General features: G+C 42.2%; 50 protein-coding genes (2 of these 50 running past the window's edge). 28 read left to right on the forward strand and 22 right to left on the reverse strand.

Features of this window, described 5'->3' with window-relative positions:
• The 4 genes from V6M43_RS09790 to V6M43_RS09805 form a co-directional block, all read right to left on the reverse strand.
• Positions 1 to 1,142, reverse strand: partial view of a TolC family protein gene (locus V6M43_RS09790; RefSeq protein WP_332734757.1) — the 5' portion only. It extends 178 nt beyond the left edge of the window; 1,142 of the gene's 1,320 nt are visible here — the first part of the coding sequence; its start codon is at positions 1,140 to 1,142; its stop codon lies off the left edge, out of view.
• A 10-nt stretch (positions 1,143 to 1,152) separates the two neighbouring features.
• The gene (locus tag V6M43_RS09795) at positions 1,153 to 4,245 is read right to left on the reverse strand and encodes an efflux RND transporter permease subunit (RefSeq protein ID WP_332734759.1); all 3,093 of its coding nucleotides are present in this window, start codon (positions 4,243 to 4,245) and stop codon (positions 1,153 to 1,155) included.
• A gap of 1 nt (position 4,246) precedes the next feature.
• A complete protein-coding gene (locus tag V6M43_RS09800) occupies positions 4,247 to 5,323 on the reverse strand; it encodes an efflux RND transporter periplasmic adaptor subunit (RefSeq protein ID WP_332734761.1) in 1,077 nt (358 codons plus the stop codon).
• A gap of 165 nt (positions 5,324 to 5,488) precedes the next feature.
• On the reverse strand, positions 5,489 to 6,610 hold the full coding sequence (locus V6M43_RS09805) for a 5-(carboxyamino)imidazole ribonucleotide synthase (protein ID WP_332734763.1): 1,122 nt from the start codon (positions 6,608 to 6,610) through the stop codon (positions 5,489 to 5,491).
• Positions 6,611 to 6,841: 231 nt separating this feature from the next.
• On the opposite strand from V6M43_RS09805, the gene hppD reads away from it, so the two are divergent.
• Complete coding sequence (gene hppD / locus V6M43_RS09810; RefSeq protein WP_332734765.1) at positions 6,842 to 7,966, forward strand: 4-hydroxyphenylpyruvate dioxygenase; 1,125 nt, start codon at positions 6,842 to 6,844, stop codon at positions 7,964 to 7,966.
• Positions 7,967 to 8,062: 96 nt separating this feature from the next.
• On the forward strand, positions 8,063 to 9,271 hold the full coding sequence (locus tag V6M43_RS09815; RefSeq protein WP_332734767.1) for a L,D-transpeptidase family protein: 1,209 nt from the start codon (positions 8,063 to 8,065) through the stop codon (positions 9,269 to 9,271).
• Here the strand turns inward: V6M43_RS09815 and V6M43_RS09820 are convergent.
• Entirely contained in the window at positions 9,260 to 10,522 is a 1,263-nt protein-coding gene (locus V6M43_RS09820) for an aspartate kinase (protein WP_332734769.1), read from the reverse strand. The two genes, V6M43_RS09815 and V6M43_RS09820, sit on opposite strands and share 12 nt — an antisense overlap.
• Before the next feature lie 154 nt (positions 10,523 to 10,676).
• On the opposite strand from V6M43_RS09820, the gene fbp reads away from it, so the two are divergent.
• The 4 genes from fbp to V6M43_RS09840 all read left to right on the forward strand — a co-directional run bounded on the left by fbp (position 10,677) and on the right by V6M43_RS09840 (position 13,436).
• Positions 10,677 to 11,684 carry a class 1 fructose-bisphosphatase gene (gene fbp, locus V6M43_RS09825; RefSeq protein ID WP_332734771.1) on the forward strand — a complete coding sequence of 336 codons (1,008 nt, stop codon included), beginning with the start codon at positions 10,677 to 10,679 and terminating at the stop codon, positions 11,682 to 11,684.
• Between the two features lie 47 nt (positions 11,685 to 11,731).
• A complete protein-coding gene (locus tag V6M43_RS09830; protein ID WP_332734773.1) occupies positions 11,732 to 12,241 on the forward strand; it encodes a CAP domain-containing protein in 510 nt (169 codons plus the stop codon).
• Positions 12,242 to 12,309: 68 nt separating this feature from the next.
• Entirely contained in the window at positions 12,310 to 12,849 is a 540-nt protein-coding gene (locus V6M43_RS09835; RefSeq protein ID WP_332734774.1) for a YfiT family bacillithiol transferase, read from the forward strand.
• Between the two features lie 11 nt (positions 12,850 to 12,860).
• Positions 12,861 to 13,436: an NUDIX hydrolase gene (locus V6M43_RS09840; RefSeq protein WP_332734776.1), complete on the forward strand. Its 576-nt coding sequence runs from the start codon at positions 12,861 to 12,863 to the stop codon at positions 13,434 to 13,436.
• Here the strand turns inward: V6M43_RS09840 and V6M43_RS09845 are convergent.
• From V6M43_RS09845 to V6M43_RS09870, 6 genes are all read right to left on the reverse strand, one after another.
• Positions 13,409 to 14,698, reverse strand: a complete 1,290-nt coding sequence (locus tag V6M43_RS09845) for a bifunctional folylpolyglutamate synthase/dihydrofolate synthase (protein WP_332734778.1) — start codon at positions 14,696 to 14,698, stop codon at positions 13,409 to 13,411. The two genes, V6M43_RS09840 and V6M43_RS09845, sit on opposite strands and share 28 nt — an antisense overlap.
• A gap of 60 nt (positions 14,699 to 14,758) precedes the next feature.
• The gene (locus V6M43_RS09850) at positions 14,759 to 15,631 is read right to left on the reverse strand and encodes a hypothetical protein (RefSeq protein ID WP_332734780.1); all 873 of its coding nucleotides are present in this window, start codon (positions 15,629 to 15,631) and stop codon (positions 14,759 to 14,761) included.
• Positions 15,632 to 15,727: 96 nt separating this feature from the next.
• Complete coding sequence (locus tag V6M43_RS09855) at positions 15,728 to 16,657, reverse strand: DMT family transporter (RefSeq protein ID WP_332734782.1); 930 nt, start codon at positions 16,655 to 16,657, stop codon at positions 15,728 to 15,730.
• An 8-nt stretch (positions 16,658 to 16,665) separates the two neighbouring features.
• Positions 16,666 to 17,961, reverse strand: coding sequence for a radical SAM protein (locus V6M43_RS09860; protein WP_332734784.1), 1,296 nt, complete (start codon positions 17,959 to 17,961; stop codon positions 16,666 to 16,668).
• A 50-nt stretch (positions 17,962 to 18,011) separates the two neighbouring features.
• Entirely contained in the window at positions 18,012 to 18,572 is a 561-nt protein-coding gene (locus tag V6M43_RS09865; RefSeq protein ID WP_332734786.1) for a hypothetical protein, read from the reverse strand.
• A 2-nt stretch (positions 18,573 to 18,574) separates the two neighbouring features.
• Positions 18,575 to 19,615 carry an agmatinase family protein gene (locus V6M43_RS09870; RefSeq protein ID WP_332734788.1) on the reverse strand — a complete coding sequence of 347 codons (1,041 nt, stop codon included), beginning with the start codon at positions 19,613 to 19,615 and terminating at the stop codon, positions 18,575 to 18,577.
• 135 nt (positions 19,616 to 19,750) lie between these two features.
• On the opposite strand from V6M43_RS09870, the gene V6M43_RS09875 reads away from it, so the two are divergent.
• The 3 genes from V6M43_RS09875 (at position 19,751) to V6M43_RS09885 (ending at position 23,371) form a co-directional block, all read left to right on the forward strand.
• Entirely contained in the window at positions 19,751 to 20,155 is a 405-nt protein-coding gene (locus tag V6M43_RS09875; RefSeq protein WP_039132589.1) for a cytochrome c maturation protein CcmE domain-containing protein, read from the forward strand.
• A 12-nt stretch (positions 20,156 to 20,167) separates the two neighbouring features.
• The gene (gene ccsA, locus V6M43_RS09880; RefSeq protein WP_332734790.1) at positions 20,168 to 22,618 is read left to right on the forward strand and encodes a cytochrome c biogenesis protein CcsA; all 2,451 of its coding nucleotides are present in this window, start codon (positions 20,168 to 20,170) and stop codon (positions 22,616 to 22,618) included.
• A 69-nt stretch (positions 22,619 to 22,687) separates the two neighbouring features.
• Positions 22,688 to 23,371 (forward strand): DUF4294 domain-containing protein, encoded by a 684-nt coding sequence (locus V6M43_RS09885; protein WP_332734792.1) that lies wholly within the window; start codon positions 22,688 to 22,690, stop codon positions 23,369 to 23,371.
• Positions 23,372 to 23,409: 38 nt separating this feature from the next.
• Here the strand turns inward: V6M43_RS09885 and V6M43_RS09890 are convergent, their stop codons facing one another.
• A complete protein-coding gene (locus tag V6M43_RS09890; RefSeq protein WP_332734793.1) occupies positions 23,410 to 24,069 on the reverse strand; it encodes a glycoside hydrolase family 13 in 660 nt (219 codons plus the stop codon).
• 188 nt (positions 24,070 to 24,257) lie between these two features.
• Here V6M43_RS09890 and V6M43_RS09895 point away from each other — a divergent pair, with 188 nt between their 5' ends.
• Both V6M43_RS09895 and V6M43_RS09900 read left to right on the forward strand, forming a co-directional pair.
• Complete coding sequence (locus V6M43_RS09895) at positions 24,258 to 26,462, forward strand: outer membrane protein assembly factor BamB family protein (RefSeq protein WP_332734795.1); 2,205 nt, start codon at positions 24,258 to 24,260, stop codon at positions 26,460 to 26,462.
• Positions 26,463 to 26,531: 69 nt separating this feature from the next.
• The gene (locus tag V6M43_RS09900) at positions 26,532 to 27,686 is read left to right on the forward strand and encodes a Gfo/Idh/MocA family protein (protein WP_332734797.1); all 1,155 of its coding nucleotides are present in this window, start codon (positions 26,532 to 26,534) and stop codon (positions 27,684 to 27,686) included.
• Positions 27,687 to 27,689: 3 nt separating this feature from the next.
• Here V6M43_RS09900 and rfaE2 read toward each other — a convergent pair whose 3' ends face one another.
• Genes rfaE2 through panC form a run of 4 tightly spaced genes read right to left on the reverse strand, consistent with a single transcriptional unit; the run spans position 27,690 to position 30,532 of the window.
• Positions 27,690 to 28,184, reverse strand: a complete 495-nt coding sequence (gene rfaE2 / locus V6M43_RS09905; RefSeq protein WP_332734799.1) for a D-glycero-beta-D-manno-heptose 1-phosphate adenylyltransferase — start codon at positions 28,182 to 28,184, stop codon at positions 27,690 to 27,692.
• On the reverse strand, positions 28,181 to 29,239 hold the full coding sequence (locus tag V6M43_RS09910; protein WP_332734801.1) for a lysylphosphatidylglycerol synthase transmembrane domain-containing protein: 1,059 nt from the start codon (positions 29,237 to 29,239) through the stop codon (positions 28,181 to 28,183). The genes rfaE2 and V6M43_RS09910 overlap by 4 nt, the downstream gene beginning before the upstream one ends.
• A gap of 48 nt (positions 29,240 to 29,287) precedes the next feature.
• Entirely contained in the window at positions 29,288 to 29,632 is a 345-nt protein-coding gene (gene panD, locus V6M43_RS09915; RefSeq protein WP_332734803.1) for an aspartate 1-decarboxylase, read from the reverse strand.
• Between the two features lie 54 nt (positions 29,633 to 29,686).
• Entirely contained in the window at positions 29,687 to 30,532 is an 846-nt protein-coding gene (panC, locus tag V6M43_RS09920; RefSeq protein WP_332734805.1) for a pantoate--beta-alanine ligase, read from the reverse strand.
• Between the two features lie 120 nt (positions 30,533 to 30,652).
• On the opposite strand from panC, the gene V6M43_RS09925 reads away from it, so the two are divergent.
• From V6M43_RS09925 to rlmB, 4 genes are read left to right on the forward strand one after another with little or no spacing between them, the layout of a single operon-like run.
• The gene (locus V6M43_RS09925) at positions 30,653 to 31,465 is read left to right on the forward strand and encodes a glycogen/starch synthase (RefSeq protein ID WP_332734807.1); all 813 of its coding nucleotides are present in this window, start codon (positions 30,653 to 30,655) and stop codon (positions 31,463 to 31,465) included.
• Between the two features lie 45 nt (positions 31,466 to 31,510).
• Entirely contained in the window at positions 31,511 to 32,926 is a 1,416-nt protein-coding gene (locus tag V6M43_RS09930) for a DUF4270 family protein (RefSeq protein ID WP_332734809.1), read from the forward strand.
• A gap of 43 nt (positions 32,927 to 32,969) precedes the next feature.
• On the forward strand, positions 32,970 to 34,223 hold the full coding sequence (gene metK, locus V6M43_RS09935) for a methionine adenosyltransferase (RefSeq protein ID WP_332734811.1): 1,254 nt from the start codon (positions 32,970 to 32,972) through the stop codon (positions 34,221 to 34,223).
• A 48-nt stretch (positions 34,224 to 34,271) separates the two neighbouring features.
• Positions 34,272 to 35,039, forward strand: coding sequence for a 23S rRNA (guanosine(2251)-2'-O)-methyltransferase RlmB (rlmB, locus tag V6M43_RS09940; RefSeq protein ID WP_332734813.1), 768 nt, complete (start codon positions 34,272 to 34,274; stop codon positions 35,037 to 35,039).
• On the opposite strand, the gene V6M43_RS09945 is transcribed toward rlmB, so the two are convergent.
• Positions 35,034 to 37,706, reverse strand: coding sequence for a TonB-dependent receptor (locus V6M43_RS09945; protein WP_332734815.1), 2,673 nt, complete (start codon positions 37,704 to 37,706; stop codon positions 35,034 to 35,036). The genes rlmB and V6M43_RS09945 overlap by 6 nt on opposite strands.
• A 31-nt stretch (positions 37,707 to 37,737) precedes the next feature.
• Positions 37,738 to 38,277, reverse strand: coding sequence for a hypothetical protein (locus V6M43_RS09950; protein ID WP_332734817.1), 540 nt, complete (start codon positions 38,275 to 38,277; stop codon positions 37,738 to 37,740).
• Between the two features lie 204 nt (positions 38,278 to 38,481).
• Between V6M43_RS09950 and V6M43_RS09955 the strand changes: the two genes are divergently transcribed.
• From V6M43_RS09955 to V6M43_RS09965, 3 genes are read left to right on the forward strand one after another with little or no spacing between them, the layout of a single operon-like run.
• Positions 38,482 to 39,480, forward strand: coding sequence for a helix-turn-helix domain-containing protein (locus V6M43_RS09955; RefSeq protein ID WP_332734819.1), 999 nt, complete (start codon positions 38,482 to 38,484; stop codon positions 39,478 to 39,480).
• A gap of 20 nt (positions 39,481 to 39,500) precedes the next feature.
• Entirely contained in the window at positions 39,501 to 40,358 is an 858-nt protein-coding gene (locus V6M43_RS09960) for a hydroxymethylglutaryl-CoA lyase (RefSeq protein WP_332734821.1), read from the forward strand.
• A gap of 10 nt (positions 40,359 to 40,368) precedes the next feature.
• The gene (locus V6M43_RS09965) at positions 40,369 to 41,346 is read left to right on the forward strand and encodes a GSCFA domain-containing protein (protein ID WP_332734823.1); all 978 of its coding nucleotides are present in this window, start codon (positions 40,369 to 40,371) and stop codon (positions 41,344 to 41,346) included.
• On the opposite strand, the gene V6M43_RS09970 is transcribed toward V6M43_RS09965, so the two are convergent.
• A complete protein-coding gene (locus V6M43_RS09970) occupies positions 41,341 to 41,646 on the reverse strand; it encodes a hypothetical protein (RefSeq protein WP_332734825.1) in 306 nt (101 codons plus the stop codon). The two genes, V6M43_RS09965 and V6M43_RS09970, sit on opposite strands and share 6 nt — an antisense overlap.
• An 18-nt stretch (positions 41,647 to 41,664) precedes the next feature.
• Entirely contained in the window at positions 41,665 to 42,282 is a 618-nt protein-coding gene (locus V6M43_RS09975; protein ID WP_332734827.1) for a tRNA-(ms[2]io[6]A)-hydroxylase, read from the reverse strand.
• A 34-nt stretch (positions 42,283 to 42,316) separates the two neighbouring features.
• Between V6M43_RS09975 and V6M43_RS09980 the strand changes: the two genes are divergently transcribed.
• The 7 genes from V6M43_RS09980 (at position 42,317) to V6M43_RS10010 (ending at position 52,032) form a co-directional block, all read left to right on the forward strand.
• Positions 42,317 to 43,450 carry an aminotransferase class I/II-fold pyridoxal phosphate-dependent enzyme gene (locus tag V6M43_RS09980; RefSeq protein ID WP_332734829.1) on the forward strand — a complete coding sequence of 378 codons (1,134 nt, stop codon included), beginning with the start codon at positions 42,317 to 42,319 and terminating at the stop codon, positions 43,448 to 43,450.
• A 216-nt stretch (positions 43,451 to 43,666) separates the two neighbouring features.
• A complete protein-coding gene (locus V6M43_RS09985; protein ID WP_332734831.1) occupies positions 43,667 to 46,123 on the forward strand; it encodes a penicillin acylase family protein in 2,457 nt (818 codons plus the stop codon).
• 28 nt (positions 46,124 to 46,151) lie between these two features.
• Complete coding sequence (locus tag V6M43_RS09990) at positions 46,152 to 46,511, forward strand: hypothetical protein (protein ID WP_332734833.1); 360 nt, start codon at positions 46,152 to 46,154, stop codon at positions 46,509 to 46,511.
• Between the two features lie 97 nt (positions 46,512 to 46,608).
• Entirely contained in the window at positions 46,609 to 47,643 is a 1,035-nt protein-coding gene (gene trhO, locus V6M43_RS09995) for an oxygen-dependent tRNA uridine(34) hydroxylase TrhO (protein ID WP_332734835.1), read from the forward strand.
• Between the two features lie 122 nt (positions 47,644 to 47,765).
• Positions 47,766 to 48,305, forward strand: coding sequence for a hypothetical protein (locus V6M43_RS10000; protein WP_332734837.1), 540 nt, complete (start codon positions 47,766 to 47,768; stop codon positions 48,303 to 48,305).
• 169 nt (positions 48,306 to 48,474) lie between these two features.
• Positions 48,475 to 50,580: an endonuclease MutS2 gene (locus V6M43_RS10005; RefSeq protein ID WP_332734839.1), complete on the forward strand. Its 2,106-nt coding sequence runs from the start codon at positions 48,475 to 48,477 to the stop codon at positions 50,578 to 50,580.
• Positions 50,581 to 50,697: 117 nt separating this feature from the next.
• The gene (locus tag V6M43_RS10010; protein WP_332734841.1) at positions 50,698 to 52,032 is read left to right on the forward strand and encodes an OmpA family protein; all 1,335 of its coding nucleotides are present in this window, start codon (positions 50,698 to 50,700) and stop codon (positions 52,030 to 52,032) included.
• A 48-nt stretch (positions 52,033 to 52,080) separates the two neighbouring features.
• On the opposite strand, the gene V6M43_RS10015 is transcribed toward V6M43_RS10010, so the two are convergent.
• Positions 52,081 to 52,509: a CBS domain-containing protein gene (locus tag V6M43_RS10015; RefSeq protein WP_039132638.1), complete on the reverse strand. Its 429-nt coding sequence runs from the start codon at positions 52,507 to 52,509 to the stop codon at positions 52,081 to 52,083.
• 104 nt (positions 52,510 to 52,613) lie between these two features.
• Between V6M43_RS10015 and V6M43_RS10020 the strand changes: the two genes are divergently transcribed.
• The 3 genes from V6M43_RS10020 to V6M43_RS10030 are packed head-to-tail and all read left to right on the forward strand — an operon-like array spanning position 52,614 to position 57,218.
• The gene (locus V6M43_RS10020) at positions 52,614 to 55,220 is read left to right on the forward strand and encodes an MGH1-like glycoside hydrolase domain-containing protein (RefSeq protein ID WP_332734844.1); all 2,607 of its coding nucleotides are present in this window, start codon (positions 52,614 to 52,616) and stop codon (positions 55,218 to 55,220) included.
• A gap of 25 nt (positions 55,221 to 55,245) precedes the next feature.
• The gene (locus tag V6M43_RS10025; protein ID WP_332734845.1) at positions 55,246 to 56,391 is read left to right on the forward strand and encodes a DmpA family aminopeptidase; all 1,146 of its coding nucleotides are present in this window, start codon (positions 55,246 to 55,248) and stop codon (positions 56,389 to 56,391) included.
• Positions 56,391 to 57,218, forward strand: coding sequence for an aminotransferase class IV (locus V6M43_RS10030; protein WP_332734847.1), 828 nt, complete (start codon positions 56,391 to 56,393; stop codon positions 57,216 to 57,218). Before V6M43_RS10025 ends, V6M43_RS10030 begins: the two co-directional genes overlap by 1 nt.
• Before the next feature lie 71 nt (positions 57,219 to 57,289).
• On the opposite strand, the gene V6M43_RS10035 is transcribed toward V6M43_RS10030, so the two are convergent.
• Positions 57,290 to 57,671 carry the 3' portion of a YMGG-like glycine zipper-containing protein gene (locus V6M43_RS10035; RefSeq protein WP_332734849.1) on the reverse strand. Its footprint extends 149 nt past the window's final position, so 382 of the gene's 531 nt are visible here — the last part of the coding sequence; its start codon lies beyond the right edge, outside the window; it ends in the stop codon at positions 57,290 to 57,292.

Raw genomic sequence — 57,671 nt, forward strand, 5'->3', positions numbered from 1 at the left:
GCCAGCAGAATATTTTCTTCTTCCAGAACCAGGTTTTGTTTCTGTAACTCATAATCGCGGAAAGCATTTTTAACAGCAACGTCCATCATTAAACGCTGGTTGTCTAACTGCAGTTGTTGCTGGAAAATATTTAACCTTGCCTGTTTGAGCTGGCGGTTTACTGTAAAGCCATTAAATATCGGGATATTGGCAGTAAGCCCATAAACAAGACCACCGGATTGCCGGTAGGGGAGTGCAAAAGGGTTGAGGTTCTTTGTATTGTTTACCTGGGCGAAATTATAGGAGGAATTAAGACTTACTGTTGGATAATAACCTGCCCTTATTTCACGCAAACCTATATGCGAGATTTCAATGTTCTTTTTGGCAAGTTGTAACTCTGGATTGGAGTTGTCAATATTCTTATAAACCTCATCGAGGGTTAATGACTCATTGATGGGTATAGAATCCACTACATCATAAGTAACACCCGACTGGATACCCATTAGTTGATTGAGCTGTTCTTTCAATTGGGCTATGACGGTATTTTGTCTATACTGAGTGGAAGTAAATGCATTGAGGTCAACTTTTGCCTGCAGCAATTCAGGTTTTGCACCAAGGCCAACCATTAACTTTCTGTCTGCCAGTTTAACTCTTTCTTCGCTGATACTTTTCTGTTCTATAATGGCATTAAGCTGTTGTTTCTGTTGAACTATATTAAAATATGTGACAAGTACCTGCGAAATCGTATTATTAAGTTGCGCCTTCACCTGCAGGTCGCCAAGCTTTACCAATTCCCTTATCCTGTCTCTTGTAGCGAACATACGCATACCATCAAATAAAACCCAGTCGAGCCGAACGCCAAAATTCAAACTATTTGATGTTGAAAGACCCGCTGTGTCTTTCCTGGAGGCGCTTCTGTAGGCGAGCGAATCCTGGTTTCGGGTGAAGTTTTTAGATGCAGTTCCGTTCAGCTGAGGGAGAAAGGCAGTATAGATATATGATTCATCTATTGAATAGGATAGGGAGTCATTGCGGCTGATCCTGATATCATAATTGTTTTTCAAAGCAGTCGCAATCGCCTGGTCAACTGTAAGTATTTGTTGCGCGATTACTGCCTGTACACCACTAAAAAAAAGAGAAAACAATAATAGTGTTCTAGTCATAGAGATATGTTTATGCTGATACGGGTACTGTAACAGCTGAATCCAGTTCGCTTTGCGCATTTTTGCGGGTTGACATATAAGAATACATTGCCGGTATCACATAGAGTGTTAGTACCAGGGAGAACATAATACCCCCTACAATAACAATTCCCAATGGAATCCTGCTGGTGGATGCCGCTCCAAGTGATAATGCCAGTGGAAGTGCTCCAAGTGACATTGCCAGGCTGGTCATAAGGATAGGCCTTAGTCGGCTAACAGCCGCTTCAATCACCGCTGGTGTGCGCCCGAGCCCTTCTATTCGCTTATGGTTGGCAAATTCAACGATAAGGATACCGTTCTTTGTTACCAGTCCAATAAGCATGATCATCCCGATCTGTGAAAAGATATTGATGGTTTGGTCAAATATCCAAAGTGATAGTAGTGCTCCCGCTATGGCAAGAGGTACAGTGATCATGATGATGAAAGGATCAATGAAACTTTCAAATTGTGCAGCAAGAATCAGGAATATCAATCCCAGTGCCAGCAAAAATGCAAAACTGGTATTACTTGCACTCTCTGCAAAGTCGCGCGATGAACCAGAAAGGGAAGTGCTGAAACTATCATCAAGCAAGCGGTTACCAATGGCCTGCATTTCTTCGATACCATCACCAATTGTTTTTCCAGGTGCGAGGCCTGCCGATACTGTAGCTGACTTATATCGGTTAAAATGGTATATGGTAGGTGGTGTGGTCTCTTCTTCAAAGGATACGATATTATCCAGTGATATACTTTCACCTCTGCTGTTACGAACATAAACAGCTTTCAGATCAGTTGGTTCATCCCGATCATTCCTTGCAAGCTGGCCAATAACCTGGTATTGCTTGCCATCCTTCGTAAAATATCCAAGCCTTCGATTGCTTAATGCCAGTTGGAGCGTGGAGGATACATCCTCAATGGAAATACCCAGCTGGCTGGCTTTCATACGATCTATGTTCACCCGCAATTCCGGTTTATTGAATTTCAGATCCGCGTCCACGCCTTGAAACACAACACTTTTATTGGCTTCATCCAAAAATTTGGGAAGAACTTCCCTGATCTTTTCAAAGTTTACGTTTTGTATCACGAACTGTACCGGTAATCCCCCCCGCCGGTTTACCTGTATTGTTTGCTCCTGTATGGCAAAAGCCCGTCCTTCATTGAAGCGCGGAAGATTTCGGTTAACCATATCAACTATCTCCTGCTGGCTACGCACCCGTTCTTCAGGATCCACGAGCAGCATCCTTAAAAAGCCGGTATTCACAGATCCCGATCCGGTAAATCCAGGTGCTGTAACCGTTATCATTACCTTCTTTTCTGGAACACTATCCAGAACAAACTGCCCTATACGATCCATGTAACGATCCATATAATCAAATGCCGTTCCTTCAGGAGCAGTTACTGATAAACGGAACTGGCTGCGATCTTCCATGGGAGCAAGTTCCGATTGCATATTGCTTCCGATAAAATAGATGACACCAAAACATATTGCAATGATCACAAAGGCGAACCAACGAACACGCATAAACGCAGAAAGGGTTCTGCGATATCCATTTTCCATGCCCCTGAAAAATGGCTCAGTCTTATTATAGAACCAGGAGTGCTTATGTTTTTTTCGGGTTAATTTTACGTTCAATACCGGGGTTAGAGTAAGGGATACAAAAGCAGATATCAAAACCGCACCTGCTACCACTATACCAAATTCGCGGAAAAGCCGTCCAACGAATCCTTCCAGGAAAACGATCGGAAGAAATACTACAGCAAGTGTGATGGAAGTGGCAATAACAGCAAAATAGATTTCCTTGGAACCTTCTCTCGCTGCCTGCCATTTACCCATCCCTTTTTCCATCTTCTTGAATATGTTTTCTGTCACAACAATACCATCATCCACCACCAGACCAGTTGCAAGTACAATGGCAAGCAGGGTGAGAACATTGATAGTGAATCCAAACAGGTACATGATAAAGAAGGCGCCAATTAGCGATACGGGGATATCAATCAATGGCCTGATGGCAATTATCCAGTCGCGGAAAAAGAAATAGATGATCAGGATTACCAGTATAATTGCGATCAGAAGAGTTTCCTCCACTTCAAGAATGGAACGTTTGATAAACTTCGTCTGGTCGAGAGCAATATCGGTAGTGAGGTCTGACGGAATTTCCGTTTTTATCTGTTCATATCGTTTATAGAATTCATCACTGATGGCCACATAGTTTGAACCTGGCTGTGGAATAATAGCCAGTGCTATCATGGGGATGGTACTTTCCTTTAAAATCGTTTCTTCGTTTTCTGGGCCAAGTACTGCTTCCCCGATATCTTTCAACCTGATATCTGTACCACCGGTATTTCTGATTATTATATTATTGAATTCTTCCTCTGTATTAAGGAGACCAAATGTTCTTACTGAAAGTTCAGTGGCATTGCCAGAGATCTTTCCTGAAGGCAATTCAATATTCTGGGCCCTGAGGGCCGATTGAACATCGGCGGGAGTGAGGCCGTATGCCGAGAGTTTGGAGGGATCAAACCATATGCGCATGGCATATCTTTTTTCACCCCATATCTGTATTCCGCTTACGCCCGGAATAGTTTGTAATCTTTCAAGCAGGTTATTGGTTGCATATTCTGTAACCTGTAACTGGTTTCGTGTATTACTCTGGACCGTCATGGCCAGGATGAAATCAGAACTGGCATCTGCTTTGGAAACAACAGGAGGCGCGTCAAGGTCATCAGGTAATGACCTGCTTGCCTGCGACACTTTATCACGTACATCATTAGCCGCAGCTTCAAGGTCGATAGAGAGTTCAAACTCAACGGTAATATTACTTGTTCCCTGGCTGCTGCTTGATGTTATGTTTTTTACACCAGCAATACCATTTACAGCCTTTTCAAGCGGTTCAGTAATCTGGGATTCAATAATATCGGCGTTGGCACCCGGGTAAGAGGTTCGCACATTCACTATGGGCGGATCAATGGCAGGATAATCACGCACACCCAAAAATTTATACCCGATAAGGCCGAATACTATTATAACAATATTCAGCACTATGGCCAGTACGGGCCTTCTTAAACTCAGTTCAGATATATTCATCTTATTCCTGGTTCATTTTGATTATTTCGAGCTTGCCTTCCGGTTTGATCGACAGTAGTCCTGTGGTAATAATAGTATCCCCAACATTCAGGCCGGAAGTGATCTGTACACTGGTAGAATCACGTACCCCGGTAGTAACGGTTTCAAAAGAAGCATTACCTCCCCTGTAAACAATAACCTTTTTAAAACGTGCCTGTGGTATCACTGCCTGAGAGGGCACCATCAACGCACTCTTATCTTCACCGAAATCAAGTAATACTTTTGCAAATGCACCCGGGATGAGTTTGGGATCTTTTCCCAAAATCACTGCGCGAATGCGAAGACTCCTTGTATCCTCCGTTACAGCTTCTTCTGTGGCGATAACTCTGGCCAGGATATTTTTGTTCAATCCTTCCATAGTAAACGCTACATTTTTACCGGCACTGATCTTACTGCTGTATTTTTCAGGTACTGTGAATTCAAGTTTGAGCTGGTTTTCCTGCCGGATAGTAGTAATAAGTGTGGCAGGCGTAATATATGCGCCCATGCTCACACTGCGAAGACCTAAACGGCCACTGAAAGGAGCACGAATCTCAGTTTTTGCAATTGATGTGCGAATTAATTCTATGTCGGCTTTCACATTGCTTACCTGCAAAATACTCAGATCATATTCCTGCTTGCTTATTCCATCGATCTTTAACAGCGCTTCAAGCCGCTCTGCAGTTTTTTCATAAATATCAAGTTGAACTTTAAGTTTCTGCAATTGCGCCTGCAGGTCACCGTCATATAATTTTACCAGCAACGAGCCTTTACCAACATTCTGTCCCTCCCGGATATTGAGTTGTGTAATGCGGCCACTAACTTCCGGACGAAGTTCAGTTGCCTCATAAGGAAGAATATTTCCCGGAACTTCTATCTTTTCACTAACCGATGATGCTTTTACTATAAAGGCTTCAACACGTGTGGGTTGTGCAACTCGCTGAGGGCCACCGGAAACAGGAGCCGTAATTTTTTTTTCATCCTTCGATTTACAGGAAGCCATACTGATGATTCCGAAAAGTATAAGCGCTATTATAGGCGTGGATCGTACGAATGCCATTGTCTGTGTTTCTTGATTAAGGTTGGAACAATGGTAAAATTAACAGATTTAACGCTGTGAAAGTTTAGGCCTGAAGCCTTTAATTAAATTAAATGCCAAAGGCTTAATACAGTGTATAAGTGGCATTTGGAGTTTATGAAAGGCAATTCAGCCTTCCCAATGGAGTCAGGAGATAACTTTAAGGGTTCTTTTCACCTGGTGCGCTTTTCTGACCAGGTCATGTTTATCTTTTCCAAGAATCGTTACATGACCCATTTTTCTTCCCGGCCGGGTTTCTTTTTTTCCATATAGATGAATATACACACCTTCCATCGCCATCACCTCTTCTAAACCTTCATAAACAACGGGACCACTATGATCTTTTTCCCCGATCAGATTAACGAGCGAGGACGGCATCAGCGCTGCTGTTGGACCAAGTGGGTAATCGAGTAAAAGCCTCCAAAGCATTTCATACTGAGAAGTAAAATGCGCTTCAATGGTATGATGTCCACTGTTATGAACACGGGGTGCGGTTTCATTCACAAGAACCTCACCATTTCTATCTACAAAAAGTTCCACTGCAAAAAGTCCGGGTGAATCCAGTGATTTGGCTAGTTTATGAGCAATGGCTTCAATTCGCCATAACTGCTGTTCCTTAAGATCTGCGGGTGCCAATTGCAGGTCGAGTAAATTCAGGTAAGGATCAAATACCATCTCAACAGGCGGGTAGAGCGCGCTTTCTCCCTTCTTATTAATTGCTACCAGGATAGCGATCTCCTTCTCGATATCCACTTTTTTCTCTAGTATACTGGGAGCATCAAAACCAAGTGGAAGTTCATCGGGTTTGTGCAATAGCTGAACTCCTTTTCCATCATAACCACCTTCGCCCAGTTTTTGGGCAGCGGGAAGAAACGCAATATGTTGCTCCAGTTCCAACTGGTTTTGTACCGTTACAAAATTTGCGGTGGGGATTCCATTTGCCTGGTAAAATTCTTTCTGACGGATCTTGTTCTTTATGATCCTCAAAGCCGATGGCCGGGGTATTACTGTGACGCCTTCCATTTCCAGTTTCTCAAGGGCATCAACGTTAACTGATTCAATTTCTATGGTGATGGCATCCAGTTGTTTACCGAATTCATACACATCATTAAAATTACGGATATCGCCAAGTATAAAATGATGGCAGAGGTGTGCAGCCGGGCAGGCAGCATCATTTTCCATCACCCAGGTTTCCACCGGAAAATTAGCTGCTTCCTGTAATAACATCCGACCCAATTGCCCCCCGCCGAGGATACCGACTTTTTTCATGCGCCAAAAATAAGGAATGGTTCGGGCTTTGATGCTACTCTATTATTCTACAAACATTCGTTAGTTTTGAGTTATGGTTCCCGATTATCCCCATAAATTATTCCCTGATCTCCGCCAGCATTATTGCTTGCTGATGGAATCCCTGGCAATGGAAAGAGGCAAGGGCGAGTAATTTATTTAACACTCGCCCAGATCTGATCGAAATTGTAAACCATTCACAAATATTTTTCCATGTCTGTTCTCACCAAATTACAGCAACACGCTGCTACAGATTTTCTGCCCTTGCAGGGAACTGATTATGTTGAATTCTATGTGGGCAATGCAAAGCAGTCTGCCCATTTCTATAAAACAGCCTTTGGCTTCCAAAGCCTTGCCTATGCAGGCCCGGAAACTGGTGTAAGGGAAACAGCCAGTTATGCGGTACGCCAGCATAAACTAACTTTTGTATTCACTACTCCATTGCGGGCCAACAATGCCATCGCCGATCATATTTATAAGCATGGTGATGGGGTAAAAGTTCTTGCCCTTATGGTTGATGATGCAAAAAAGGCCTGGGAAGAAACAACTGGCCGCGGAGCCATCTCTTATCAGGAGCCGCGTAGTTTGAAAGATGATTCAGGGGAAGTAGTAACCAGTGGAATTCATACTTATGGCGATACCGTGCACTTGTTTGTGGAGCGAAAAAATTATTCAGGAACTTTTCTTCCTGGTTACATGCCGTGGAAGTCAGACTATAATCCTGCCGAAACCGGACTCCTTTATGTTGATCATTGCGTGGGTAATGTTGGATGGAACCAGATGAATAAATGGGTTGATTTTTATGAGAATATCATGGGCTTCCGAAACATACTCAGCTTTGATGATAAAGACATTTCCACAGAATATTCTGCTCTGATGAGCAAGGTGATGTCAAACGGAAACGGGTATGTTAAATTTCCTATTAACGAACCAGCCGAAGGGAAGAAGAAAAGCCAGGTAGAGGAGTATCTTGATTTTTATGATGGAGAAGGATGCCAGCATGTTGCGCTTGCAACAAATAATATTATCGAAACAGTAACTGCTTTGCACAACAGGGGCGTAGAATTCCTGAAAGTGCCAGGTTCCTATTATGATGAAGTGCTCGACAGGGTTGGTAAAATTGATGAAGACCTTCAGCCGTTAAGAGAGTTGGGCATTTTGATCGATCGTGATGAAGAAGGTTACCTGCTCCAGATATTCACTAAGCCTGTGGAAGACAGGCCAACTTTATTCTTTGAGATTATCCAGCGAAAAGGCGCGAAAAGTTTTGGAAAGGGCAATTTCAAAGCCCTGTTTGAAGCCATCGAACGCGAACAGGAAATGCGGGGTAACTTATAACAAATGGTTATTATTGTAATCCCCCTCTTCGCAGGGGGATTTTTATGCCTGTTTTACGGATTCTTTGTGTTATTTTAGTGCCATCCAGACTGTACTATGAAAAGAATCTTCCTCCTTATTGGTTTTCTTACAACTGTTATTGCCGGCATGTCGCAGATGGCTTACCAGCCCGGCTTTGCTGAATCACAGCGCAACTTTCCCCGCGTGAATGATATTCTCCGTAAAAAAGAGGATACACTTGCCAAACAATTCAGGGAAAAGGGACTGCAGTGGCCGGCCAAATATATCTATCTCCGATCCTTTAAATATGACAGCCAGCTCGAAGTTTGGGTTAAAGGCGAAGCGGGTAAACCATTCCAGCATTTTAAGACTTATAAGGTCTGTGCCATGGCAGGAACCCTCGGCCCCAAAAGAATGGAAGGCGATTTTCAGGTTCCCGAAGGTTTTTATCATATCAATGAATTTAATCCCCGCAGTGAATTTCATCTTTCTTTAGGTTTGAATTATCCTAATGCTTCCGATCGTTACCTGAGTGATGCCATCCAGCCAGGTGGTGATATCTATATTCATGGTAGTTGTGTTACTACAGGCTGCATACCAATTATGGATGCTCAGATCGAAGAACTTTATGTTCTTGCAACGCACGCAAAAAGCCAGGGCCAGGATTTTATTCCCGTGCATATTTTTCCTGTTCGATTTAATGTGAAACGAAGCACTGAATACCTTAACCGGTATGTACGTGATTTTGCTGATTATACCCCTCTCGCCACAAGCCTGAAAGAAGTATTCTATTATTTCGAAAAGTATAAAAAAATTCCTGTCATTCTGGTTAACAATAAAGGCGAATACGTGACCGATGAAGAAGTGAAAAAATCTTTACCAATAGGAGAGCGGAATGTTATAATAACACCCGTTGTGAAAAAAATCCGAAAGAAAGTTCCTTTCAACGAGAATGAAATTCCTAATACCGTTCACAAGCTTCCTGAATATCCTGGCGGGTCTGATGCCTTCCGCGATTACCTGAAAAAACTGAATAAGGATCTTGTTCCTTTCTTAAATGAAGAGCAGCATAGTGCCTATGTACTTGTTGAATTTATTGTAGACCAGAAGGGTAAGGTTCTAAATCCCCGCATCCTTAAAGGTGGTAATGATTTGTTGAATGAGAACCTCCTCGACGCATTGGAAATGATGCCCGATTGGAAACCTGCTATAAGAGAGGGTAAGGACGTACCGATGAAGTTAAAACAGACGATCGTTGTAGAAGGCAATCCATCCGCTTCAGCGATTAGCGCGCTATCTCATTAACACCTGTACTGTTTCAGGAGTCTGCTGCTGTAAAACTATTTTATGATTTTCTGTTAGTTTTTCCAGAAGCCTGGGTTCGTAATGGCGTATGGTCAGGAGCTTCAATCCTTTTTCTACGGTAACATCAAATATTTCGGAAGCCTGGTGTGCGAGTTGCTGAATTTTTTCTGGCCTGTCATCCATCGAACAGGTAAAACTGATTGCGCCATTTTGCGTAATGGTAGGTTTTAGTGCCAGTTCTTCGAAAATATGATACAGGATGCCTACTGGTTTTTCACCCACAAAAGAAAAATCCTTTGAACTGAGCTGAATCATCACCTGGTTTTCTTTTATTACGATGATAGGTGGAAGTTTTTTAACAACACCTTCGTGTATTACTGTTCCGGGTAGTGATGGATCGAGAAAACTTTTTACATACAGTGGAATACCTTTGTTTTGAAGTGGTTTTATAGTCTTGGGATGTATAACCTGGGCACCATAATATGCCATCTCAATCACTTCTACATAATTCAGTTCAGGAATAAGCTGCGCTTCTGGAAATTGTTTAGGATCAGCATTCATCACACCTTCTACATCCTTCCATATCGTGAGGCTCCCAGCCCCCATTATATTGGCGAAAACAGCCGCTGTATAATCGCTTCCCTCCCTACCAAGGGTAGTGCTTTCATTTTCATCAGTAGCTCCTACAAAGCCCTGCGTTATTACAATTTTAGATTTCTGATATAAGGGTAGCAGAAGTTGCTGCACCTGTTGGTTTGTAAAGGGCCAGTCGATATTCGCATCCCTGAAATTGTCATCGGTTCTGATTATATCACGTACATCGATCCATTTATTGGAAATACCGGATTCATTGAGATAGGCGCTTATAATTGCAGTTGAAAGCATTTCGCCAACACATACAATCTGGTCATAATAATAATCATATTCCCTCACGGGTTTATCATGCAGAAGCCATTCTATCTCAGTGAAAAAATTATTCAGCAGCTGTTCACAGCTTAGCCATTCTTTAACCAGGAGGTATTTGGAAATGGTAAGATGCTGTTGCTTTACCTGGTTGAATAATTGAAGTGCATCTTCTTTTTTGCCTGAGTAAAAATTTTCAGCAACCTTTTCCAGCGCGTTGGTAGTTTTACCCATAGCGGAGATAACGATGAGCAATTCATCATTTACTTCCTGCTTAAGAATTTCTGCTACCTGCTTTATTCGCTCAACATTACTAACGCTGGCCCCTCCGAACTTAAAAACACGCATATGTTTAAGATTACTGATTAAACATTGATCAATTAAGGTTATTAGGGATAACCGTCAACTTATCTATGATGTTTGCGAAATTGGGGCCTAATCTTCAATCTGCAAGCTACAATCTGCTTTTTTTTGTTTCTTTGCGCACCTAACGATTGCACATATGAGTATTGTAAACAGGCAAGTCCTGACCCTTGATGAATTCACCATTCAGCAACTTCGCAATTTCCCAAAAGCCACCGGTGAACTTAGCAGCCTTTTGCGCGACATTGGCCTTGCCGCCAAAAGGATTAATGTGGAGGTGAATAAAGCTGGACTTGTTGATATTCTCGGCGATTATGGCAGTGTTAATGTTCAGGGAGAAGAAGTAAAGAAGTTGGATATTTTTGCTAACAATCAAATGATGGGGGTACTGCGTCACGGTATCAGCTGTGCTGGTATTGGCAGTGAGGAGATGGATGATATAGTAATCTTTGATGATGAGGTCAGTAATCAAAGTAAATACGTCGTTCTTTTTGATCCACTGGATGGAAGTGGAAATATTGATGTGAACGTATCCATCGGAACAATATTTTCTGTTTATCGCAGAACAAGTGAGCTGGGAAAGCCATGTACCAAAGAAGATTTCCTTCAGCCTGGAATAAAACAGGTAGCAGCGGGATATGTTATATATGGCAGCAGCACCATGCTTGTATATGCCACCCGAAGAGGTGTTAATGGCTTTACACTCGATCCATCCATTGGTGAGTTCTGCCTGAGTCACCCAAATATGATATGCCCTGAGTTCGGCAAGATTTATTCCGTTAATCATGGTAATTTCTTTCTCTATAGTGAAGGTGTAAGGAAATATATTACACTATGCCAGCAGAAGAATAAGGATAACGGCGGGCCTTATACGCAACGTTATATAGGTAGTATGGTCAGCGATGTTCATCGTAACCTGATCAAGGGAGGCATTTTTATGTATCCGGGAATGTCTGATAAACCAAAAGGCAAGTTGAGGCTCCTATACGAATGCAATCCATTTGCCTTTATAATTGAAGTTGCCGGGGGGAAGGCAACCAATGGAGAAATGCGGGTATTGGATATTGAACCTGAAGATCTTCATCAGCGATCTCCTTTTTTTGTAGGCAGTAAGGGAATGATGGAGGAACTGGAAGCCTGCTTATAATTCATTATGGTACAATACTTGCGGACGCATAGTGAAATTATTATCCTATGCCGTATTATAGAATTGTTACCGGATTTATACTTACATTTTTTCTATGGTCGTGCAAGCCTACGCGCACTACCACAACCCGTACTACCACTAAAACAGCAACTACAGCACCTGCCAGGGTTTCTCTTTCCTCCCTTGAAGCGGGTATACTGGCTGAGGTGAATCGACATCGTAAAACTAAAGGTCTACAACCCTTGAAAACGAATAGTATAGTTGAAACGGAGGCTTCACTTCACAGCCAGCGTATGGCAAGTAAACAGGTGGCTTTTGGCCACACTGGCTTTGAGACCAGGGTTTCCAGGATGGGTAAAAGGCTTGGTGGGGTTAGTAATTCAGCAGAGAATGTAGCCTTCGGAAGATATTCTGCCCGTGAAGTTGTGCAGACCTGGTTAAAAAGCACGCCACATCGTCGGAATATAGAAGGGAGGTTCAATCTCACAGGTATAGGTGTTTCAAAGGATTCGAGAGGAACTGTTTATTATACCCAACTCTTTGCCTTGAAAAATTAAGTGCAATCATTCCTCATTAAGCATATAGGTTTTGGAATAACGTAGATTTGCCTTGTCATTCTAATTTTATGCATACAAGTGAAGACCTGCGTTATCCAATTGGTAAATATGAAGAACAGCCATATTCGGAGAGGCAATTACATGATTGGCTTAACGATATACGTTACCTGCCACAATTATTGGAACATGCAGTACTAAACCTGGATGAGCACCAGTTGCATACTCCCTATCGTGAGGGTGGCTGGACAGTTCAGCAGGTAGTTCATCATGTGGCAGACAGTCACATGAATGCTCTGATCCGGTTTAAACTTGCTTTAACCGAACAGAACCCTGTTATCAAACCTTATGATGAGGCTGCATGGGCAAAACTTGATGATGTGGCTGATCTGCCGATTAATATATCCCTCACACTGCTTCACGCTTTGCATGCAAGATGGTTCAGTTGTATCAGAAAGCTTGATGAAAGTACATATACCAGCAGAACAGTCTTTCATCCTGAACACAAAAAGGAATTTACACTGTGGAATCTTTTGGGTATGTATGCATGGCATGGTAAACACCACGTGGCACATATTACCAGATTGAGGGAAAGGGAAGGATGGAAATAAAATAATCATTCATGTTCTGGAAAACAATTTCATCAGACTATATTTCAAATCATATCTATTTTACTGCAAGGAGAGATAAATGTCAACGCGATGATGGAACCATCGTAGATCCCTATTTTGTGGTAGAACTGCCTACATCGGCAACTGCACTTGCTTTAACCACCGATAACAGGGTGATCATGGTTAAACAGTACAGGCATCCTATCGGGGAAGTAATCATCGAAACACCTGGTGGGTTTATTGATCCTGGAGAAGATTTCGCTATTGGAATGAACCGTGAGTTACTTGAAGAGACTGGATATTCTTTTCAATCTATTGAGTCTCTTGGCAGGGTTGCTGCCAATCCAGGGGTCCTTAATAACTATACTGAGCTGTTTCTTGCAAGGGGCGGAGTGAAACAGCAGGACCAAATGCTTGACCACAATGAAGAGATTGAGGTGGTGGAGATAAGTATTAATGATTTAAAAGAAATGCTTTTGCGGGGTGATATTAAGCAATCGCTTCATGTAAACTGTATTTTCTATGCACTTCTGAAAATGGGGCAGATTACATTCAACAATCAGGGGATCACTTCACCAACAACGTAAACTGAGCCACATACCAGAATGAGGTCCTTAGGTGATGCAGCATTTTTGGCAGCTTTTAATGCCATATTTACTTCGTGGTATACTTTACCCTTGAGTGAAAAAGCGTCTGCCATTTCCTGCAGCCTGTCTGCCGGCATTGCCCTGGGGATCTGCGCCTGGGTGAAATAATAGATTGCATGCTTGGGAAGCATTGTAAGAACTTTTGTAACATCCTTGTCTTTAACCATACCTATAACAATATGCAGCCTTGTAAAACTTGTGAGTTCCAGTTGATTCAGAATCACTTTGATGCCATCTTCATTGTGTGCTACATCAAGTATAATAGTGGGGTCATCCGCGATTTTCTCCCAACGCCCATGAAGTCCTGTTAATTTCCTGGTATTAGCGAGGCCATTATGGATTGCTTTCTCATCAATCTGCCATCCTTCCTGCTGAAGGAAACGGATGGACTGAAGTACCGTTCTGATATTTTTTGTTTGGTAAAAGCCACTAAGTTCAGGATAATAATGTTGCGCATCGTCGTGCCCCCTTTCTTTAACGGTGATGGATAGCCGGTGGTCCTCATATTGCCAGTTCACCACCTCCTGCAATTTTTCAGCATAAAATAAGGGTGAATTTTTCTCCTTCGCGGTCTCTTCAAATATCTCCTTTGTTTCAGGTATAACTTCTCCTATGATAACAGGAATAGATTCTTTGATGATTCCTGCTTTTTCTACTGCAATTTTTTCAAGCGTATCGCCCAGAATATTCATATGGTCGTAACCAATATTAGTGATCACCGAAAGTATTGGTCTGATAATATTTGTGCTGTCTAAACGTCCACCCAGTCCAACCTCTATTACGGCAATATCAATTTCAGATGAAGCAAACCAATCAAACGCCATGGCTACCGAGATCTCAAAGAATGAAGGCTCAATAACGGGAATAAGGGGCTTCATTTTTTCCGTAAATGATATAACAGTTGACTCCGGAATCATATCCCCGTTAATACGTATTCTTTCGCGAAAATCTTTGAGATGGGGAGAGGTATATAGTCCGGTCTTATAACCTGCTTCCTGAAGTATGGCGGCGATCATATGGCTGGTTGAGCCTTTGCCATTAGTGCCTGCAATATGAATGGATTTGAATTGCGTATGGGGATTGCCGTTAGCGGACTCAAGTTCAATAATATTGTGAAGGTCTTTTTTGTAAGCACCTGCTCCCTGTTTGCTGAACATAGGGAGTCGTGTAAAAAGGTAATCGATAGTTTGGGCGTAATTCATCCCTGTAAAACTAATTCTTCATCAAATGAAAATGACGATTTCTTTAATTGGGCGAAACGGCTAATTTTTTAACCTGAAATTAAAGATTATAGTACCTATCTGTTCATCCCCACCCGCATTGAATTTTAACTGCATCGCCTTACGCACGGCAATTGCCTTCATATTGCTATTAGAAGTAGTTGATCCCCGGGGCTGGTAAACAGCAGAAATAACTTTTCCTGCTGCATCTACACGAATATCTACAGCAACTTTTGCATTCTGATTAAAGTCATCTTCAAAGGAAGGGAAACTTGTAATACGACGACCCGATAATCCCCTGGAGATTGATACTCCTGATTTACCAGTACCTCCATTTCCTTCGTAATTGGTTGAGTTAGGATCACCTCCCGGTTTCCCCTGATCTCCAGACCCGCCAGCTATGCCCTGGTTGCCACCTTTCTTATATGTGTCGGCCTCATTACCTCCAGTACCTGTTCCAGATACACCTTTAAATACTGCTTTCGGTTTGGGCGGGGCAGGCACTGGATTAGAAACGGGCGCTGTTGCAGCCGGCCTTGGCTTGACGGCTACTTCTTTTTCAGGGATCTTGGTTGCCTTGGGATTTGCAACTGCTGGTGGTTTCACAGCGGGAGCCTCTTCATCACTGTCGTCAGTTTCAATATCACGCGCATCATCTGCAGCAGCAGTATTTGCAGGAGGTGAATAGTTAGGTTGTTCAGCAGGAGCCGGACTTTCTGGTGACATAGGCTGGTCATCTCCTAATCCTTCATCGCTATTCCCAAGGTTCACTTCTATTCCATCTTCAATGGGAGGTGGTGGTATTGTAGGCAGAGAGAATTTGATGAAGAATAATATCAACATCAGCAGCAGCATTACGCCGGCTGTATAGCCTCCTGCCTTCAGGTTTTTCTGTACTTCAAATTCAGCGGTCATAGTGATCGGGTTAGCATAGTAAATGTACAATTCTTTGCCGTACAAGTACAAATAACAGGCTAAGTTGCGAGAATTGCAGCTAATATTTGTTAAAAATCATCGTCCTTTTCTAAGGGGTAAATTGGCGATCACCAATCCCCCAACAACCATTAATCCACTTGTGATATGAATCATCGTGATTTTCTCATTCAATAACCACAAAGCCTCAAGACTGCTGAAAATTGGTATCAGGTTGCCAAACAGGGCGGTGCGCGCAGCTCCAAGCCTTGCGATCGCAGCATTCCAGCATAAAAATGCGATAACTGAAGTGCCAAGTCCAAGATAGAGTACTACACTGATAAGATATCCATTCCATTCAATCGGGGCACTATAAGTGGATTCATATAACCATGCAGGTAATAACATCAGGGTGCCAAAAGTAAAAATGGTGAAGAGAAAATTCTGTGCACTTATTCCGCCAGGTTTCTTTCGAACCAGAATATTATAAATGGCAAACGCAAGAGCACCCAATAATACCCACGCATCTCCTTTTCCAAATTCCAATGCAATTAAACGTTGTAAACTCCCTGCTGATAAAAGATATAATATACCGGTAATGCATAAGGCAAGTCCGGAAAATCGCAATAGGGTCACTTTTTCTTTTAGAAAAATCCTTGCAAGAATAATGGCCATAACCGGGGAGGAGGTGGTTCCAATGAGCGCAAGATTTATAGCTGGGGAATAGTGACCTGCGATATAAACGAATGTGTTGAAGAGTGAAACTCCCGTTAATGCAGTCCAGAAAAAGTAGAAAAAATTACGCCTTACGATCGGCCATTCAACAGCTATTTGTTTCCATGCAAGAGGCAGAATTAATAAAGAAGCCGCCAGCCATCGGAAGAACGCAAGTGCTATAGGTGGAATGTTGTGTATGACGCCGCGTGCAACAATAAAATTGCCACTCCAGATAATGGTTGCAAGCACGGCAAGCGCCGCACCTGTTAGCAGGAGTCTGCGTTGGCTTTTTTCCAATTCCAATTTTGTCATGCAACGGCTTAGTGGGCAAAATCCATTTCGAATCTACCCCTTATCCTTTCTATAGGTGGATTGTAGTAGCCGAATTTCAGGTTTGGAAATTCTTCCCTTATTAGTTCCATCAGCTGTTTAACACCAAGGCATTCACCAGTATCTGTGGCGCCGATTTTACCAAGGTACCAGTCTGGATCAATATTGAAATTCCGCCATTGGATCATGCAAAGGTCGGTATCAATAATTAGTTTCCTCAGCGCCTCATATTCGGCAACACTGTCAGTCATTCCTGGAAAAACAAAATAATTAATACTGGTCCATCCTCCAAAGCTCCTGACCACTTTCAGACTTTCAACAATATCATCGAAATCATAATTATTTGGTCGGTAATAAGGCATATATACCTCTCTCCGCGCAGAATTTGTACTTACACGAATACTGTTCAATCCTGCTTCGCATAAGGCTTTTACAGCATCGGGTTTTGATCCGTTGGTATTAATATTAATACTTCCTTTGTCTGTATGTTTTCTGATCTCAATTATGGCATCTCTCATGGTCTCCCAAACTAAAAGTGGCTCGCCTTCACAGCCCTGCCCAAAACTGATAAGTGGGAAAGGTGCTGATTCAAGATGGGGGACAGTATATTCCACTATTTCTTCAGGAGTTGGCCTAAAGGTCAGGCGGTCCTGGGTTGATACAATAGGCTCTTCATCCGGCTGTAGGGATATACATCCTACACAATTAGCGTTACATGCCGGAGAAGCTGGTACAGGGCATTCCCATCTACCCATAAAATAGTTTCGTGCGGCGGGACAGTGATATGTATTACAGCAATTTTCTGCAAGATGCTTAACAAGGCGATTATGAGGGTATGCCTTCAACATCTGAGATACTCCCGTTTCGATCTTTTTATCATTAAATCCTCCACATTCCTGTCTTATATCAGATTCGATGCGGATGGCAGGCACAAAGAATTTTCCTTCTACCCAACCTGCAGCAGTATAACAAAATAAGGGAAGGATAGGTGCATCGGGCATACTCTCATATGCGGCAATGAATAATCCTGTATGTGCGGGAGGAATAAATGCTGCAACTGCCCATCCTTTTTCACAGAGGCGCATTTCGCCGGTAATAACATCAATACCTATACCTCTTCTTCCCGGAAGTTCATATAAATTGCCACCCTCAGGTAATTCAATCCAGTCTTCTTCAGGAACAGGATAAACATCCCAACCGCTTCTTCCGGTAGCATATAGTGTATTGTCTTCAAAAATATTTCCTTTACCATCAGAGTAAAGGAGATAGGGGGCATGTGCTAGCATTTGGTAAAGTTAGTGAAATGGAGGGATGGAGAGATGGAGGGATGGAACGATCATACTATTTTATGAATCCTTTCCCTGCAATAACTGTTAAATTCATCTTCACTGCAATCATCTTCTCCTTCATCATCATCAGAGGTTTCGCGCTGTATGAGTTTATTATTTTTAAAATCTAACGTAAGGAGATTGTCACGCAGCATGATATTTGTAAAATCTTCCCACTCATATTGTTTTCTTGGGATACTGTTGAAAACAATTCTATCGTCGTTGAAACCGATCTCAAGGTTTTTCTTTGCCTGTCTTTCAACAAGAGCCATAACGAGAAATAGGGCGCTGAGCCATGGAAAATAAGGCATGCTCGCCCAGGTAAGGGCGGTAACAAACAGGGCATAACTGTATGTTACAGATTTCCCTAATTTTTTGAGGCGAAAAATATTAATGACAACTAATAGCGCTATTACTGTAGCACCGATTAATTGCATCATTCGTTTATCATCAGAACTGATATATTGGAGAAGGAATAGTAAAACCGAAGCTGAACTTAACAGTATACTGAACCTGTCTACAAGCCTTCGGCTGGTATTTTCCAGGGTCACAACGTATTTATAAATCATGCTCAGAGATTATTGGCAACAAACATGTTGCAAAGTTTGTACAGCACCCGGGCACCCACATTGGCATCCCAGTCATTATTGCCTACGCCAACTTCATTGAGATCAAACCCAACGATCTGCCTGCCACTTTCCACCACTTTTTTGAAAAGATAAAACACCTGTGAAACCTCGAATCCGCCGGCAACAGGGGTTCCGGTATTGGGACATAGTTTTGGATCAAGTCCATCTATATCAAAACTCAGGTAAACCTTTTGTGGGAGGCCTTCAACAATCTCATCCGTTATTTTTTTCCAGGTTTCACCTTCATACATGCGCTCGCGGATCTGCTGGTCGAAATATGTTACAACCCTGCCTTTGCTGGCCCTGATATAATCTATTTCTTCATCACAATAATCACGAACGCCAACCTGAACCAGCTTTTCAATTCCCGGCATTTCTTCCAGAACGTTAAACATTATGCTGGCATGTGAATAACGGAAATCCTCATAGGCCTTTCTAAGATCGCAGTGAGCATCTATCTGCAGTATTCCAAAAGAACCATGTTTTTCTGTTAGTGCTTTGATGTATCCGAAGGGTGTACTGTGATCGCCACCCAGCAAGGCAACCAGTTTGCCTTTCTCCAGGAGTTCTTTAGTTTGCGCATGAACCCAGTTGATCATAAAATTACTTCCTTCATTGATCTCCTTAAGTGAGCGGCACATGAAGTTATTTCGTTCAACTTCCTCTCCATTTGAAATATAATCGATGTACAATTCGGCCTCTTTGCGTAGGTAATCACTTTTTAACAAAATCTTTTTATCTACCTCCCGCATATAAAAACCATTGCGCCATATATCGTGGTAGTCGGCATCATAGAGGTCAACCTGAAGACTAGCTTTGGAGATATTATCTGCGGCTCTTGCTGTTCCTGCATTATAGCTCACTGTCACTTCCCACGGAACGGGAACTATTACCAGGCGCGCATCTTCCTCAGAAGTTGGGAGTCCAAAAAGGTTATGATTGGGGTTGCCAAGGCTATTTGCATCGAACTGGGAGAGGTCCATATCTGTATATTAAAAACGGCCGCAAGTTAGGACAGCCGCAGGTAGATGCAAAATTAAAAGTTAGGGTTGTATGGCATAAACAAATCAATACCCAATGCCAATTTGGACTAACTTTGCGGCGGAACACTGCGCAATATGAAAAAGACACACATTATTATCTTGATTTTCATTGCAATAGCTATTGCGGTGCTTATCAGCTTTATGGGCGATCTCACAACTTATGACACGGTTGCCTCTGCACGTGAAAAAGAGGGAAAATTTGTACACCTCATTGCAAAACTGGACAAGACCAAGCCCGTAGAGTACGATGCCATTAAAAACCCGAATTACATGCGGTTTACCGCAATTGACACGCTGGGCAACTCAACCCCTGTGATCTATCACAATGCCAAGCCCACAGATTTTGAGAAAAGTGAGCGTCTCGTATTGAAAGGAAGTATGAAAGATGGCCAGTTTGAAGCCGATGAGATGCTCATGAAATGCCCTTCCAAGTATAAGGAAGACGTTGAAGTAAACAAGAAAAATCTGAGTTCAAATTAATTTGATTCTCCCATGAATTATATCGGTGAAAACCTGTTGCCTGGGCAACTGGGGCATTTCTTTGTAGTACTTGCATTGGTGTCGTCGTTGGTTGCTACCATATCCTATTTCAAATCCGCAAACTCAATTGACCCCGCCGAAGAAATTCGTTGGAGAAAGCTTGCCAGGATAGCATTTGGCATCGATTTCCTTTCTGTATTCACTGTTTTCGGAATACTTTATTATATTATTTCATCGCATAGCTTCGAGTATTTTTATGCATGGAACCATAGTAACCTTTCCCTCAATACGCAATACCTTCTTGCATGTATTTGGGAGGGACAGGAGGGTAGTTTTATGCTATGGACCCTTTGGCACGCAGTATTGGGTGCGCTTTTAATTTTCAGGGGTACGAAATGGGAAGCGCCGGTAATGGCTGTGATCTCATTTATGCAGTTATGCCTGGCAACCTTTATCCTGGGGGTTTATGTAGGAGACACTTCCATTGGTAGCAATCCTTTTCTACTGGTTAGGGAAAAATTTGCAGACGCTCCTGTATTTGCACGAGCCGATTATCTGAGCCTTGCACAAATGCAGGATGGACAGGGCCTTAACCAACTCCTTCAGAATTACTGGATGGTAATACACCCACCCGTATTGTTTCTTGGATTTGCGGCTTCAATTGTTCCCTTTGCTTTTGCGATAGCGGGATTATGGAAAAAGGATTATACATGGACGAAGCCAGCACTTCCATGGAGTCTTTTTGCAGCAGGGATCCTGGGATTAGGTATAATGATGGGGGCTGCCTGGGCTTATGAGTCACTAACATTTGGTGGTTATTGGGCATGGGATCCTGTGGAGAATGCTTCATTGGTACCATGGCTGGTACTTGTTGCTGGTATTCACACCCAGGTTATATATAATGCAACAGGGCACTCACTTCGGGCAACCAAAGTCTTCTTTATACTTGGTTTCTGCCTTGTTTTGTATTCAACTTTTTTAACAAGGAGCGGAGTTTTAGGAGATAGCTCAGTACACGCATTTACAGGTCTGGGTATGGACGCCCAGCTGTTGATATTCTTATTGATATTTCTGGTTCCTGCATTCGTATTATTCTTCAAAAGATTTAAAGAGATTCCCCATATTGTAAAAGAAGAGGAAACATCTTCCAGAGAATTTTGGATGTTCATCGGCGCGCTCGTATTATTTCTCAGTGCAGCCATCATTACCTGGCAAACATCTTTTAACCCTATCTATAACAAAATTACCGGTCAGTCAACAGCTGCCCCTGAAGATATTGAGTTCTCCTATAACAAGATCCAGGTTTTTGTTGCAATTGTAATTGCCTTGCTTACTGCAATCACCCAATACCTCAAATACAAAAAAACAGCTCCACAATTGTGGGTAAAAAAGATCTTAGTACCCACTTCCATTGCAGCCGCAATTACGCTTATTTTTTTCCTTGTAAGCGGACTTGAATACGATAAAAAAGGAATAGGTTTCCAGGCAGCCTTATATCTGGCGTTTTTTGCCAGTGTGTATTCGGTTGTTGCCAATGCAAGCTATATATGGATTGGTTTGAATGGCAGGTTAAAAGCAGCCGGTGCATCAGTGGCACATGTGGGATTTGGGCTTAGCCTCGTTGGTATTCTGATCTCATCATCCAACAAGCAGGTGCTTTCATATAATACAACAGGTATAAATCTCAAGTTTGATGAGAGGTCTAAAGAAAAATCTCTTGAAAACCTTACCCTCATTAAAGGTGTTGCCACAGACATGGGAAAATATTGGGCAACCTTTGTGAATAGCGATAGTACAAACGCTACTGGAAATATAAGCTATTATAAGGTTGATATGATGAAGAAAGACAGTACAGAATCATTTTCATTATATCCTAACCTGATCCGTAATACAAAGGGCCAGGAAGGGTTCTCAAATAATCCGGATGCGCGTCATTATTGGAACAGGGATATTTTTAGCTATATCACCTATGCAGATGATATGGATAAACGTGAGGATACTGCGCAATTCAAAAGTTATACGGTTAATGTAAAGGATACAGTTTATTATTCAAATGGATTCTTTATTCTTGATAAGGTTGTACCAAACCCTTCTAACAAAAAATACCAGTTTAAGCCAACTGATACGGCATTAATGGCTGCTATTACTGTTTATTCAAAAGAAGGAACCCGTTTTACAGCCCAGCCCGTATTTTATGTAGAGGGCAACCAGGCCCGGTATATACTTGATACTGTTTATGCACAGAATATTGCATTGGGTTTTAGTAAGGTAATGGCAGATCAGAAAATAGAGCTACAGGTTAAAGAGAGTAATCGAATGGTGCCTTTTGTTGCGCTCAAAGTTTATGAATTCCCCCATATAAATATTTTATGGTTGGGCATTATACTCATGACAATTGGATTTGGAATAAGTGTAGTTTACCGAAGCCGGCAGGGAAGGCTGAAGGCTGTAAATAAAATTTAGCAAACCACTAACAGCTATTCGGGTGACCAGATTGTCTTATGAGGCATTAAGATAGTAGTTGTTCAATTCATGCGTAGGAATCTATTTTTAAAAGGTCGGTTGCTTGCTTTGATGGTGATGTTGCTGATAGTTATCGGTGCGCTTGGGCAATCTCCCCAACCATCACCTTCTCCTGCTCCATTGCCAGCATTGAAGCCGAAGCCGGGGCCACTGCCTTTCAATCCACGTTGGGGCCCTAATGATACTATCATAGTACCGATCTATGTATTAGCGGGTGATACGCTTCCTTCTGGTTTAATGGAATATGTATTTGTGGATGCTCCTATGCCACCGGCAATGAGGAAAAGATATTCGAAGTGGACCCGTCTCAGAAATGCGGTGTATGTTACTTATCCTTATGCTAAAAGAGCCGGACTCATCATTAACGATATCAATGGCCAGATGGCCACTATGTCTGGCGGACAAAGAAAAAAATACCTGGAGAGCCGCGAAAAAGAATTAAAAAAAGAATTCACCGAACCTCTTACAAAATTGTCAGTATACCAGGGAAGAGTGCTAATGAAGTTGATCAACAGACAAACTGGTAATAACTGCTATGAGTTGATTAAAGAATACAGGGGAGGATTTTCGGCGCGATTCTGGCAGACCGTAGCCTTCTTCTTCGGGAGCAGCTTAAAACAACCCTATAATGCGGTGACGGAAGACAAGGAGATCGAGTTGATCGTTCGCGAAGTAGAGCAATTATACAGATGATCCGCCGGTAATACCAGCGAATCACCTGATATTTTAAATTATTTTCCAGCCTTTAATTCATCCTGCAATGCTTCGAGTTCGCTCCATTTGGCTGCTGCTGCAAGTTTTGCCTGCTTTGGCCAACTGCTGGGATCATGCACTTTGAATTTATTACCCGCAGCATCCAGGATGGCTCTCAATTTTTTGGGTGTGGCCTTTGAAAGATCTGTATAGGTAACAATTGCGTCTGCAATAAGCAATTCTGCGATTTTCTTGCCAATTCCTTCGATTTTAGTGAGATCATCAACAGCGGGCTTCTCTGCTTTCTTATTAGCAGTAGCTACTTTCTTTTCAGTCGCAGCTTTCTTAGCCGGCGCTTTCTTTACTGGCTTCGGTTCTGACTCACTGGTTGCCAACTTCTGTTCAGCTTCAACAACTTCAGGAACAGTAATCACACAATTATCTACTGCCAATCCTGCTTTATGAACATAATTTTCTGCAAACCAGTCATTCACCCAACGACCATCATTGAGAAGAAATCTATACTCATATGATTTACCTGCTTCCAATGCCACTGTGGCTTTTAGGGTGCCATCTTTTTGCACTTTTAAACCAATACCTTCATTCACATCCCAGTTATTGAAATCACCTAAAAGGATAGCTTCAGTAGCTTCTCCAAGTGCCTCAGAAGGCAGAATAAATGTCACTTTCTTTTCCATAAACATGTATTTTAACTAATTGCTTGCCTGCACTTAATACAGCGCCGCAAATATAGTAACCCTAAGCCAGTATTATGTTTTTCCACATATTGTGGAAAACACTAAAGTCAATTAGAAGCATTTTTTAGAACCTATATTAGCCGGATTCTTAATATTTTAGGAAAGTATTCCATCCTTAATTTTTTTTCATGCAAACTGTTGCCACTTCACTTTTTTTAAGTCTGATCTTACTTCAATCATGCAGGGAGGCGGCAAATAATGCGGCTGACTATACTGGCTGGACTGCTTATGCCGGTACTCCTGATGGTATGCGATATTCATCTAATGATCAGATAAATAAGGGGAATGTAAAAGCACTTCAATTAGCATGGACCTATAGTACAAATGATCACGATTCTGCCAATCGTTCCCAGAATCAGTGCAATCCTATAGTAATTGATAATATTCTTTATGGTATTTCTCCTAAACTGAAGCTTTTTGCTTTAAATGCTTCAACAGGACAGGAGAAATGGATATTTGATCCTGCCAGTGAAGACAGTAATTCTCACCTTGATCCATATGCCTATTACAAGGTAAGCAGAGGCCTGGTTTATTGGGAGGGAAATAATGAATCTGAAAAACGCATTCTTTATAGTGCCGGGTCACGTACTTATGCTATCAATATAGCAGATGGAAAGCCAATTAGAAGTTTTGGGGAAAATGGTTTTATAGATCTCACTAAAGATTTAGACAGAGTAAATGGTAGTTATAACCCTTTTATAGTTAACACAACACCCGGGGTCGTTTTCAGGGATATATTAATTATCGGCTCTCGTGTAGCAGAATCTGCCGACGGTGCCCCAGGTCATATTCGTGGATATGATATCCGAACTGGCAAACGAAAATGGATATTTCATACTATTCCTCACCCGGGTGAAACAGGATATGATAGCTGGCCCGATAAGGATGCCTGGAAAAAGCTGGGCGGCGCAAATAGCTGGGCAGGAATGTCGCTTGATGAAAAACGTGGGATTGTATATATCCCTACAGGTTCAATAGCCGGTGACTTTTATGGTGGATTCCGAAAAGGCACTAACCTCTATGCAAATTCATTGGTAGCTCTTGATGCCGCTAGCGGCAAATACCTCTGGCATTTTCAGACAGTGCATCATGACCTTTGGGATCGCGATCTGCCAGCCAACCCTAACCTGTTGACTGTTACCCATGGAGGTAAGAAAATTGATGCTGTAGCACAGATTACCAAGCACGGTTATATATTCCTGTTTGACCGCGAAAATGGTAATCCATTATTTCCTATACAAGAAAAACCTGTCCCAACTTTTGCACTACCTGGTGAAGAAGCATGGCCAACACAACCTATCCCTTCATTGCCTGAACCATTTGCCCGACAAAAATTCTCGGAAGAAGATATATCTGACCTTGACCCTCAAACATATCCGGAGTTGTTAGCTGCCTATAAAAAGATAAAATATAGTACCATGTTCACTCCCCCTTCGAAAGAAGGGTCCTGGATTTTCCCGGGGTTTGATGGGGGTGGAGAATGGGGTGGCGCTGCCGTGGATCCTGAATCCGCTACTATTTATGTTCATAGCAGCGAACTGCCCTGGTCACTAACGATGATTGATGTTCCTACTTCCGGTAATGCTCATATGAAAATTGATGATGGTAAAGCAGTTTACAATAAATATTGTATTTCCTGCCATGGCCCCGACCTTAAAGGCAATGGGCCTTCCTATCCTTCATTGGTAGACATTGATAAACGTTTAAATAAGGAGGAGCTGAGAAAAACCATTGATAATGGAAAAAATATGATGCCTTCTTTCAAACACCTCACAGAACAGGAAAAAAATGCGCTGCTCAGTTATTTTATTCCCAATGCTGATAATGGATCGCTTAAAAGCGAAACAAGCGAGGTTTCAAAAGAACCCGGATCTCACTCAATTTTAGATGAAGTGCCATACACGATGACCGGCTACAATCGGTTTCTCGATAGGAACGGATATCCTGGCATAAAACCACCCTGGGGAACATTAAATGCTGTTGACCTGAATACGGGAAAATTAATCTGGAAAGTGCCTGTAGGGGAATATCCGGAACTTACCAGAAAAGGAATACCAGTTACAGGAACAGAAGGATATGGCGGACCATTGGTAACAAAAGGCGGACTCGTTTTCATTGCTGCATCAAAGGATTCCCGATTCAGAGCGTTCGACAAAAAAACGGGTAAAATTTTATGGGAGGCGGTATTACCCGTACCTGGTTATGCAACACCAGCTACATTTATGGTAGATGGAGTGCAGTATGTAGTGATCGCTTGTGGTGGGGGAAAAATTGGAAGTCCATCAGGCGATAAGTACCTGGCTTTTGCCCTGCCATCAGATAAAGGACAATAGTAATTCCACCAAAGAAAATGGAAATTCTGGTTTTTAAGTATATTCAATGCCCAATAAAACAACAACGTTATGAACCGAAAATTACGCATGGGCATGATCGGAGGTGGAAGCGATGCCTTCATAGGTGCTATCCATCGTCATGCTGCCAATCTTGATGGAAAGATCGAGTTGGTTTGCGGTGCACTCAGCATCAATAAAGAAATTGCAATATCGAGTGGTCGTTCCCTTTTCCTTGCAGAGGATAGAATATATTCTACTTATGAAGAAATGCTAGAGAAAGAAGCTGCTCTTCCAGCCGATACGCGGATGGATTTTGTAACTATAGTTACCCCAAATTTTGCGCATTTTGCACCAGCTATGATGGCGCTTGAAAAAGGTTTCAATGTTGTTATTGAAAAACCAATAACCCTCTCACTTGAAGAGGCTTTGGAGCTTGACAAAAAAGTAAAGGAAACTGGATTGATTCTTTGCCTCACGCATACCTATACTGGTTATCCAATGGTGAAAGAAGCCAAGTCAATAATTGCTGAAGGTAAATTGGGAAAGATTAGAAAAGTTTATGTAGAATATCGCCAGGGATGGTTGAGCCGGTTATCTGAGCGCGAAGGCAATGCCGGTGCTGCCTGGAGAACGGATGCCAAGAAATCGGGCAAAAGTGGTGTTATGGGTGATATCGGCACCCACGCATTTAATCTTACTGAATATATTACCGGATTGCAGGTAAGTGAACTTTGCGCGAACCTGAATGTGGTGGTTGATGGTCGCGCCCTGGATGATGATGGAGCTGTACTACTTCGATTCAATAATGGCGCAAGTGGTGTGCTTATGGCAACCCAGGTAGCCGCAGGCGAAGAGAATAATCTCGTAATAAGAATTTATGGTGAAAATGGTGGATTGGAATGGCACCAGCATGAACCTAATAGTCTGTTGCTTAAATGGTATGATAAACCCATGGAAACATTAAGGGCAGGTTCTGCGTACCTGAGTGACCTTGCAAAACATAATTGCCGAACACCAGGCGGGCACCCCGAAGGTTACCTGGAAGCATTTGCCAATCTGTATAAGAACTTTACGCTTGCACTGTCGGCCAGGCTCGATAATACAACTGTAAAAGATATAGTGGAATTTCCATCCGTTGCGGAAGGGATACGTGGCATGGCATTTATCGAAAATGTTGTCAGAAGCAATAACAGCAATGAGAAATGGGTTAGTTATACCATCTAAATATCAGGATGAACGCATCTTTGTGACAATACCCGTCGTGGAAAAACCTTCCACGATGGGGTTGATCACAACCCGTCCACCATTCTCCATTACTTCCTTGTGGCCAACAACTTCTTCAACGCGGTAGTCACCTCCTTTTACAAGGGTATGGGGTAGTATTGTTGTTATGAGATCAAAGGGAGTGTCTTCTTCAAAAATAATTACTGCATCCACCATTATCAGAGATGCAATAAGAACAGCACGGGAATCCTGATCATTGATTGGTCGTTCAGGACCCTTATTGAGCCTTTTAACAGAAGCATCAGAATTTACCGCAACAATCAGAATATCGCCTTCCTGTGCAGCCTGGGAGAGAGAATAAATATGACCTCGATGCAGAATATCAAACACACCATTTGTGAAAACGATCCTTTTACCAAGGAATTTCCAAATGTTCACAGCCTTCAATAAATCCGGAAGCCTGAAAATTTTGGTTGGTATTACTGCAGCATTCATCATATTTTTTGTTTGTCGGATTGCGAAGTAGGAAACATATCTTGTTCGGCCCTTACTTTACGTTTGCCAGCATTTATTGCTGGTAATAACAATAAGGAAAGGCCTCCGGATAAGAGTATCAGGAAAGTTTGGGCAAGCCAAAGTAACCAGCCAAATGCTTTACCAATATTTTCCCCTAATCCATAAAGTACCATGGTTTCCTGCACGAGAATAGGATAAGCGCCAATACCTCCCTGTGTAACGATCATGCCTACACTACCCAGAGACAATACTGAGAAGGAGGGGAGCCATCCGTATCCACTGGTGGGTTCCATCGCATAAAAGCCAATGCGGATACTTGCCAGGTACAAAAACCAGATCAGGAATGTATGAAAGAAAAATCCAGCTTTATTTTTCACGTATCTAACACTGGTAACACCTTCCCATATCCCTTTGACAACAACCCTTATTTTCTTAATAAAGCCGATATGAGAATATTTCCATAGGGCAAACCAAAAACCGGTTCCAATAATTAGTAAAATGGATAGTATCATCAGGATGCGGGTATAGTTTATTTCGCCAGTACCCCCGGTGAGAAGGTCATTGACCATATCGCCGGCAAAATTTCCAATAACATCTATCTGCGAGAAAATAGTGATAAAAAAAACTATTACAAGGCAGATAAGATCGAAGGCCCTTTCTGCAACAATGGTTCCAATGAGTTTATCAGCAGGTACCTTTTCATAGCGTGCAAGTATTGTACATTTAAGTACTTCACCAAGCCTCGGAACGGCCAGGTTTGCAAGGTAACCTACAAGTACTGCAAAATAGGTATTGAGGTTTGAGGGTTTATAACCCATGGGTTCCATCAATATCTTCCAGCGGATGGCCCTGCTGTAATGACTTAGCAATAATGCGAGGGAAACTGGAACAAGTAGCCAGTAATTAGTCTCCGCGAGGGCTGCCTTCATTTCATTCCAATCTGCCGGACTGATCTTACCAATGCTCCACCAAACCAGAAAGATCCCCAGCCCAAGGAATATTGCATATTGAAGAAGGCTGCTGATCTTTTTGTTCATATGGATGATTTGGTACTATAAAGATAACAGCAAGGTATTACCCTGCCATTATAATAAGTTCCCCTCTTTTGGAAACACTATCCACGGTTGGAAGGCTTTAGCTTTCTCAAAATCCATGCGGGCATATGAAATAATGATAACAATATCGCCAACTGAACCCTGCCTGGCAGCCGGTCCGTTCAGGCAACAAACCCCTGAACCCCTTTTACCCTTTATTAGGTAGGTCTCAATCCTTGAACCTGTATTTACATTCACAACCTGGATCTTTTCATGCTCAATCATATTTGCCGAATCCATAATGTCTTCATCAAGAGTAAGACTTCCTACATAATGCAGGTTCGCTTCTGTAATGGTACAGCGATGAACCTTCGATTTTAATACTTCAATATCCATTTACTGGGGTTGATTTATTTACGCTCGGCAAGTTAGTATTTTCCAGGAATGAATTTAAGGGATTAACATATTATCGATCAGCCTCACATTGTTGAGAAATGCCGCAACAAGTGCCACTAGCGGTCTTTTCCCATCCCATTCATCCAATACTTCCAGATTATCAGCCGCTGCGATCGCAACATAATCAACATTGAAACCATTACTGCTAAGTGAGTCTTCCGCAGCTACTGAAATGGGGAGGAGGGGGCCCGCATTTACAGTCTTCTTTATTCTTCCCAACACTTCCGCTATCTGGGAGGCCTTCTTTCTTTCCTCTTCATTCAAGCGCATATTACGGCTACTCATGGCAAGCCCATCGGCTTCACGCAATGTTTCACATGTATGAAGCCTGGTTTTACAATCCATTATTTGAAGAAGTTTTTTGACTACCATGCATTGCTGAAAATCTTTCTGACCCATAAAAAGATCATCTGCTGGTATAATTTCAAGCAGGCGATTCATCACCTGGCACACGCCCTGGAAATGACCGGGACGGTATTTGCCTTCAAATATGGTCTCCAGGTATCCAAGGTCGTAGTTAGGTAGCTGATCAACGCCATTGGAGTATATATCTGTCACTTCAGGGAGAAAAAGAAAGTCCATTCCGGCTTTTTCCAGGATCTCAATGTCTTTTTCTAAGGTTATGGGGTATTTTTCAAAGTCTTTTGGGTCATTGAACTGGGTAGGATTCACGAATATGCTGCAAACTGTAATATCATTATGCTGTTTTGCAGCTGCCATCAAGGAAAGATGACCGTCATGTAGGGCGCCCATCGTGGGAACAAACCCGATAGTTCTTTTCTGCTGTGCTAATGCTCTCAGTTCCTTATATATGGCGGTTGCCCTTTTGATGAGGATCATAAATGAAGGTTTTTAACATCTGGGGTTGCCCTAATTCCGGTTTTTCAGCTAAAAAAATATACCTTTGCAAACTATTTGACTGAAAAATCAGTGCTGTTTTCACCAATCGTAACCGATCAAATGTCAACAAAGAAAAGAATTTTATTCATTGCCAACGAAATGTCGCCTTACCTGGAGCTGACAGAGTTTTCTGAGATCGTGAACAGGCTGGCCATCAAATCCAATGACAATGGTTTCGAAGTGCGTTGCATTATGCCCCGGTTCGGTACCATTAATGAACGCCGTCACCGTTTGCATGAAGTTGTACGCTTATCCGGTATCAATGTATCCGTAGACAATGATGACTTCCCTCTGCAGATAAAGGTGGCATCACTTCCAAACGCCCGTCTGCAGGTTTATTTTCTGGATAACGAAGACCTTTTCAAACGAAAATTTGTTTTCCATGATGAAAAGGAGACCTGGTATGATGATAATAGTTTGCGCACAATTTTTTTCTGTAAAGGTGCCCTGGAAACTGTTAAGAAATTCGGATGGCCTCCGGATATCATTCATTGCAGTGGTTGGATGAGCAGCCTTATTCCACTTTTCCTGAAAACCGCTTACAAAAAGGAACCGGTGTTTGGACACAGTAAAACCGTTTTCACTATAGGTCAGAATACCTTCAAGGAAAAGCTGGGTCCAGAATTTCTCAAGGCTGCGGCTATCCATGCCAATGTTAAGGAGAAAGACCTTGAACCATTCAAAGAGGGTACTAATGCTGCTTTGTTTCGTGGTGGTGCTACCTATGCTGATGCAATCAGTTTCGGTGCAGAAAAAGTTGACAAGAAACTTGCGGATGAATTTTCAAAAGTGAAAGGCAAGAAGATTCTCGCATACAATGCTGAGTCTGATTTAACAGACTATTTACAACTGTATACCGACCTTGCCAAGTAGTGTTTTTTGGCCATCCAAAATTTTAGACTAATTAACCGGTTTTTTGTGAAGAAACTCCTGTACAGCCTTTCCTTATTAATTGCTATCGTTTTTTATATTTCTTCATGCACCAAAATCAGAACAACTGATCTGGGTGGAGATCTTATTCCAGCAGTGGACAATGTCAACGTATTTGATACCACTCTCGAAGTCATTACTGAACTTTATCAATTACCCGACAGCACTCGAATAACAAGAACATCGGATCATGCACTGGGAATTCTAAACGACCCTGCCTTTGGTAAAACTACCGGTGAGATGTATTTCAAATTGCAGCCGCAGTTATTTGGTAGTTATCCATTCGGGAAATCGCGTGATAGTCTTATTGGCCTCGACTCGGTCGTGCTTTCCTTAAAGTACAAATCATTGTATGGTGACAGCAATTCGATACAATCGATACGTGTTTTTGAAATAGACCAGGCTGCAGCATTCAAGGACTCGTTGCAAGGTTATATCATTAACTCAGCTCCTTTTCTAACTGCTGACCTGTTGGCATCTAAGGAGAATCTTTTATTCAATACCCTGAACGATAGTTTAACCTATATAAGAATTAAGGACACTATAACTACAAGCAGTGAATTAAGGATAAAGCTTCCCAATGACTTCGGGATGCGGCTTATGAGTTATGATACCACTACTTACAAAACCGATTCGGCTTTCAATACAAAATTCAAAGGATTTGCTGTAAAGGCAGATGAAGGATCTTCCATCAAAAGAGCCCTGGCTTATTTCAATCTGGCAGATGGCAATACAAGGCTCAGCTTTCATTACCGTACAACGAAGAATGCGGTTGCTGATACTGCCGTTACTGATTTCATCCTTAGAGGATCAGGCAATGCTAATCTGGTTCAGCGTGATCCTACCGGCACAGATTATGGCAATGCATTGGTAAATGGTACCGGAAACCAGGAAAAATTATTCCTGCAGACTTCACCCGGCTCCTATGTTTTAGTCAAGATTCCGGGACTCAATGCTCTCTCCAACAGGCTGATATATAAGGCAACTCTCATTACTGAAAAACTTGAGAGTACTGAAGACAATATCTTTAAAGTACCTAACCTCCTTTTCCTGGATGCCGTTGATAGTACTAATAATAAATTTCTAACTATTCCTAACTCATTTGAGCCCCAGGATAATTCAGCCTTTGGTTACAATCCTGCACTTTTTGGTGGATTCCTCGCCAACAATCGATATGAATTTGATCTCAGCCGATATGTTCAGGGTATTGTAACCAGGAAGGAGAAATCCTATGCACTCAGGATGTATGCACCTTATATAACCCGCCCAACACTTGCTGGTACCGCTGATATCACTCGTTTTATTGCTTTGAATGGCCCTATTGCTGCGGGAAGAGTAGTTGTTAGTGGTGGTGCTCATCCCGTGAAGAAAATGCGACTTTATATTGTTTACTCCAAATTATAAGCAGCTGGCTTATATTTGCCCCGAATTTTTAAATCTATCATTAATGCCTTACTTGTTTACATCAGAAAGTGTTTCTGAAGGACATCCCGATAAAGTGGCTGACCAAATTTCCGATGCACTGATCGATAACTTCCTAGCATTTGACCCCCAATCAAAAGTTGCCTGTGAAACTTTGGTCACTACCGGACAGGTTGTATTGGCCGGTGAGGTTAAATCAAAAGCTTACCTCGATGTGCAGGAAATAGCCCGGGGTGTAATCCGCAAGATCGGATACACGAAAAGTGAATATATGTTTGAGGCTAATTCATGTGGTGTATTCTCTGCTATACATGAACAGAGCTCTGATATCAACCAGGGAGTGGATAGAAAAAAGAAGGAAGAGCAGGGTGCCGGAGACCAGGGTATGATGTTTGGATATGCCACCAATGAGACAGAAGATTATATGCCCCTCGCACTGGACCTTGCACACAAACTATTGCAGGAACTTGCTGCCCTGAGAAGGGAAAACAAACACATCAAATACCTGCGTCCTGATGCGAAAAGCCAGGTTACACTTGAGTATGATGATAATAACAACCCGGTAAGAATTGATGCCATCGTTATTTCTACCCAACACGATGATTTTGATTCAGAGGCGAAGATGCTCGCTAAGATCAAAAAAGATATTATTGAAATTCTCATTCCAAGGATCAAGACCAAGTATAAAAAGTACGCGAAGTTGTTCAATGATAAGATCAAGTATCATATTAACCCTACCGGCAAGTTCGTTATTGGAGGTCCACATGGAGATACGGGATTGACCGGGCGTAAAATAATTGTGGATACATATGGTGGCAAAGGTGCCCATGGGGGAGGTGCATTCAGTGGAAAAGATCCATCCAAGGTAGATCGCTCCGCAGCTTACGCAACAAGACATATTGCGAAGAATCTCGTTGCAGCCGGCGTTTGTGATGAAGTACTTGTTCAGGTCTCCTATGCAATTGGAGTGGCACAGCCAATGGGCATTTATGTGAATACGTATGGCACAGCAAAAGTAGATATGACCGATGGCGAAATAGCTCGCATCGTTGAAGGACTGTTTGATATGCGCCCTTATTTTATTGAGCAACGCCTCAAACTTAGAACACCTATATACAGTGAAACTGCCGCCTATGGTCATATGGGAAGAAAGCCGGAAATTGTAACTAAGACCTTCCGCTCTCCTGATGGAAAGGAAATTACAAAAAAGGTAGAGTTATTTACCTGGGAGAAACTGGATTATGTTCCTAAGGTTAAAAAGGCCTTTGGATTGAAATAAGTAAAAGCTGCCCTGGGGCAGCTTTTACAATTCATATATTTTTGCACAATGAGAACCTTCCGACAGCAGCAACACAGACCTAAAAAAAATACGCTTATCATTGGTCGCGATAAGGTTATTGCTGCCATGAAGGAAGGAAAGCAGTTGGAGCGCATCTATCTCTCACAAACGGTTCATGGTCCTGAGATTGAAGAAGTGAGGACACTTGCCGCTGAAAACCAGGTTCCGGTCAATAAAGTTCCGGTTGAAAAACTAAATGGTTTTAATATAAGCAACCATGGTGGTTGTGTGGGAGTAATCGCTAAAGTTCAATACCAGGACCTTCAGGATACCCTTTCCTTCATTATTGAAAGTGGAGAGATGCCCTTGTTGTTAATGCTTGATGGAATTACAGATGTGCGGAACATTGGTGCTATAGCGCGAACAGCTTACTGTTGCGGCGTTCATGCAATCATCATCCCCGACAAAGGGATTGGCGCCCTCAATGAAGACGCCATCCTGACTTCTGCCGGTGCATTGGAGCAAATCGCGGTGTGCCGGGTCAACAGCCTTATGAAGGCAGTAGATACACTTCACCTGAATGGAATAAAAGTATTCGCCAGCGAAATGACAGCAGAAACCAGCATATACAGTTGTGATTTCAGGGAACCTGCTGCCATAATCATGGGTGGGGAAGAAAAAGGAATCTATCCCGCACTCATGAAAACTGCTGATATTAGTTTTCGAATACCCATGACAGGTAATTTTGAATCATTGAATGTATCGGTTGCTACCGGAATGATCCTTTATGAGATAATGAAACAACGATCCTTATAATATTCCAAATCCAAGGCTGATATAATAGACCGCACCAATGGCAGGATTTCCAAAACCACTCCGGTAATAATGATTTGTAATATTGGTACCTCCCAGTTTGATCATTGACTTAAGCGCCGGAAACTTATACGAGATCTGAGCATCAACTGTAGTAAATGCGTTCACTGGTCCGCTAGCCATTTCACCCTCCCAGAAAAAGCTATCCTGCCAATGAAGGGTGATGCCAAATCCCAGTTTTTTTGATTTGCCTATGCCTGTATTACTATAGCCGGCATTTAGCCTGTATTTAGGAGTATTGAAATAAGGTATAAAACCTTCTGCAACATTTCCTATTTCATCAGAGTATGCATTTATAAACAAACTGTTTGTTGCGTTGAGTTTGTATTGCATTCCTAATCCAAATCCATAAACTTTTACCTTATCCTGACTATTGGTAACAATGGAATAAATTTTACCTGTTGAGGGCTGGTAAAGGGTGGTTCTGCCAAGAAAGTCTTTGTATTGTCCCCAATATGCATAGGCATCCAACATAAATACATCATTCCATAGTGTCTTATAACCAATTTCAAAAGATTGATTGCTTTCTGGTTTCAATTCTGTAAAAACATAAGGTGTTGGTTTTGGTACTTCACCAACAAGCTCATGTACTGGATGCTTATCCACTTCCATATATTCTTTAATCCAGGGCAGCCCTCCCAAAAGAGTATAGCCACCAACATTAAGTCTAATGTATTTTCCTTGCGTTGATGCGAAGCGATATGCAGTCTGGTATGACAAACGGATATTATTATTCTTTGCCACCCTGATTAAAGCTGTGAATCTCGGGGTGAACCTGGGTTTGAAGTCATCGTTCTTATCCCACCTCGCGGAAGCGGAGAGATTAAGCCGTTTGTTCAAAAGGTCTTTCGATACCTGGGCATAGGCACCAATTTCCTGGATTGTTATGGGGCCCGCAGTATCAATAAACAAGGTGCCATCAGAGTCAAGAATGTATTTTTTCCAATTGCCTCCTACAATCACATCCGCGAATTTTACCAGATGCGTAAAGTTATATTGCAATTCAGTCATCCATAATTGTGATTTTTCTTTAAAGAGTCCGCCGTCTGGTATTGGCGTTTTCCTGATCGCATCAAATGCCTGAATAAATTGAACGCTACCAGGTAATGCCAGATCACGGTCTGCATAGGCACGTGCTGCCTGGTGTGCCTCAATTTCCCCCAGATTATTTGCCCTGGCCTGGAGATACGCTCCGGCATATTGTGGATACCAGCTTTGCATCGGATTGGCAGGATCATAACTAGGTTTAAGTGCTTCATTAAGATATTGCCCTGTAATATTTGCTGTATATGCTTCCCCGGCATCCTCCTGGGTGGTGAAACTTCGGATAAACCAGTTACGGTGCTTCAATTCAAATTTGTATTGGCTGATCATGATCTCTTTTAAGGCATACCTGTTATTACTTGTATAAACTGTGTTGCCCTTCGACCAGTTACCCAATATGATCGCCTCTAACGCAGGTGTGATACGATAATGGAGTGCACCAGAAAGTCGTGTATTTTTAGCTTGCGGATCTATAAGGTGTTTCTCCTCAAAACCGGTACGCGAAACCATCAGAGGATCTGGTGGCAGAGTACCACCTGGGTTGAGTCCCGCAAGAAAAGGACGAATATCAACGGATGTTTCATCCCCATAAATATTTACGCCGTTGTAGTTTGGGTCTGAATTACGGTCACCTGATTTTACTCGTCCCGTAGCACCCACCCCTTCATAGTTTGTTCGATCATCAGCTAGCCAGTCATCACCTTTAATGAACTGTCCCCCAATCTTAAAAGCAAACTTATCATTAAAGGCTTTGGCAATCCGGAAACTATAATCAGAGAGAAGTGAAATCTTCTCACGTTGTTTTTTATCTACATGCATCATGCCGCTACGGGCCTGAAAACTTATGCCCTGGTGAGCAAAGGGATCTTTACTGGTAATCAGGATGGTTCCATTCATACCCCCTGGACCATAGAGTGCAGATGAAGCACCGGGCAGGATCTCAACATTGTCAACATCAAGGTCAGTGGGTCCGGTAAAACTTCCCACAAAAAAATTAAGCGCCGGTGCCTGGTTGTCCATGCCATCAACAATTTGGTTTACCCTGGGGCTGCCGCTGTAGTTAAATCCACGTGTGCTGATAGTTTTAAATGTTAGACTGGAGGTTGTGATATCTACGCCCTTCTGAAATGCTGCAATATCATAATAGGAGATAGCTGGTGATTGAATGATCTGGGCACTGCCATAGCGTTCAATAGAAACCGGGGATTCCAGTATACGGGTAGGCCGTCGATTTGCTGAAATAATTACCTCATGCCCAATTGAGTGCTGTGGTACCAGTTCTATCCGCAGGGGAATGGTATCAATAGCCTCAAGTGAGATACTGTCGTATCCGATAGAACTTACAATAAGGGAAACCGGGAAGGAAGGAACTGTTAATCGGAATTCGCCTCTGTTATTGGTATAAGTGCCGGTGGTTGTACCTTTTATCAGTACTGTAACATTGGAAAGAGCCTCATTACTGGATTGATTGAATACTTTGCCCTTCACATACTGGCTCCAGCCAGGTAAGGCTGCTGGCAAAGTTAAACACAGTGCCAGCAGCACATTGAGTAGATTCTTTTTCATGATTTAAGGTTTAATGGTAATGGGGATAGGCTCATTTTGTCATTGCTAGTTCCGCGAGCCGATTATAATTTGATTGGAATTTTTCTCTTTTGCCATCAATAATGAAGGTCTTCTTTGTAAGGGCACCGATTAGTGTTCCCGCTGCAGCACCAAGAGCACCATACACAATGGCACCTCCCGCAGCTTTTTCTTCTGCTGTCATGGCAAAAATCCAATATTCATCAGGGTTGTCATCCCCCGATGCAAATCCAAGTACTGTTCCAAAAATGGCTCCTGCTCCAAGGCCAATCAGAGCACCTCTCCCTACTCTTCCCTTTCTTTTGAGTTTCATGGATTGTACCTGATCAGGACTCAACACATAATTTTGGCTTAAAGAAGTGGATAAGGGCTGAATGTAAATGGAATCAGTAGTTACCCGCGAAAGATAACCCTCCACGAGTTTGCCATTGGTTTCAACTACGGTCGATTTGTAGATGCGTACTTTCCTGGCTCTTGAGGAACTGTCTTGCTTTTGGGCGAATCCTGTAAAAAGGATGAATATCGCCAGGAGGGTTGTTATTGTCTTTTTCATAGACCAAAACTAACTGTCGGGACTAGGGGTATAAAATGGGATTATCATAGCGTTAAAACCAGAATTGCATAATTCGGTGAATGCCTGGGTTTTTACTGCCAGTAGGATATTGATTATTGCAATAAAAGGAGGTATATTTAATAGAAGTTGGTAAATTTTACTAATGTGAAATTGTGATTTGGTAGAAATTCCCAAAATCTGGTTATGGAAAACGGCAATGTTCAGGTAGCGTTCTTTCAGCATCTCAAATCTCAGTTGCCTACGCATGTATCGTTGGTGGAAGAGATAGCAGATTTGCTGAATATTAGTACAGATAGTGCATATAGAAGACTACGTGGGGAGAAGCCAATAAGTTTTGAAGAACTCCAGAAGCTTTGTATGAAATACAAAATTTCTCTGGATCAGCTTTTTCACCTGCAGTCTGATACACTGATTTTCTCAGGTCGAAACGTTGGCCAGCCCGATTTTAAATTTCATCAATACCTGAATGGTGTGGTCAGTAATTTGCAATACATGAATACGTTTGAGAAAAAGGAAATCTTTCATCTCAATAAAGATGTTCCAATTTTTCATTTTTTTTATTTTCCCCGCCTGGCCGCATTTAAGCTTTATTTCTGGCGACGTTCTATTGCACAGGATGAAGAGCTCCTGAGCCATAAATTCAACTTTGATCTTATTGATGAGGAATTATTGAAAGTAGGAGAAAAGATGGCCGATGCATATGCACAGCTCCCATGCACTGAAATATGGAATATTGAAAATATCTCTGCCAGCCTTATGCAGATCAATTATTATAAGGACTCTAACCTCTTTCAATCCACCAGTGATATTCATGATGTTTACCAGGACCTGGAAAAATGTATCGACCATATTGAATACCAGGCTGAATTAGGATATAAGACCAGCCCTGACGGTAAGGTACATTACCGCCATATCCCGTACAGGATATATGTGAATGAATTTATACTGGGTGACAATACAATACAGGTTAAACTCAATGACACGCTGGTTACTTATTTGACGCATTCTGTGTTCAATTACCTGAATACCCGCGACAAACAATTCAATGAAAGCATTTCGAAACACTTTCAGAATATCATCCGAAAATCAACACTGATAAGCGATTCGGGAGAAAAAGATCGCCGCCGTTTCTTTACTGCTATACGCGCAAGAATTAATGAAAGAAAAGCTGCAATTTCGTAGGCACAAAATGCTCGCATTACATGCTTGATTCCCTACAGTTGGTTGAATGTCCCCGGGATGCTATCCAGGGTTGGCATTACCCGGTTGCTACAGAACAAAAAGTTCGTTACATCAATGCACTTTTAAAGGTTGGATTTCATACGATCGACTTCGGAAGTTTTGTATCTCCAAAAGCTATTCCCCAAATGGCCGATACAAAGGAGGTTCTTGCTGCATTGGACCTAAGTGTTACACAATCTTCACTTCTTGCAATCATAGCAAACAAAAGAGGTGCTGAGGAGGCGGTATCGTATGATGCAATCCGCTACCTCGGGTTCCCGCTTTCAGTTTCAGAAACATTTCAGCAACGTAATACCAATAGTTCCATTGATACATCTCTGAAGATATTGGAAGAGATCCAGGACCTTTGCTTGCATCGCAATAAAGAACTGGTGGTTTATCTTTCCATGGGATTTGGTAATCCCTATGGAGACCCATGGTCGGCCGATATTGTATTTGAAAAAGCATCAATGCTTGCCACTATGGGAATTAAAATATTATCCCTGGCCGATACTGTTGGAGTGGCCACTGCCAGCCAGGTATATGATCTGACATCCCATCTCATTAGAGAAATGATTGGGATAAGAATTGGTGTACATCTTCATGCGGCTGCAACTAACTGGCATGAAAAAGTTCAGGCTGCATTTAAGGCTGGCTGTCGCCGGTTTGATGGTGCCTTGAAAGGTATTGGAGGCTGTCCAATGGCAGGAAATGCATTGGTTGGTAATATTGATACAACTAACCTCGTTTGGTATCTCGAACAGGAAAAAGTTACAACAGGGCTAAATATGCAGGCCCTTGAAGAGGCATCAGAGATAGCTAATGAAATTTTCCTTTAACCTGCGTGCAATGAAATTTATCACAGATATAACCATTAAAGGCCCGGAAACACCCATAGAATATAGAGATCCTATCTTCCTCATCGGTTCATGTTTCACTGAGCATATTGGTAATAAACTGCACGATCTAAAGTTCAACGTAGTTCAGAATCCCCACGGAATTCTCTTTGATCCGATCAGTGTTTGTAACAGCCTTAACAGTTATATTGAACGCAGCCATTATAATGAAGATCATCTTATACTTTTGAATGAGCTATGGCAAAGCTGGAGCCACCATTCAAGGTTTTCAGGAACAAATAAAGCTGAAGTGCTTAAGATTATCAATGAATCTCAGGATATTGCTTACTCACATCTTAAGACCGCCCGATGGTTGATTATCACCCTGGGTTCTGCCTTTTCTTACAGGCTCGTGGAATCTGAAAGGCCAGTGGCAAATTGTCATCGGGCTCCTTCACAGTGGTTTCGAAAGCATATGTGTACTATTGATGAAATTGTAAGTGCTCTTGACAATACCCTCTACCGCTTATTCCACTTTAATCCTGATCTGAAGATAATTTTTACTATAAGTCCGGTGCGTCATTTACGTGACGGGGTTGTCGATAATAACAGGAGTAAGGCAAGGTTACTGGAATCGGTGCATCATCTGGTCAATAAGTTCAACAGGCTATATTATTTCCCCGCCTATGAGCTTGTGATCGACGTGTTGCGTGATTATAGATTCTATGATATTGATCTTGCCCATCCAAATTACCAGGCCACTGAATTTGTTCTGGATGCATTTCGGAAACATTATATTTCCGGGTCATCACAAGATCTCATGGAACAAATTCAGCAGATCGTTAATGCAAGACGTCATAAGCCCTTTCAACCTCAAACTCAGGCCCATCGGCAATTTCTTCACAACTTTGCAGTAAAGGCCCGTCAACTGCAACAGGAGCACCCATACATTTTATTACAGGAGGAGATTGACTTTTTCATGGCCTCATAAATCTGTTTCTAACTGTTCAAGCAGCACAAGTTGATGAAACGCATTGATGAGGTGGTCTTCTTCATTAATTGGATCTTCACCCAGCTTGTTTGAAAGATATTTAATTGTGTATTCAAGCGTTTTCCTGTACTCTTCAGCAAGGTTTAAGTAAGATAGATTAGTGAGGGCTGCTGGTTGATGAACATAATGAGTTTTTTCACGTAAACATGCAATTATATGTGTGGCTTTTAACAGGTAACGAATGTTAGCACGCAGAATTGTTTCCTCAAAAAGCTGATAGGTATCATTCAAGCTGGTCATGAAAATCTATTTATAATCTTAATGAATACGATCACCCCTGACCTCAAGGGTATGCATTATTTCCACTTCATGCCTGAGCCATTCATTCCATCGGTGTCGGACTTTTACCCGATCAATATAATGCTCTGCGAGTTCTATGAATAGCCTGTAATGACCTGCTTCGCTTTCCATAAAACGACGGTAAAATTTTCTAAGGTATTCATCACCCAATCCCTCGCTTAATCTTTTAAATCTTTCACAACTGCGTGCTTCAATAAGCGCCATAGTTAATAGCCTGTCCAGAAACCGGTCCTCCGGATGGCCGTCTTTTTTCTGAAAAATAAGCAACTGGTTTACATATTCATCTTTTCTTTGTTTTCCAAGTTTCAATCCCCGTTTATTCAATTCCTGCAGTACCAGCCTGAAATGCCCCCATTCCTCTGATACAATAGGAGCTAGTTCCCTGACCATCAGTTCTCTGTCACTGTATTTCTGTATAAGTGAAATGCAGGTAGTGGCAGCTTTTTGTTCACAATAGGCATGATCGGTTAATACGGCTTCTAGAGAAATGGCAGCCAGGTCAACCCATCTGGGATCTGTAGGCAATTGTAAGCCCAGGATATTTTTTACGTCGCTATTTTCAGTCAATTCCATCATGAGCCTTAATTTGCCGGTAAATTAAATATTCCGGATGAAAGAAGCATTTCTTGAAAGGAAACTTGAGGAAAGAAGGAAAGAGGGTGCTTTAAGGCAACTCACCATACGCGAGGAAATGACCGATTTCTGTTCCAATGATTACCTCGGCCTGGCACGCAGTTCCCGAAAAAATGATTTTAATAAATCACCGCAATTTTCCCTGGAAGGCTTGTCGCATGGAAGTACCGGGTCACGTTTATTATCTGGAAACAGCGCAATGGCAGAAAGTATTGAATCAATAATTGCCAATTTTCATGATGCCCCTGCCGCGCTGTTGTTTAATTCAGGCTATGATGCTAATACAGGAATACTTTCAGTGCTGGGAAGAAAAACTGACTACATTCTGTATGACAAGCTTTCACATGCGTCAATACGAGATGGTATCAGGCTCGGGTATGCAACAGCATGGCCATTCGAACACAATTCTATATCGTCACTGATTAGCAAAATTCAACATGCAAGGCAGTCAATCCAAAATGCCGGAATAGACGGTGAGATATTTGTGGTAACAGAATCAGTTTTTTCAATGGATGGTGATATCGCTCCGCTGGAAGAAATCGCGGATATTTGTGGCCGTTATGGTGCCCATCTTGTTGTTGACGAGGCCCATGCCCTTGGTGTAATTGGAGAAAGGGGGGAAGGTTGCTGCCAGCAGCATAATGTGCATGCTAAATGTTTTGCCAGAATATATACATATGGAAAAGCTGCCGGGGCACATGGTGCGGCAATAGTGGGGAGTACGCTTCTTAGGGAGTACCTGCTTAATTTTGCCCGATCATTCATTTACACCACGGCATTACCCCCGGTTAGTTTAATTGCTATCAAACATGCATATGAGCAGTTTCCGGAAATGCTGAAAGAAAGAATACACCTGCATAAACTTATTGGTATCTTTCGTGATGCTGTACTTGTTCATGAAAAACTGGATTCAAATACCGCCATTCAGGGCGTGATTTTACCGGGGAATGATGCGGTACGATTGTTGGCAGAGAAAATTCAGGATGCCGGGTTTGATGTAAGGCCCGTCATGTATCCAAGTGTACCGAAGGGAAAGGAACGTTTGAGGATTGTATTACACGCTTATAATACCACGGAAGAACTCCAACGGCTTATCGGGCACCTTCAATAGCTTATTTCATCATGAAGAGAACCAGAAGTACCATAAAAAGCAATCCCAATATAGTTTTGCTGCTTAAAAATTGTTTGGTATAATTTGTTTTCATAATGATGCGTTTATAGATGAGGTCCAGGGTCATAAATAAGACATCAAAAACATCAGGATGTTTACCCATAAACCTGTTAAATAGAAATTAATATTATTTTTAGCCAAAGCAATAAAGTCCCAATGAGATTACTCTTCCTGGCTGGTGCCGCACTCTTTACCATCGGATTAATATACGTATTGAATGGTAGCCAGGTTTTACCAGCCCCGCTGGGTAAACTGCTGAGCCCGCAGCATGGGGTTTGGCAGAACGCCGAAGCAGTTGATGCATCCTTTGATGGTGACATTAGTATTCGTGGATTAAAAGGCAATACTGATGTATACATAGACGAAAGACTTGTTCCACATGTTTTTGCCGAACAGGAGGATGATCTCTATTTCGTTCAGGGTTACCTGCATGCTAAATTCAGGTTATGGCAGATGGAATTCCAGACACATGCTGCAGCGGGTAGGCTTAGTGAAATTTTGGGAGAGGGTCCGGATAGCAGAATTCTTCAATATGATCGAAGCATGCGGAGGCTGGGTATGGTGTACGCCGCAGAACGCTCTATGGCGGAAATGGAGAAATCACCTGCGTCTAAAGCACAATACGAGGCCTATTCCAATGGAGTGAATGCATATATTGATCAAATGACCGAAGCAGAGTTGCCTCTTGAATATAAACTTCTGGGGTATTATCCCGAAAAGTGGACCCCATTTAAAACAGCTTTGTTCCTGAAATATATGAGCTATGATCTTGCAGGAAGGGAAGATGACCTTGAATTCTCCAATGCACGTGATAATTTTTCTAAAGTTGATTTTGAATCAATATTTAATATCCTGTCAGACTCACTTAAACCAGTTGTTCCTAATACAATTGAAAATCCTTATCCGGCAGCACCCGTAGTAGATCTGTCTCCACCTGCAAATGCGGATTCTTTGTATTATTCATTTCGTAATGATAGTCTCACTGCTGCTGATCCTTTTAAACCCGCCCGTGAAAATGGCAGTAATAACTGGGCTGTAGCTGGAAGCAAAACAAAAAGCGGCCGCCCGATACTGGCAAATGATCCACATCTGGGTCTAAACTTACCTTCCTTATGGTTCGAAATGCAGCTAACCACTCCGGAATTTAGTGCCTATGGGGCCAGCTTTCCGGGCTCACCAAATGTGATCATCGGTTTCAATGAACATATTGCTTTCGGATTTACAAATGCTGGCCGTGATGTGAAAGATTATTATGAGATACAGTTCCAGGACCAGGGAAATAATGCATATCTCTATAATGGCGAATGGAAACCATCCACCAAACGGGTGGAGATCATACGCATTAAAGGGCAGCCAGTTCTGAGAGACACTGTTGTATATACTCACTTCGGCCCTGTTATGTACGACCATACTTTCAAAGCATCAGAAAGGGAAGTTCGCAATCTCGCCGTAAGATGGAAAGCACATGACAGCAGTAATGATGGCCTTGCTTTTTATGGCCTTAACCATGCAAAAAATTATGAAGAATATCTTGCTGCTATCAGAAACCTGAGCTGCCCCGGACAAAATTGCATTTTTGCTTCCCGCAGTGGTGATATCGGTATCTGGCAGCAGGGGGAATTCCCCGCAAAATGGCGGCGGCAGGGAGATTTTATTATGCCAGGTACCGACAGCAGTTATATGTGGAAGGCAATGATTCCCCAGTCTGAAAACCCCCATATGGTTAATCCGCCACGTGGATATGTGAGTAGTGCAAACCAGCTTTCTACTGATAGCAGTTATCCTTATTATACAGGAAATGTATTTCCAGTTTACCGTGGTTATATAATCAACAGAATGCTTGATAGTGCATCCCAAATTACGCCCGAGGAAATGATGAAGATGCAGTGCGATAATTATAATGTGAAGGCAGAATTTGCAAGGGAAATTCTGCTTCGTACTAATACCAACGTACTGGATGAAACAGCACGCAAATATTTTGAAACCTTCAGAAGCTGGGACCTGAGAAATGATATCGGATCAATGGGAGCAACTGTTTTCGAATTATGGTGGCAGCAACTACAACAGTTGATCTGGAATGACGAATTCTCATTGGCCGGCGTTCCTTTGCCCTGGCCATCCGAATACGCACTGGTTGAATCTCTGAAAAATGACAGTGCCTATAAATTCACTGATGATATCAACACTCCTGCAAAAGAGTCGCTTGAGGATTTGCTTGCACTTTCTCTGAAAAAAGCAAGTGATTCCCTATCACGGCTTGAGCGGGAAGGAAGAGGACAGTGGGAGAAGGCAAAAGATACCCGTATCACACATCTTCTTAAAGTCATCGATCCGCTTAGCCGATTGCATGTACCTGTAGGTGGTGGAAAGGGAATAATTAATGCAACCAACCGCGATAACGGACCAAGCTGGCGTATGGTTGTACACATGACTGATGGTATCGAAGCATATGGAATTTATCCGGGCGGACAAAGCGGCAATCCGGGTAGTCGATATTATGATAATTTTATTGACGACTGGGCCGCAGGGAAATACTATGGACTGTGGATGATGAAAAAAGAAGAAAACAAAGACAAAAGAATCCGTTGGACTATGCGTTTCCGAGCAGCCTGACCAATTTTGAAACAACTAACAAGTACAGATGAAATTCCTGATTTCCCTTCTCCTAACAGCTCTTCTTAGCTTTGCCCTGAGTCTTTTTTTACCCTGGTGGATTATTGCAGCGGCAGCATTTATTGTTGCGATATTCATATACCAACATCCGGGAAAAGCTTTCCTGTCGGCATTTCTATCCCTTTTTCTCTTTTGGACCACCATGGCATGGTATATAAGTTCCGCTAACGAAGATATCCTGGCTTCTAAAGTATCAATGGTAATACTGAAGCAGGATAATCCATTTCTACTGATTCTTCTTACAGGTTTAATCGGCGCCCTTGTGGGGGGATTAGGTGCTCTTACCGGAAGCCTGGCCAGATGGACGATGAATAATCAAAGACAATAAAAGTTATTAGCCAGTAAACTCAAACTGTTTTATTAATTTTGCATCCGTTCAGGAAATTTTGTTCACAAGGTAAGTGTCCTTAAAATTTCAAATAAAGATGCCCGTATTACACAATCGTGTCTCCCAGGAGGAGCTGAAAAAACGTTTAATGGAAGAGTCCGAACCCCGGACCACTATTTCCTTTTACCAATATTTTTTTATTGAGAACCCGCAGCAGTTCCGTGATCAACTCTATCGCCAGCTGAATGCATTGAAAGTATTTGGTCGGATTTATGTTGCTAATGAAGGGATCAATGCGCAGATAAGCGTTCCTTCATCCGGTTTTGATGCGCTTCGCCAGTACCTGTACTCCATTCCTGAACTAAATGGTTTGCGTCTGAACATAGCTGTGGATGATGACGGAAAATCATTCTGGGTGCTGAAAATAAAAGTGCGTGATAAGATCGTAGCAGATGGAATTGATGACCCTGCATTTGATATGCGTCGTAAAGGCCGTTATGTAGATGCTGTTACATTCAATCATCTCACTGATGACCCACAAACCATCGTCATTGATATGAGAAACCACTATGAATATGAAGTGGGTCATTTTGATGGAGCAATAGAAGTACCCAGTGATACATTCAGGGAGCAATTACCAATGGCTGCAGAAATGATGGAGGCGCATAAAGATCAGAATATCATCATGTATTGCACAGGTGGGATAAGATGTGAAAAGGCAAGTGCATATCTTTTGCATAAGGGTTTCAAAAATGTATTTCACCTTGAAGGCGGTATAATCAATTACGCAAATAAGGTTAAGGAAGAAGGATTGAAAAATAAATTCAGGGGGAAGAATTTTGTATTTGATAATCGAATGGGAGAGCGAATCAGTGAGGAAGTGCTTGCCCATTGCCATCAATGTGGTGAACCAGCCGATACCCATGTTAATTGTGCCAATGAAGCTTGTCACCTGCTCTTCATCCAATGTAGTAAATGTGGCTTCACCTACCAAGGATGTTGCAGTGAGGAATGCCAGGATTTTATAAAACTGCCGGAAGAAGAACAGAAAATACTGCGTAAAGGCATCATGAAGGACCAGAATGTTTTCAATAAAAGCCGTGCGAGACTCAGGCCGAAGAAAATCTCTTAACAATTTATTGGTGGGGAAAATACCCCTCCTTTTTGGGGAAGATGACCATGGAAAGGGTGGCTGATAGTGGTAAATTTGGGTTGTGCTTCTAAACCTTAATTACCACATCGAAACCTTTTATTATGAAAAAGAAAATTGCAATTATCGCGACCGCGATACTCCTGCTGGGAGTAACATCAACCAGTGTTGTAAATGCAAACCCCGAATTGCGCAGCACTCCATCCAGCACTTTTGGAATCCTCCATGATTCCTCAGTTTCTCCAATGACAAGTTTTGCTAATGCCCTGGTTTTATTAGACAAAAATCTCTTCCGGAAATTTGACAAAGCTTTCCCAAGTGCATCTAATGCCAGTTGGTACAGGGAAGGTAAAAAAACAAAATTCTATTTTAACCAGGGTAATAGAATCATCCGTACCAGCATGAATGACAGGGGACAGTTTGATTATATGATCCAATATTATCCCGCCACAGAATTGCCCGAAGATGTTGCCCAGTCTGTTCAGAATGAATTCAAAGGCTATGTTCTCGACAAGGTTACTGAAGTTAATATTGATGAAAAAAATGCATATGTCATTATCATCAAAGGAATGCGGGATTGGCTAAAAGTAAAGTTCCTGGATGGTGAAGTAACTGTGATGAACACTTTTACTTATGATCATTGAAAAAAGAAGATTTTTAACTCACCGGATGCATACGCGTCCGGTTTTTTTATTGTAGTTCCTCATACTTGGTTTTCCTCAGCCTTCTTTGGTATTGCTTTGCTTTTCCGAAATCGAAATAACGCTAACTTTGCCGGTCCGGGTAATTCACCATTACCAGGATTACTTGATTATGAAACTATTTCCTGAATCGGCTATCGTACAACTGGAATTCGAAAAGATCCGGACCCTGCTCGAACAGCATTGCAAAACAGAATATGCAAAGCAGAAAAGCCTGGGTCTACGGATTCATACGCGGTTGTCATTCATCGAAACAGAACTTCGGCAGAGCCATGAATTTCGTCAGTTATTACAACACTCAGTATATTTCCCCAACGACTTTGTACTAAACCTGGCCCGCGAACTAAAATTACTGGGTATTCCAGGAGCGGTGTTGTCGGGCGAACAATTTGTACATATTCGCAAACTCGCTGAAAATATCCAGAATATCTTCCGGTGGTTCGATAATGAGCGCCGCCTCGCTTATAACGGGCTTGCGCTGGTGCTGGAAGGCACTTACTATGAAAAACAGATCAAAGATCGGATTAACGAGATTCTTGATGACCAGGGTGTGGTAATGGACCATGCTTCGGAGGAATTAAGGCGCATCCGGGTTAGCCTTTACAAAAAAAGGGGAGACCTTCGCCGGGTATTTGAACGAGTGGTTCAGAAACTTAATAAACAAGGTTACCTCGCCGATATTGAGGAATCTTTCCTTAACGGAAGAAGGGTGCTTGCAGTGTTTGCAGAACAAAAAAGAATGATCAAAGGAATCCTTCACGGTGAAAGTGATACGAGAAGAACTGCCTTTATTGAACCCGAAGAAACCATAGAACTCAACAACGAAGTTTATTCCCTTGAAAATGAAGAACAACGTGAAATTTACCGCCTTCTCCGGGCTCTGACTGCTGATTTATCGGGCCATGCCGAATTACTCAAGACCTATCTTCAGGTTGCCGGAGAATATGATTTTATACGCGCAAAAGCCAGGCTCGCCCAGGACTATAATGGTGAATATCCTATGGTGGTGGACAAAGCTCATATCCACGCAGTGAATGCTTACCACCCTTTGCTCTTTATTTATAATAAGAGATTGGAAAAACCCACTATACCTGTTAGTCTTACGCTCGACGACAAGAACCGGATCCTTGTAATAAGCGGCCCAAATGCGGGCGGAAAAACAGTAACTATGAAAACCATAGGCCTGAACCAAATGATGGTACAGGCAGGATTACTAGTACCTGTTCATCCCTCATCTGTATTCGGCATCTTCAAACAGCTGATGATACATATTGGTGACACCCAGAGCCTTGAATTTGAACTAAGCACATACAGTTCCCATCTCAAGAACATGAAACATTTCATGGAAACGGCCAATGGTAAAACCTTATTCTTCATTGACGAACTTGGAAGTGGCTCAGATCCTAACCTGGGTGGCGCTTTTGCAGAGGTGATCATGGAAGAACTTGCACGCAAACATGCCATGGGTATCGTTACCACCCATTACCTTAACCTTAAGGTGATGGCGAATAAAACGCCGGGAATAATTAATGGAGCCATGGCTTTTGATGAGCAAAACCTGATGCCCATGTATAAGTTGATTATCGGAAAGCCCGGTAGCTCTTATACTTTTTCAATTGCAGAGCGGATCGGGCTTGAAAAACGATTGATTGAACGGGCCCGGCAAATGGTGGATGAAGATCACTTTAGCCTCGATCGCCTTCTTAACCGTACTGAACAGGATCTGCGGGAACTTGAGTTAAAAGAAAAGGAACTAAACAAATTATTGAAAGAGAATGAGCGACTGAAAAAAGAAATGGAGCAGGTGCTTGATAAGGAAAAACACCGTCAGCAAGTTGAACTGCTTAAAGAACAGAACCGCATCTCAGAAGAAAAAATGATCCAACTCAAGGATATGGATCGCAAGATGAAGCAGATCCTGATTGAGTGGAAAAAAACTACTGATAAAGAAAAAGTGATGAAAGAAATGTTCTCGTTGCTTTTCAAAAAGGATGAGAAACAAGTGGTAAATAAACTTCAGAAAAAAATTGAATCAAAATTTGATGAAGTGGGAGGTGATATAAGGGTCGGTATTAAAGTAAAGATGAAACGGAACCACCAGGTAGGCGAGGTGATTGAATTAAGGGGAAAACGAGCTGTGGTTAAAATCGGGCTTCTTCCTATGCAGGTAGATATTAAAGACCTGGTGGCGGTTAAAGAAAAGCCTGTAATCGAATAGTGGTGAAACATAGATTATTTTAATTTCATATACGGGGATAAAGTTTTTATCTTACTACCTCCTTTGAAAAACCGGTAGCTCTGAATGTAGGCATTCCTTATACCTAAAACAGTTACTATGAAATGGCTTATCCGGATTTCTCTTGCCTGTCTTCTATTTTTAATCTACTCCAGACCAGTTCAATCGCAGCTAATTAAAGATCTACAAAAAAGAGCTGAATGGAAGTTGAAGCAGAAAGCCAACCAGAAAGTTGATGAGGCTATTGATAAAACAGTAGATGGAAAACCAAAAAAGAAGGATACTTCTGCAAAGGAAGACGAAAAAACGAAGAAGAAAGCCGGCGATCCAAATGAAGCCGATGATAAAGAAACTACTGGTGATACTGATTCGAAGGGAACTTCTACCAGATCATTTAAGTCTTATTCCAAATTCGATTTTGTTGCAGGTGAGAAACTGGTAGTCTTTGAGGACTTTAGTAAAGATGCAGTAGGCGACTTTCCCATGCATTGGAACACCAATGCCGGGGGAGAGGTTGTAACAGTGGAGGGAACTGATGCACGTTGGCTTAAACTTCCGAAAGAGGGAATATTCCATCCTGAATTCATTAAGGACCTTCCCGAGAACTTTACATTGGAATTTGATCTCATGTGCACTGATCCTTTTAGTTATTACTCCACTGCCTTAATGGTGAATATGGTTCAACTCAATCAGCCTTCAGAATTCGAAAACTGGGGTCGCTTCATTCGCTCAGATAATAAGGGTGCCCGCTTTTCAATCCATCCAACAAGTGCTGGAAACGGATCTGGACGCCTGGAATTTTTTTGGATCGAGAATCGTAAGGAATCAATGAAGAATGAAGTTGATGTGAGTCAGTTTCACGCCAAAACGGATAATATAGCCCATATATCAATTTGGCGTCAGAACCAGCGGATGCGGATCTATGTTGACGAAGAAAAAGTGTTTGATCTGCCAAAAGCAATTCCACCATCCACTAAATTGAATGCCCTTCTGTTTGCATTGGGTGGATATCACGACAAAGCTGATCACTATCTTATAAGCGGCATCAGGCTTGCTGTTGGCGCCCCTGATACCCGCCATAAACTTATAAATGAAGGGAAATACTCAACAACGGGAATTCTGTTTGATGTTAATTCAGATAAGATCAAACCTGAATCCTATGGAACATTAAAGGATCTTGCTTCCGTACTTAAAGAAAATGAGAGTGTTAAGGTTAAAGTAATAGGACATACCGATAGTGATGGTGATGCAGGGGCAAATATGGAACTCTCCAAAAAACGAGCAGCAGCGGTAAAAGCAAGCCTGATTACTGATTTTGGAATTGATGCGGGTCGGATAGAAACAGATGGCAAAGGAGCTTCACAACCTGTGGGCGATAACGCAAAGGCTGAAGGTAAAGCGCAGAACCGAAGAGTTGAATTCCTCAAACTATAGTTGGCTGCCGAAAAAGAAGATCAGGTTTATAATCCGCTTATTTTTCTCCTAAGAATGTATATAAGACTGCAAATGTGATATCGTTTCTGCCTGGTTTGCTATAACTGCTTTAATGACGTCATTAACTGAAATTATACCCACCAGGTATTGATCATTAAATACCGGGAGGTAACGGATATTATTGACCGACATCAGTTGCATGCATTCTTCAATGGAACTATCGGGACTAATCCTTGGAAGATCAGTACTCATGATATCTGAAACCATGGAATCAGTTGAGGATTTACCCTTCAGGATCACTTTTCTCGCATAGTCCCGTTCTGTCAGCAAGCCTTTGTATTGATCATCTTCCGTAACCAGGATAGAGCCTATGTTATTGTCTGCCATGATCTTTAATGCATCCAAAACAGTAGTGGAGGGTACAACACTGATGAGCTGGCGGTTTTTGCGTGCCAGTATATCTGCTACTTTTTTCATACAGAAGCTTTAGGATTAAGCCTTAAGGTACATATTTATTGGGATAATGTGAAAGTTGCCCAGTCCTTATCTTTGGGCCTGACCGAAATGACAAATGCAAGCTGATGAATGAAGAGAAGCAACGACTGAATGATCCGCTCTGGAAGAAATGGGGACCTTATGTGTCTGACCGCCAATGGGGTACTGTACGGGAAGATTACAGCGAGGATAGCAATACCTGGGAGGCGGTTTCCTATGATATGGCCCGGAGTTATGCCTACAGGTGGGGAGAGGACGGTATTGGCGGTATTTCCGATGACCACCAGAATCTTTGTTTTTCCCTGGCTCTCTGGAATAAAAAAGACCCCTGGCTGAAAGAGAGATTGTTTGGACTTACAGGACCCAGGGGAAATCATGGGGAAGATGTTAAGGAGCTTTATTACTACCTCGACTGTTCCCCCTCGCACTCCTATATGAAGATGCTTTACAAGTATCCCCAACGAGCGTTTCCATATGATCAGCTTTACCAGGAAAATGATAAGCGTAGCAGGGAAGAACCAGAATATGAACTATTGGATACCGGAATATTTGACAAAGGCGATTATTTCGATGTCTTTATTGAATATGCAAAAGCAGACCCAACTGATATTCTCATCAAGATATCAATTGCAAACCGCCATAAAGAAGCAGCTCCTATTTCTGTACTACCAACTATCTGGTTCAGGAATACATGGGCATGGGGCCGTGATGATTACAAACCCACCATGGAAGCGGAAGGCGCAGGATATATCAAAATTCATCATCAACGTATAGGGCATTATTATCTTTATTGTAACGGAAATAATGAGCTTCTCTTTTGCGAAAATGAGACCAATACCAAAAGACTTTATGGTAAGAAAGGTATACAACCAGTAGCAAAGGATGGTATAAATGATTATGTTGTAAACCGCAAGCGAACTGTTCTCAATAAGTCGAAATCTGGTACCAAGGCCGCTGCACATTATAATCTTGTAGTAGGGGCAGGTGAAACTGTGACCCTTCAACTCCGGCTTTCCAAACATGCACTTGATCATCCATTCCATGATTATGATGCGGTATTCTGGCGTCGCATATCAGAGAATGATGAATACTATGCCGATAAACAAAGGGTCGTACTCTCGGCCGAAGACAGGATGATCCAAAGACAGGCCTTCGCTGGAATGCTTTGGAGCAAACAATTTTATTACTACGATGTAGACCAATGGGTGAATGGCGACCCCAAAAAACCTGCGCCATTCCATCGTACATGGGGTCGCAACCACGATTGGACCCACCTCAATAATGCCGACATCATTTCCATGCCTGATAAATGGGAGTATCCCTGGTATGCTGCATGGGATCTTGCTTTTCACTGTATACCGCTTGCATATCTCGACCCTGGTTTCGCTAAGAGCCAGCTGCTCCTGCTAACGAAAGAATGGTATATGCATCCCAATGGTCAGTTTCCAGCGTATGAGTGGAATCTTGGTGATGTAAATCCTCCTGTACATGCCTGGGCTACCTGGCGGGTATATGAAATTGATAAGGTCAATAATGATGGTAAAGGTGATATAGCCTTTCTCGAAAGTGTATACCATAAACTACTGCTGAACTTTACCTGGTGGGTTAATCGGAAAGACCATGATGGGAACAATATCTTCCAGGGAGGTTTCCTTGGGCTGGATAATATCGGGGTCTTTGATCGCAGTGCGCCTCTTCCGGGCGGGGGACATCTTGAGCAAAGTGATGGTACAAGCTGGATGGCCATGTATTGCCTCAACCTCCTTCGCATTTCACTGGAACTGGCAACACATAATCATGTGTATGCCGACATGGCCACGAAGTTCTTTGAACATTTTGTTTATATAGCCAAAGCCGTCAATAGCTTCGGTGAACGGGAATCCGGATTATGGGATGAAAAAGACCAGTTCTTTTATGATGTCCTTAAAAAGCCCGACGGTTCAGAACAGAAATTAAGGGTAAGGTCAATGGTTGGCTTAATCCCGCTTTTTGCAGTTGAAGTAATTGATCACAGCCTCTTCGAACAAATACCAGAATTTGTGCAAAGGCTGGAATGGTTCCTGAAGCATAAATCATCATACGCAACCGTGATCTCTGAATGGAGTAGCACCCTGAAAGATTCAAAGCATTTGCTATCATTGATTAGGGCCGAAAAACTTATCGCCATACTTCGCAGGGTTCTTGATGAAACGGAATTTCTTAGCGATTATGGTATCCGGGCACTATCTAAATACCATGAGGAAAAACCATTTGAAATAGAGGTGGAGGGAAATAAATTTGGCGTAAAATATCTGCCGGGCGAATCTGATAGCAGCATGTTTGGCGGCAACTCTAACTGGAGAGGTCCTATCTGGTTCCCACTGAACTACCTGCTTATAGAATCATTGCAACGTTATCATTATTATTATGGAGATGCTTTAAAAGTTGAGTATCCAACGGGAAGTGGAACATTCCTGACGCTTGACCAGGTGGCGGATGAGCTTGCAGCAAGACTTGTAAGAATATTCCGGATGGACAAAGATGGCAAACGACCCCTTGCAGGTGAATTTGACCTATTGAATAAGGATCCTTATTTCAAAGATTATATCCTCTTCTTTGAATATTTTAATGGAGATAATGGTAAAGGAATTGGGGCTTCACATCAAACAGGATGGACTGGATTGGTGGCCAAATTGCTTCACCCCCGTCATTAAAGTTTTTCATAAGTAAAACATCGCTATGATAAGATCAGCCAGCTCCCTTATGGTAGTTGCTATTTTTTTCCTTTCTTTTGAAAATGCTACTGCACAGCGGGGTAAAACAGCCCGCGAACTTGGAATCCGAATTGGCGTAATGAAACCGGGCAATTGGAACGCCATCACAGATGTAGCAGGAGTAAAAGTTGGTCATGTTAGCTTGCTTAGAGGTGACTCAGTGCGAACAGGCGCCACCGCCATTCTTCCTCATGAGGATAATTTATTTCAAAATAAGATTCCTGCTGCAATCTTTAGAGCAAATGGATTTGGGAAACTTGCCGGCTCTACCCAGGTAAACGAGTTGGGTAACCTTGAAACACCTGTTTTACTCACTAACACATTGGCAGTAGCTGATGCCATGCAGGCTATTATAGACTATACACTTCTTCAACCCGGAAATGAGAATATACAATCCGTTAATGCTCTGGTAGGAGAAACAAATGATGGCTGGCTGAATGATATCAGGGGTCGACACCTCACCAGAAAAGATATGCTTAAAGCAATTTCATCTGCTGCAGGTGGCTTAGTGGAGCAGGGTGCCGTTGGAGCAGGAACAGGTACTGTTTGTTTCGGATTTAAAGGCGGTATTGGCAGCTCTTCCAGAAAATTGCCGGAATCTCTTGGTGGATATACCGTAGGGGTGTTGGTGCAAACAAATTTTGGAGGTGTACTTCAGGTCGATGGAGTGCCGGTGGGCGAAGAACTGGGTCGGTTTTCTTTTAGCAACCAGCTATTGAATAATGCTGATGGATCCTGTATGATAGTGGTTGCAACGGATGCCCCACTTGATGCAAGAAACCTTGAGCGATTAGCCAAACGCGCCTTTATGGGATTAGCGAAAACCGGAGGTATTGCATCTAATGGAAGTGGTGATTATGTAATCGCCTTTTCCACCTTCAAGGGTAATCGTATTCCACATGAGGCAAAAGAGAAAAATCAGAACATGGTCGTTTTGCATAATGACCATACCAGCCCTCTTTTTATGGCAGCTATTGAAGCAACAGAAGAAGCAATAATTAACTCCTTGCTTATGGCAACAACAACCAGAGCAAAGGGAAAGGTAGTAGAAGCTTTAACACCCGGTATACTACTACCGATTTTAAAAAAATATAATCGCCTTCAACACTGATGAATCGCTTTACACTTATCAATGATTTGCTGGTTCCTGCAGAACAGGCATCTATTCACGTGTCCGATCTTTCTTTGCAAAGAGGATATGGGATATTTGATTTCTTTAAAGTGATTAATGGCAACCCGGTTTTCCTGGATAACCACCTTGATCGTTTTTATCGTTCTGCCGCCAGGATGCGACTGCAACCTGTTATTCCTGAAGATATTTTACGGAAAAAGATCGCCGAACTAATTGCTGCAAATAGTTTAAAGCAATCCGGTGTTCGAATTACCCTCACAGGTGGGTATTCACCCGACGGTTATACAATTGGCCATCCTAACCTGATAGTTACAGAGCAACCCCTTAACAACCTCCCCACTTCAATTCAGGAGCAAGGAATCAGCCTTATTACATTCCCCTACCAACGGCAATTACCTGATGTGAAGACCATTGATTACCTCATGGCGGTATGGCTTCAGGATAAAATCATTGAGGCGCAGTCTTCTGATGTTTTATACCATTATGATGATAGTATCACCGAATGTCCTCGTGCCAATATTTTCATGGTCACCTCTTCCAATGTTTTGATAACCCCTGCTAATAATATACTAAAAGGTGTTACCAGGAACCGGGTTCTTGAGATTGCCGCAGGGGAAATGAAAGTGGAAGAGCGTGATATCCATAAAGATGAGATATACGAAGCAAGGGAAGTATTCATTACAAGTACAACGAAACACCTGATGCCGGTTAAACTAATTGATGGAAAGATCATTGGAAACGGAACTGCCGGAGAAACAACCCGATCTCTAAGCAAAAAATACAATCAAATTGTTTATGGTAAATGAAAAAGGGATGAACATTTGTTCATCCCTTTCAATAGAATTAAAAGTAAAAAATTAGCGTATAGGCGTAATAGTTATTTATTGAATGTTGTTCCGGAAATCAAACCAGCATCAGGGATAAGTCCCCCTGTTGGTATAAATCCGCCCGATGGAATCAGTCCACCGCCTGATTGAACCCTTCCTGATTTTCTGTCACGTGAACGGCCAATTGCATAACCAGCACCCGCTCCTACAACACCACCAATTATAGCACCCCGGCCACGCTTGTTTTTGTCAATTACAGCACCTGCACCTGCGCCAACTACGCCTCCAATTACAGCTCCTTTTGCAGCATCACTCCATCCCTTTTTCTTTGCTGGCTCCATCGCAGCATTTTCACTTGGTATCTCGTAGCTGCCGGTTTTCTGCGGAGCAGGAGAATATTCGGTGTTTACATTTCTGCTTGTTCTTTTTGAA

This window comes from Flavihumibacter sp. (assembly GCF_036676075.1).
In the GTDB taxonomy this organism is placed as follows: domain Bacteria; phylum Bacteroidota; class Bacteroidia; order Chitinophagales; family Chitinophagaceae; genus Flavihumibacter.

Coding starts and splice junctions, on each gene's coding strand:
- V6M43_RS09830 (WP_332734773.1), top strand. CDS start 11,732: ATGCCGTATTATAGAATTGTTACCGGATTTATACTTACATTTTTTCTA.
- V6M43_RS09945 (WP_332734815.1), bottom strand. CDS start 37,706: ATGAAAAAGAATCTACTCAATGTGCTGCTGGCACTGTGTTTAACTTTG.
- V6M43_RS09840 (WP_332734776.1), top strand. CDS start 12,861: ATGTTCTGGAAAACAATTTCATCAGACTATATTTCAAATCATATCTAT.
- V6M43_RS09845 (WP_332734778.1), bottom strand. CDS start 14,698: ATGAATTACGCCCAAACTATCGATTACCTTTTTACACGACTCCCTATG.
- panC (WP_332734805.1), bottom strand. CDS start 30,532: ATGATCCTCATCAAAAGGGCAACCGCCATATATAAGGAACTGAGAGCA.
- V6M43_RS09820 (WP_332734769.1), bottom strand. CDS start 10,522: ATGCGTGTTTTTAAGTTCGGAGGGGCCAGCGTTAGTAATGTTGAGCGA.
- V6M43_RS10010 (WP_332734841.1), top strand. CDS start 50,698: ATGAAATGGCTTATCCGGATTTCTCTTGCCTGTCTTCTATTTTTAATC.
- fbp (WP_332734771.1), top strand. CDS start 10,677: ATGAGTATTGTAAACAGGCAAGTCCTGACCCTTGATGAATTCACCATT.
- V6M43_RS10005 (WP_332734839.1), top strand. CDS start 48,475: ATGAAACTATTTCCTGAATCGGCTATCGTACAACTGGAATTCGAAAAG.
- V6M43_RS09960 (WP_332734821.1), top strand. CDS start 39,501: ATGCTTGATTCCCTACAGTTGGTTGAATGTCCCCGGGATGCTATCCAG.
- V6M43_RS09975 (WP_332734827.1), bottom strand. CDS start 42,282: ATGATGGAATTGACTGAAAATAGCGACGTAAAAAATATCCTGGGCTTA.
- V6M43_RS09805 (WP_332734763.1), bottom strand. CDS start 6,610: ATGAAAAAAGTCGGTATCCTCGGCGGGGGGCAATTGGGTCGGATGTTA.
- V6M43_RS09900 (WP_332734797.1), top strand. CDS start 26,532: ATGAACCGAAAATTACGCATGGGCATGATCGGAGGTGGAAGCGATGCC.
- V6M43_RS09925 (WP_332734807.1), top strand. CDS start 30,653: ATGTCAACAAAGAAAAGAATTTTATTCATTGCCAACGAAATGTCGCCT.
- V6M43_RS10015 (WP_039132638.1), bottom strand. CDS start 52,509: ATGAAAAAAGTAGCAGATATACTGGCACGCAAAAACCGCCAGCTCATC.
- trhO (WP_332734835.1), top strand. CDS start 46,609: ATGCCCGTATTACACAATCGTGTCTCCCAGGAGGAGCTGAAAAAACGT.
- V6M43_RS09800 (WP_332734761.1), bottom strand. CDS start 5,323: ATGGCATTCGTACGATCCACGCCTATAATAGCGCTTATACTTTTCGGA.
- V6M43_RS09965 (WP_332734823.1), top strand. CDS start 40,369: ATGAAATTTATCACAGATATAACCATTAAAGGCCCGGAAACACCCATA.
- V6M43_RS09815 (WP_332734767.1), top strand. CDS start 8,063: ATGAAAAGAATCTTCCTCCTTATTGGTTTTCTTACAACTGTTATTGCC.
- rlmB (WP_332734813.1), top strand. CDS start 34,272: ATGAGAACCTTCCGACAGCAGCAACACAGACCTAAAAAAAATACGCTT.
- V6M43_RS09875 (WP_039132589.1), top strand. CDS start 19,751: ATGAAAAAGACACACATTATTATCTTGATTTTCATTGCAATAGCTATT.
- ccsA (WP_332734790.1), top strand. CDS start 20,168: ATGAATTATATCGGTGAAAACCTGTTGCCTGGGCAACTGGGGCATTTC.
- V6M43_RS09950 (WP_332734817.1), bottom strand. CDS start 38,277: ATGAAAAAGACAATAACAACCCTCCTGGCGATATTCATCCTTTTTACA.
- V6M43_RS09850 (WP_332734780.1), bottom strand. CDS start 15,631: ATGACCGCTGAATTTGAAGTACAGAAAAACCTGAAGGCAGGAGGCTAT.
- V6M43_RS09895 (WP_332734795.1), top strand. CDS start 24,258: ATGCAAACTGTTGCCACTTCACTTTTTTTAAGTCTGATCTTACTTCAA.
- V6M43_RS09855 (WP_332734782.1), bottom strand. CDS start 16,657: ATGACAAAATTGGAATTGGAAAAAAGCCAACGCAGACTCCTGCTAACA.
- V6M43_RS09910 (WP_332734801.1), bottom strand. CDS start 29,239: ATGAACAAAAAGATCAGCAGCCTTCTTCAATATGCAATATTCCTTGGG.
- V6M43_RS09870 (WP_332734788.1), bottom strand. CDS start 19,615: ATGGACCTCTCCCAGTTCGATGCAAATAGCCTTGGCAACCCCAATCAT.
- V6M43_RS09970 (WP_332734825.1), bottom strand. CDS start 41,646: ATGACCAGCTTGAATGATACCTATCAGCTTTTTGAGGAAACAATTCTG.
- V6M43_RS09890 (WP_332734793.1), bottom strand. CDS start 24,069: ATGGAAAAGAAAGTGACATTTATTCTGCCTTCTGAGGCACTTGGAGAA.
- metK (WP_332734811.1), top strand. CDS start 32,970: ATGCCTTACTTGTTTACATCAGAAAGTGTTTCTGAAGGACATCCCGAT.
- V6M43_RS09955 (WP_332734819.1), top strand. CDS start 38,482: ATGGAAAACGGCAATGTTCAGGTAGCGTTCTTTCAGCATCTCAAATCT.
- panD (WP_332734803.1), bottom strand. CDS start 29,632: ATGGATATTGAAGTATTAAAATCGAAGGTTCATCGCTGTACCATTACA.
- V6M43_RS09865 (WP_332734786.1), bottom strand. CDS start 18,572: ATGATTTATAAATACGTTGTGACCCTGGAAAATACCAGCCGAAGGCTT.
- V6M43_RS09835 (WP_332734774.1), top strand. CDS start 12,310: ATGCATACAAGTGAAGACCTGCGTTATCCAATTGGTAAATATGAAGAA.
- V6M43_RS10020 (WP_332734844.1), top strand. CDS start 52,614: ATGAATGAAGAGAAGCAACGACTGAATGATCCGCTCTGGAAGAAATGG.
- rfaE2 (WP_332734799.1), bottom strand. CDS start 28,184: ATGATGAATGCTGCAGTAATACCAACCAAAATTTTCAGGCTTCCGGAT.
- V6M43_RS10025 (WP_332734845.1), top strand. CDS start 55,246: ATGATAAGATCAGCCAGCTCCCTTATGGTAGTTGCTATTTTTTTCCTT.
- V6M43_RS09980 (WP_332734829.1), top strand. CDS start 42,317: ATGAAAGAAGCATTTCTTGAAAGGAAACTTGAGGAAAGAAGGAAAGAG.
- V6M43_RS09795 (WP_332734759.1), bottom strand. CDS start 4,245: ATGAATATATCTGAACTGAGTTTAAGAAGGCCCGTACTGGCCATAGTG.
- V6M43_RS09990 (WP_332734833.1), top strand. CDS start 46,152: ATGAAATTCCTGATTTCCCTTCTCCTAACAGCTCTTCTTAGCTTTGCC.
- V6M43_RS09885 (WP_332734792.1), top strand. CDS start 22,688: ATGCGTAGGAATCTATTTTTAAAAGGTCGGTTGCTTGCTTTGATGGTG.
- V6M43_RS10000 (WP_332734837.1), top strand. CDS start 47,766: ATGAAAAAGAAAATTGCAATTATCGCGACCGCGATACTCCTGCTGGGA.
- hppD (WP_332734765.1), top strand. CDS start 6,842: ATGTCTGTTCTCACCAAATTACAGCAACACGCTGCTACAGATTTTCTG.
- V6M43_RS09860 (WP_332734784.1), bottom strand. CDS start 17,961: ATGCTAGCACATGCCCCCTATCTCCTTTACTCTGATGGTAAAGGAAAT.
- V6M43_RS09985 (WP_332734831.1), top strand. CDS start 43,667: ATGAGATTACTCTTCCTGGCTGGTGCCGCACTCTTTACCATCGGATTA.
- V6M43_RS10030 (WP_332734847.1), top strand. CDS start 56,391: ATGAATCGCTTTACACTTATCAATGATTTGCTGGTTCCTGCAGAACAG.